Source organism: Amycolatopsis sp. MtRt-6, from assembly GCF_017308975.1.
GTDB lineage: Bacteria > Actinomycetota > Actinomycetes > Mycobacteriales > Pseudonocardiaceae > Amycolatopsis.
The window spans coordinates 109,685-165,377 of record NZ_JADWPD010000022.1 but is presented as its reverse complement, the minus strand read 5'-3'; the positions used below and the strand labels follow the sequence as shown (position 1 = coordinate 165,377).

Genomic DNA, 55,693 nt, shown 5'->3' with positions numbered 1-55,693 from the left:
CCCGATCACCGTCGAAGGCCTCGCCGCCCAGGCCGAAGCCGTCCTGGACCACGCAGGCTTCGCCACCGCCCACGTCGTCGGGCACTCGCTCGGCGGGGTGGTGGCGGCCCACTTCGCCGGCACGCGCCCGGACCGCGTCGGAAAAGCTGTCCTGCACGCCGCGTGGCCCGTGACGGACGTCCGGCAGGACGCCGAGTTCCGCTCCTGGCTCGACCTGCTCGAAACCGGGACCTTCGCCCGGATGCTCCCGCTGATGGCCCTCGGCCCACGCTATTGGGAGCAGGCGACCACGGAGAGCAACTAACAGCTCGTCAAGACCCTGGAAACGGTGATCCGGCCCGGCGCGGACCGCCAGATCGCGACCGACCGCGCCGTCGACCCGCGGCCCGTGCTCGGCCGGATCACCGCGCCGGTGCTGGTGCTCGGCAGCGCGCACGACCGGATCGTCACGGCGGACCAGCAGCGTGCGCTGGTCGCCGCGATCCCGGACGCGCGCGCCGCCGAGATCGACGCGGGGCACGGTGCCCGGCCGAGCTGCCGGACGAGTTCGCCCAGCTCGTGCTGGGCTTCGTCAGCGCAGCGCCTTGAGCACCACGGCCGCCACGCCGGCCATCCCCGCCTTCAGCGGGTGGTACGCGGCCGCGGCGAAGACGTCCTGGTCCTTGCCGTTGATCCACGCCGAGCCGCCGCGCGCGCAGGCGTCGTGGCCGCGGGACGGGCCGTAGGTGTCGACGTACTCGGCGTCCCCGTTCGCCGCGGCGTCTTCGAGGGCCTGGTTCAGGTCTTTTTCGACGCTGTTGAGCCAGGCGTAGTCGCCGTCGGCGAACGGCAGGACGTCCGGGCAGTAGCCGCTGTCCGGCGCGATCCGCGGGTAGCCCACGACGAGCACCCGCGCGCCGGGCGAGCGCTGGTGGATCGTGGCCAGCACGCCTTCGATCCGCGGCTGGATGGAGGTGATGGCCGTCCCGATCGTGTCGACGCCGTTGGTCGTGAAGTGCTTCTCGCACGGGTTGCCGGTCGGGTCGGTCGCCCGCAGCCCCGGGCACGTCGCGGTCAGGGTGCTGAACACGCCGTAGTCGTTGCCGCCGACGCCGAGCGTGACCAGGTCGGTGTCGATCCGCAGGGCATCCAGCTGCGGGCCGTTCGTGCCGTTGAACGGCACCTTCTGCGGCCGGGTCATCGCGCCCGTGTCGGCGCCGGCGCAGCTGACGTCGCTGAAGTTGCCGGGCTTCAGCGCCGCCGCCACGACCGACGGGTAGTTCGCCGTCGACCGTCCGCAGCCGAGCGGATCGAGCCGCTGCGCCGGGATGAACGGCCCCGAAGTGAAGGAGTCACCGAGGGCGACGTAGTGGTGGATTCCCGCCGCCGACGCGGCGGCCGCGGTGGTGGTGAGCAGGATGGCTGCCGAGAAGACGGCGACGAGCAGCCGGGTGGTGCGCATGAAGACCCCTGTTCTGTTCCGGTGGACGCTGCCCCCACATCTAGCGAGCACCGGACGGGTCGGGGCCGGACTTCACCCGCCAGTCGGGTCACCGTGGCCGTGTTCACGGTAAGTGATCAAGGTGCGCCAGAAGAGCAACGGCCGGACCGTGCTGCCGGGCAACAGCCGGGCCGACTCGCGGCGCAGCTCGGCCAGCGTCGGGTAGTCGTCGACCACCGGGGCCTTCGGGCCCTCTTCGGGGCCGCCGTTCAGCCGCTCGCCGGCGTAGACGATCAGGCGCGCCAGTGCGTTGACCGGCACCGCCGCCACCGCGCGCGCCCAGTCCGCGGGCGTGCTCGGTTTCGCCAGGCCGAGCACCACCAGCACCCCGCCCGGCACGAGCGCCCGGCGCAGCTTGGCGACCGTCTCGAACGGCATGTGGTGCAGCGACGCCAGGCACGAGATGTAGTCGTAGTGCGCCTCGGGCAGGGCGTCGGTGGTGACGTCGGCCTGCCGGTAGACGATCTTGCCGGGCCCGGGCGACCCCAGGCCGGCGGCCGCTTCGACCATTGCCGCCGAGACGTCGATCGCCTCCACCGCCATGCCGGTCGCGGCCAGCCGACGGGCGAACCGGCCGGTGCCGCACCCGACGTCCAGCGCCAGCCCCGGCCCGGGCGGCAGCAGGTCCAGCAGCAGCGGGTGATAGTGGTCGTTGTGGTTGAACGGCATGCGTCGAGAGTGCCACCAAGCACGCACGTAGACTCGGAACGCAAGCGCGAAACCCCAGGCCGGAGGAGATTCAGTGCCGCAGGATGAGACAGGTCGCAAGCCGGACCTGTCGGATCTGGACAGCTTCGCGGGCGTCGACGAGCTGGGGACGTCGGGGTACGAGGAGTCCGACGACCACGACCCGGAACTGGACGTCCGCGACACCGCGTTCGAGGCGGGCGGTGGCGCGCGCGGCGGCATCGGCGGCGTCGGCCAGCTGGGCGACAACCTCGCCACCGGCCCGGTGCCCGACCTGACCGTGCCCGAGGACGCCGAGCTGCACGAGCTCGACGATCAGGGCGAGCAGCCGGCCTACGGCGACCCGGACGGCCCCGAGGCGCGGCGCGAGCTGATGGCCGTCGAGGCCGAGCTGAACCAGCGCTGGCCGGAGACGAAGATCGAGCCGTCGCTCACCCGCATCTCGGCGCTGACGCAGCTGCTGGGCGAGCCGAACCGCGGCTACCCGGTGCTGCACGTGGCCGGCACGAACGGCAAGGGCTCCACGGCCCGGATGATCGACGCCCTGCTGACCCGGATGGGCCTGCGTGTCGGCCGCTACACCAGCCCGCACCTGCAGCTGGTCACCGAGCGGATCGCGCTCGACGGCCGGCCGATCTCCGCCGCGCGCTACGCCGAGCTGTGGAACGACATCGCGCCGTACGTGTCCATGGTGGACGGTGCTTCGGCGGACGGCGTGGAGATGAGCAAGTTCGAGATCCTCACCGGGATGGCGTTCGCCGCGTTCGCCGACGCCCCGGTGGAGGCCGCGGTGCTCGAAGCGGGCCTGGGCGGCGCCTGGGACGCCACGAACGTCGCGGACGCCGACGTCGCCGTGATCACGCCGATCGGCCTCGACCACGTCGAATATCTGGGGCCGGACGCGGTGAGCGCGGCGCGCGAGAAGGCGGGCATCATCAAGCCGGGTTCGGTCGCGGTGATCGGCGAGCAGGACCCCGAGGTGCTGAAGGTGCTGCTGGAACGCGCGGTCGAGGTCGACGCCGCGGTGGCCCGCGCGGGCAGCGAGTTCGGCGTGCTCGAAAAGGAGATCGCCGTCGGCGGGCAGCTGCTGAAGCTGCAGGGCCTCGGCGGGGTGTACGACGACATCTTCCTCCCGCTGCACGGCGCCCACCAGGCCGCGAACGCCGCGCTGGCGCTGGCCGCGGTCGAGGCGTTCTTCGGCGCGGGCAAGGACAAGCAGCTGGTCGTCGAGGCGGTGCGCGAGGCGTTCGCCGAGGTCGAGACCCCGGGCCGGCTCGAGCGCGTCCGCTCGGCCCCGACGGTGCTGCTCGACGCGGCGCACAACCCACACGGCGCCCGCGCCCTCGCGACGACCGTGTCCGAGGAGTTCGCCTTCCGCCGCCTGGTCGCGGTGGTCGGGGTGATGGCCGAGAAAGACGCCCACGGCATCCTCGACGCGCTGGAGCCGGTGGTGTCGGACATCGTCGTGACGCGCAATGCCTCGCCCCGGTCGATGCCCCTGGAAGAACTGAACGAGCTGGCGATCTCGGTGTTCGGCGAGGACCGCGTCGTCGCGGAGACCGACCTGGAAACGGCCATCGAGACGGCGATCGCGCTGGTGGAGACCAACGACGACCCGGACGAGCCCCTGGCGGGCGGCGGCGTGCTGGTCACGGGCTCGGTGGTGACGGCGGGCGAGGCGCGCACGCTGTTCGGGAAGGAGCCGGCGTGACCACGCAGAAGCCGAAGGACCCGATGAAGGGCTTCCGCGGCGTGATGTCCGGAACGCTGATCATGGAGGCGATCACGGTCGCCCTGGCCCTCCCGGTGGTGAACAAGCTCGGCGGCGGGATCTCGACGGGAACCGGCTGGACGGTCATCGCCGTGGCCGTGCTGCTGATCGTGACGTGCGGGTTCGTCAAGCGCGCGTGGGCGGTGCCGCTGATCCTGGTGTTGCAGGTGGTGCTCATCGCCCTGGTGTTCTGGCTGCCGGCGATCGCGGTGGTGGGCGTGATCTTCCTGGCGGTGTGGCTGTGGCTGCTGTGGCTGCGCCGGGACGTCGCCCGGCGGATGGCCGCGGGGACGTTGGCGAGCCAGCAACCCCAGCCGTGACACGGGGGCGGGGGGGGGGGGGGGGGGGGGGCCCCCCACCCCCCCCCCCCCCCCCCCCCCCCCCCCACCCCCCCCCCGGGCGGGGCGGGGGGGGGGGGGGGGGGGCGCGCGTCCCCCCGGGCACCGCCCCACGCTCACCGCAGCACGACGATCCGCAGCGCGGGCGAGCGCAGGATGTCGGCCTCGCAGAACCGGCCCTTCACCCACTCGCCGCGGCTGTAGAGCTTCGTCTGGTCACTGAAGTACGGCGACGCCGGGTTGGCCGACTGCGAATACGTCAGCAACGTCGACGAATCCGGGCACCCACGGCCGCTGAACCCCACCACCTGGACGAAACTCGACCCGTGCGCCACCTCGGCGTTGCCGCGGGCCGGGTCCCACACCGGCGTCATCACGTTCAGCACCCCGAGGAAACCCTGGGCGCCGTGGATCGGGATGCGCTCGCCGTTGCGGGTCACCGCTTGGCCGTCGCGCAGCCGGGCGTCCGGTGGCAGACCCGCCGCGCGCAGCTCGACCAGTGCGTCGCCGAACGCCTTCTGCACGCCCGCGTCGCCGGCGTTGAGCGTGTTCGGCGTGGTCAGCGGTGCCTTCGGGTCGAACGGCACCGTGAACCGGTCGACATTGCCGAGCCGCGCGGCGAACCGTTGGAACAGCAGGGAACCACGGCTGTCGAGCGTGTACCGGTGGTCCCAGCTCGCGAGGGCGTCACACGCCGGGCCGACCGGGACCGGGCCGGACGACGACGGGGCCTGCCCGCCCGGGAACGACGCGCACAGCTTCGCCAGGTCAGCCGCCGCCAGGTCGGCGAACAGGCTGTGGTCGGCGAAGAGCAGCTTCTTCATCGAGTCCGTCGTGAACTTGCTCGCCTCGGCCGCGAGCAGCGCTTCCCGGGTGCGGGGAGAACGCTCCGAGTCCTGATCGCTGACGATCCGCGGGAACCCGGTGAGCGGTGCCCGCGCGTTCGAGAGCCAGGCGCTGTCGTTCGCGTTCAGCTCGTAATCCCGGCGCTGCTGCTGCGGCAGCCGGGACGGCCCGAAGATCCCCGGCTCCAGCGCGTCCGGGTCCGAGCCCCACTGGCACGACGACCGTGAACCGTCCAAAATGGCCAGTCCGTCGGCGGCGAGCGTCTGCTGCCCGGCCGGCGTGCTGCACGCCGCCGCCTGCGAGTCGGTGACGTGCGGGACGACCTGGATGTCGGCGTAGAGCGCGTTGCCCGCCCGGTCGGTGGCGATCGTGTTCACCCACGGCACGCCCTGCGTGCTCTTCAGCGCGCGGACGACGTCGGCCGTGCTGCGAGCCTGATCCAGTTCGAACCACGTGTTCAGCCCGCGCATGTTCGTCGCGTTGGCGTCTCGCAGCGCGTACGCCGACTTCGCCGTCCACGGCACCGGGAACCCGCCGACGTCGTTCAGCACCGGGCCGTACCTCGTGGACCAGAACGTCTGCCGCGCCGGCTTGAGCGAGCCGTCGGCCTGGCGCACCTGGACCGTCACTTCGCGGGACGTCATCTTCTCGGGCTTGCCGTCGACCACGTACGTCGTCGGGTCACCGGGCGCCAGCGGCACTTCGAACAGGCCGAACGTGACCGGGGTGGACACCGTGTGCGTCCACGCCGCGTCCGCGGTGTGCCCGATCATCACGAACGGCATGCCGAGCAGGCTCGCCCCGGCCACGTCGACCCGGCCGGGAATGGTCAGCTGGCTCTGCCAGAACCGCCGTCCGTCGTGCCACGGGTAGTGCGGGTTGCCGAGCAGCACGCTGCCGCGGCCCGCCGCCGTCCCGTCCGCGCCGACGGCGATGCCGTTGCTGCCGAGCCCGCCCTTGCCGAGCCCGTCGCGCAGGCTCGCGGACAGCTGCGCGGGCGTGCCCGGGGCCGGCGACGGCGCACCGGACGGCGGCGCCGCGAACAACCCTTCGGTGACGAAGCCCAGGCCGCCGGTGACGGCGATGGAGTAGTAGTGCCGGTAGAAGTCCTGCTCGCTGATCGGCCGGACCCAGTCCGCGCCGCGGCAGGCGGGATCGGTGATCCCGGACCGGCCGGTGCGGGCCAGATAGGCGTTGAACCCCTTGACGTAGCCCGAAACGATCTGCCGGACCTCGGGCCGCGGCCCCTGTGGAGCGGGCTGCGCGACCAGCCCGTCGACCACGCCGGAGTCGTTGATCTGCTGGAAGAACAGGTCGCTGTGCAGGTTGTTCTTCGCCTCGGACAGCGACGGGTAACCCTCGCCGTCCGGCCCGAAGTACCGCGACCGCTGCGCGCTCACCGTGACGTAGATCTTCGCGAGCTCGCAGACGTTGTCGGTCGCCGAAGCGTAGCCGTATCCGTAGCCGAGGCCCGCGTAGTCCTTGGCGACGATGTGCGGGATGCCGTGTTCGGTGTAGCGCAGCACGGCTTTCGCGCTGTCTTCCCCGGCCGTCGCGACGCCGGTACAGAGTGTGGTGACCGAGAGTGCCGCCGCGAAAACGGCCAGCGCCTTCCGGATGTGCGTCATTCGTACCCCCTTGTCCTGATCACCAAGCTACCGACGGCGATCACGGCCGGGTATGGGGGAAAACCCCAATATTCGTTCACCCGCGCGCAAGCCGCCGTTGGCCGCGGCGGGATAGAAACCGCGCATGACCGAACACTCCCGCCGCACGCTCATCAAGGCCGGCCTCACCGGCGCTTCCGCCGTCGCCGCCGGCCTCGCGCTGCCGTCCACGGCCTTCGCCGCCGTCCCGCTCGTCCGCCGCGACCGGCCGGTGCTCACCCACGGCGTCCAGTCCGGCGACGTCACGCCGGGCTCGGCGATCGTCTGGTCGCGCGCGGACCGGCCGGCGCGCCTGGTCGTCGAGATCGCGCGGGACCCGTCGTTCCGGCACGCCCGCCGCGTGCCCGGCCCGCTCGTGGGCCCGGACAGCGGTGGCACCGGCCGGGTGCGCGTCCCCGCCCTGGCGCCCGGCACCGAGTACCACTACCGCGTCACCGCCGAAGCCCTCGACGGGCGTGCCACGAGCGAGCCGCTGACGGGCCGGTTCGCCACCGCGCCGGTGGGCCGCCGCGACGCGCGGATCGTGTGGTCGGGCGACGTCGTCGGCCAGAACTGGGGGATCAACCCGGACCTGGGCGGGATGACGATCTTCTCCGCGATGGCCGCCCGCTGCCCGGACCTGTTCCTGCACAGCGGCGACACGGTCTACTCCGACGGCCCGCTGACCGAGACCGTCGCCCTCCCCGGTGGCCGGACCTGGCGCAACGTCGTCACGCCCGAGAAGGCGAAGGTCGCCGAGACGCTGGACGAGTTCCGCGGCCAGCACGCCTACAACCGCCTCGACGACCACTTCAAGCGCTTCGCCGCGCAGGTGCCGGCGTACGTCCAGTGGGACGACCACGAGGTCCTGAACAACTGGTACCCGGGCAAGATCATCGACAACCCGGCCTACACCGAGAAGCGCGTCGACGTCCTCGCGCCACGGGCGTACCAGGCGTTCCACGAGTGGCACCCGATCGACTCGCGCCGGGCCGTCGACGGCCGCGTCTACCGCAGCTTCACCTACGGCTCCCGCGTCGAGATCTTCGTCCTCGACATGCGGACCTACCGCGACGCCAACACGGCGGATCAGACGAAGCCGGGCTACATCCTCGGCGACGCGCAGGCCCGCTGGCTCGCCGACGCGCTCGGCCGCAGCACGGCGACCTGGAAGATCGTCCAGGCCGACATGCCGCTCGGCCTGGTCGTCCCGGACGGCGCCAACATCGAAGCCGTGGCGAACAACCTGCCGGGCGCCCCCGGCGGCCGCGAGACGGAACTGGCGTGGGTGCTGCGGGAAATCCAGCGCCGGCGGGTCCGCAACGTCGTCTGGCTGACCGCGGACGTCCACTACACCGCGGCGCACCACTATTCGCCCGATCGTGCGGCCTTCCAGGACTTCGACCCCTTCTGGGAGTTCGTGTCCGGCCCGCTGAACGCCGGCGCGTTCGGGCCCAACACCCTGGACCCGACGTTCGGCCCGCAAGCGGTGTTCGTGCACGCCCCGCCGTCGGCGAACACCGCCCCGATCGACGGGTTCCAGCACTTCGGCGAGCTGAACGTCGACGGCGCGAGCGGCGACCTCACGGTCGACCTGCGCGACGCCACCGGGGCGTCCCTGTGGTCGAAGACACTGCACCCGCAGGGCCGCTGAGCAGGGTCGGCTACGCTCACGCGCACCGAAACCCACCGCACCAAGGAGCAAAACCGCCGTGACTGAACGCACGCTGGTCCTGGTCAAGCCCGATGGCGTCGCGCGCGGCCTCGTCGGCGAAGTCATCTCGCGGATCGAGCGCAAGGGCCTCAAGCTCGCCGCACTCGAGCTGCGGACCGTTCCGCAGGCGCTGGCCGAGGAGCACTACGCCGAGCACAAGGAGCGTCCGTTCTTCGGCGACCTGCTGGAGTTCATCACCTCGGGCCCGCTGGTCGCGCTCGCCGTCGAGGGCCCGCGCGCCATCGCCGCGTTCCGGCAGCTCGCCGGCGGCACCGACCCGGTCGAGAAGGCCACGCCGGGCACCATCCGCGGCGACTTCGCGCTGGAGACCCAGTACAACCTCGTCCACGGCTCGGACTCGCCGGAGTCGGCCGAGCGCGAGCTGAAGCTCTGGTTCCCCGACCTGTGATGCCCTGCCGGGGCCGCGCCCGCGCGTGGTCCCGGCAGCCCAGGAGACTCCATGACGAAGATGCCCTTCGACGCCCGCGAGTACGTCCCGGTGCTGGCCGAGCTGACCGGCGCGTTCACCGAGGCGCTGCGCACGGCCGACCCGGCCGCGGCGGTGCCCGACTGCGCCGGCTGGACCGTCACCGACCTCGCGACGCACCTGGGCAACGTGCACCGCTGGGCCGCGACGATCGTCCGCACCGGCGAGGTGCACCCGCAGGACTTCGCCGTCGGAGCGGGTCGCGACCTCGTGTCGTGGTACGCCGAAAGCGCGCGGCTCCTGCTCGATGAGCTGGAAACCGCCGACCCCGCGGACCCGTGCTGGCACTTCGGCGGCACGGAGAAGACGAAGTCGTTCTGGTACCGCCGTCAGGTCCACGAGACCGCCGTCCACCTGGCCGACTCGGGGAGCGGCCACGTGCTCGACCCGGCCGTGGCCGCGGACGGCGTCGACGAGGTGCTCGGCGTCCTCATGCCGCGCGTGACGCGCTGGCACGCCGTGCCGCGGCTGCCCGGGCCCGTCACCCTGCGCGCCACCGACACCGGCGACGTCTGGACCGTGCACCCCGGCGAGCCGCCCGCGCTGGGGCCGGCCGCTCCGGGTGGCTCGACCGTCGAAGCTCCCGCCCGCGATCTCCTGCTGCGCCTGTGGAAGCGCACCGGGCCGGACCCGCGTGCCACCGGCGACGCCGCGGAAGCGCTCCTCGCCGCCCCGCTGACTCCGTGAGGGTGTTCTAGACCATTCAGGCGGCGTTCACCGGGAAGTCTTCCCCCGGCCGTGCCGCTGCGCTGTGCTGGGTCCGGCTCACTCTCACTCGATACTGGGGTACCCGGTGAAGAAGTCACGCGTCGCGCTGCCGTTCGTCGCCCTGTTCGCGACGGCTTTCGTCGTCCCCGCCGATCGCCTCGAAGCGCCGCTCGGCACGCCGCCGGTCGAGGCCGCGCCCGCCGCCTCGTCGGCGCACGAAGGGCCCTTCGCGGCCGCCGAACCCGACGACGGGCTCGTCACCGGCAGCGCCACCACCGAGGTCGCGCCCGGCCTGAGCCTCACCCAGTTCGACCGGTTCGACGCCGCAGGCTGGCTCCGCGGCGACACCCTCGCCGTCGACCTCGGCAGCAAGGTCCTGAAGCCGACGTACCTGAGCCCCGGCACGGTCTCCGCGCGCACGCCGCTGTCGCAGCAGGTCGCGCGAGCGGGCGCGGTGGCCGGCGTCAACGGCGACTTCTTCGACATCAACGCCACCGGCGCGCCGATCGGCGTCGGCATCGACCGCGGGCAGCTGCAGACCGCGCCCGCCGCCGGGCACAACCTCACCGCGTCGATCACCGCTGCGGGAAAGGCCGCGCTGGCCTCGGTTTTCCTGGAAGCCGGTGTGACGCTGCCCGGCGGCGTCGCGAAGGCGACCAACTTCAACAGCCCGGTCCTGGGCGTGGACGCGATCGGCGTCTACACGCCGTTGTGGGGTGCTTCGAGCCGTCAGGCGTCGGTGGCCGGCGCGGCCCGGGTGCGTGAGGTCGAGCTGCGCGACGGCGTGGTCACCGCCGTGCGCGCGCAGCCGGCGGACGGCCCGATCCCGGCGGGGACGACGGTGCTGCTGGCCCGCGAAGCCGGCGCGGACACGCTCGCCGCGCTGCGGCCGGGCGACCCGGTCGGCGTCACCTACGCGCCGCGCTCGGACGCCGGGAAGATCGCGGTGGCCGTGGGCGGCAACAAAGTCCTCCTCCGCGACGGCGTCGTGCAGCCGGTCGACGACGTCGCCCTGCACCCGCGGACCGCGGTCGGCTTCTCCGCCGACGGCCGGAAGCTGTGGCTGGCCACCGTGGACGGGCGGCAGGCCGACAGCCGCGGGATGACCGAGCTGGAACTCGCGCGCCACCTGAAGAGCCTCGGCGCCGACGACGCCCTCAACCTCGACGGCGGTGGTTCGTCGACGCTGCTGGCGCGCAACGAAGGCGAAGCCGCGCCGAGCGTCCGGAACTCGCCGTCCGACGGCGGGGAACGCCTGGTGCCCAACGGGATCGGCTTCACGACCGTGCCGGGCAGCGGCAAGCTCACCGGGTTCGCGCCGGCGCCGGCCGTGGCGGCGGACGGCGCCGACCGCGTGCTGTCCGGCCTGACCCGGCACCTCGTCGCCGACGGCCACGACGAGACCGGCGCCGCGGTGGCCGCCGAACCGCGCTGGAGCACGTCGGATCCGCGGCGGGCGACCGTGACCCGCGGCGTCGTCACCGGCCACGGCACGGGTGGCGTCGACGTCGTCGCGCGCTCCGGCCGGGCGTCCGGGAAGACGGCGCTCGCGGTGCTGGGCAAGCCGGTCCGGCTCGGCACGAGCACCGAGCAGGTCGCGCTGTCGGGTGCGGGCGCGCGAAGCACCTTCAAGGTCTACGGCTACGACGCCGACGGCTACGGCACCTGGCTCGAGCCTGACGACGTCAAGCTCGGCTACGACCACTCCGTCGTGCGGGTCGAGCCCTCCGGTGACGGCTACGCGGTGACCGCGCTGACGTCCTCCGGCGCGTCGGCGATCACCGCGTCGGCGGCCGGCCTGACGACGCACCTGGCCGTGTCGGCCGGCACGGTCGCGCAGGTGGCGTCCCCGTTGGACGGTCCGGCGGGCTGGTCGGCCACGGTGTTCCCGGCGGTCGTCGGCGCGGCGCTGTCGGCGGCGCCCGGCCGCGCCGGCGGCGCCGGGCTCGCGCTGGACTACCGGCTGACCGGCACCACCGCGACGCGCGCGGCGTACGTGACGCCGTCGTCGCCGCTTCCGGTTCCGCCGGGGACGCAGAAGATCGGGCTGTGGGTCGACGGCGACGGCAAGGGCGCGTGGCTGCGGGCGGAACTGCGCGACGCGGCGAACGTGGCGTCCATTGTGGACCTTTCGCTGAGCGTGGACTGGACGGGCTGGCGGTACGTCACCGCCGTGCTCCCGGCCGGGCTGCCTTCGGGACAGCGCCTGGCGCGCTTCTACGCCGTCGAAAACGTGCCGGACCAGCAGTACGAGGGCCGGCTGGTCTTCGACGACCTGACCTTCGAGGTGGCGCCGACGACGGCCGTGCCCGCCGACCCCGCCCCGCGCGACCCGGCGCTGGTCACCGACGGCGTCCTGGCCGGTGGCCTGCGGGTCGCGGTGGTCAGCGACGCCCAGTTCACCGCGGACGACCCGGCGGGGCCGCTGGTCGCCCAGGCGCGGCGGGCGCTGCGTGAGGCCGTCGCGGCGAAACCGGACCTGGTGCTGCTCAACGGCGACTTCGTCGACCGCGGCACGGCGCCCGACTTCGTATTGGCCCGGCAGGTGATCGGCGACGAGCTCGACGGCAAGGTGCCCTGGTACTACGTGCCGGGCAACCACGAGGCCGAAGGCGGCAACGGCCTCGCGAACTTCCAGGCCGCCTTCGGGGTGACGCACCGGGTCGCCGACGTCCACGGCATCCGGCTGGTGCTGCTGGACTCCTCCCGCGGCTCGCTGCGGGCCGGCGGGTTCGACCAGATCCGGATGCTGCGGTCGGCGTTGGACTCCGCGGTGGCCGACCGGTCGATCCGCGGGGTCGTCGTCGCCATGCACCACCCGGTGCAGGACCCGAGCCCGGCCGGGAACTCTCAGCTCGGCGACCGGAAGGAAGCCACGCTGCTGACCCGGTGGCTCACCGGGTTCGAGCAGGCGTCCGGCAAGCCCGCGGCCGCGGTGACGTCGCACGCCGGCGTGTTCTCGCTGTCGCGGGTCGACGGGGTGCCGTACCTGGTCAACGGCAACTCGGGCAAGGCACCCGCGGCCGCGCCCGGCGACGGCGGGTTCGCCGGCTGGACGCTGCTGCGGCTGGACCCGGCCGACCGCGCCCAGCCGGTGCGGTTCGAGACGCGGCCGAACGTCGACTCGCTGTCGCTGACCGGGCCGTCGTCGATGGCGCCCGGTGAGCGCGCGGAGGTGCGGGCCTCCGTGCGGCAGGGATCGCGGGACGTGCCGGTGGCGTACCCGGTGAGCGCGGACTGGACGGTCGGCCGGGGAGTCGTTTCGTTCGACCCGGCTGCGGGCGTGCTGACGGCGTTGCGGCCGGGTGTCGCGCGGCTGTCCGTGCTGGTCAACGGCGTTTCGCGGACGCTGGTGGTGACGGTCCGCGGCTAATCCGTTCGGTTTTTGTCGGTGGTGGGTCCTAGGGTGCGAAGCGTGGACGATTCGGAGGACCGGGAACCGGCACTGGTGCAGGCCAAAGCACTCGTGAAGCGCTTCGACGAGTTCGAAGCGGTGCGCGGGATCGACGTCGAGGTGCGGCGCGGGGAGGCGTTCGGCTTCCTCGGTCCGAACGGCGCGGGCAAGTCGTCGACCATGCGGATGATCGCGTGCGTGTCGCCCCGCACCGACGGCGACCTCCGTGTGCTGGGGCTGGACCCGGAGGCCGCCGGGCCGCGGATCCGCGCGCGGCTGGGCGTGGTGCCGCAGCAGGACAACCTGGACGTCGAGCTGACGGTCCGGGAGAACCTGCTGATCTACGGCCGCTACTTCGGCCTCTCCCGCGCGGCGGCGCGGCGGAAGGCCGAGGAGCTGCTGGAGTTCGCGCAGCTGGGCGACCGGGCCGACGACAAGGTCGACCCGCTGTCCGGCGGCATGAAGCGGCGGCTGACGATCGCCCGCTCGCTGGTCAACGACCCGGAGCTGCTGCTGCTCGACGAGCCGACGACGGGCCTCGACCCGCAGGCTCGCCACCTGCTGTGGGACCGGCTGTTCCGGCTCAAGGCCCAGGGCACGACGCTGATCGTCACCACGCACTACATGGACGAAGCCGAGCAGCTGTGCGACAGGCTGGTGGTCATGGACCACGGGCGCATCGCGGCGGAGGGCTCGCCGGCCGACCTGATCCGGCGGTATTCGACGCGCGAGGTGGTCGAGCTGCGGTTCGTGTCGGGAGAGCAGGTGTCGGCGGCCCAGCAGGTGGAAGGCCTGGCGGAGCGCGTGGAGGTGCTGCCGGACCGGGTGCTGCTGTACAGCGACAACGGCGAGGACACCCTGGAGCGCGCCCATTCCCGCGGCGTGCGGCCGTTGTCGAGCCTGGTGCGGCGGAGTTCGCTGGAGGACGTGTTCCTCCGGCTCACCGGCCGGACGCTGGTCGACTGATGGCGGCGATCTCCACCGGCCGGGTGGTCGGCAAGTGGCAGGGCGCGTGGCTGCGCGTCGAAGGGCACTGGACCTGGTACCGCAGGCACTGGCTGTCCACTTTGTACTCCACCGGCCTCCAGCCGGTGCTCTTCCTCGCCGCGATGGGGCTCGGCTTCGGCTCGCAGGTGCAGCCCGGCGCGGTCACCGGCGGCCTGTCCTACCTGCAGTACATCGCGCCCGCGCTGCTGGCCGCCGGTGCCGCGCAGCAGGCCGTCGGCGAGTCGAGCTACCCCGTCCTGTCCGGGTTCAAGTGGCAGAAGGACTACTTGGCCGTCACGGCCACGCCGGTGTCACCGGGCCAGGTGTTCGGCGGCCACCTCATCTGGTCGGCCCTGCGGCTGACGCTGGCGGGCGCGATCTACGCGTTCGTCGCGCTGTTCTTCGGCGCCTGGACCGGGCCGGGTGTCCTGCTGGTGATCCTGGCCGGCACCGTCACCGGGCTCGCCTGCACCACGCCGATGGCCGCGCTGGCGGCCCGGACCCACGACGAGGGGCAGCGCTTCGGCTTGATCTTCCGGTTCGTCGTGATGCCGATGACGTTGTTCTCCGGCACATTCTTCCCGATCTCCCAGCTGCCGGTCGCGATCCGCTGGCTGGCCTGGCTCTCGCCGCTGTGGCACGGCACGGAGCTGGCCCGCGGCGTGAGCATCGGCGGCGTCGGCGGCTGGGCGATGCTCGGTCACCTCGCCGTGCTGGCGGCGTTGTTCGCGGCCGGGTGGGTGCTCGCGCACCGGGCCTTCTACCGAAGGCTGGTGGTCTGAATGGCGACTGTCGAAACCCGCGCCGGGCTGCTCCTGCGCATCCTCCCGCCGGCGCTGTACGCGGGCCGCGCCCGCATGCTCGTCGAGCGCTCGGCGATGGTGTACCGCGGAAACCTGCTGATCTTCCTCTCCGGCGCGGTCGAGCCGTTCCTCTACCTGCTGGCGTTCCAGCTGGGGTTCGGCAAGCTGGTCACCGAGGTGGCGGGCCCGGACGGGCACCCGATGAGCTATGTCGCGTTCGTCGCGCCGGCGCTGCTGGCGACGTCGGCGATGAACGGCGCCGTCTTCGAATCGACGTACAACCTGTTCTTCAAGCTGCGCTACGCGAAGCTGTACGACGCGATGCTGGCGACCCCGATCGGCCCGCTCGACGTGGCACTGGGCGAGATCGGCTGGGCGATCACCCGCGGCGGCATCTACGCGGTGGCGTTCCTCGCGATCGCGGCGGCGATGGGACTGCTGGCGTCGTGGTGGGCCCTGCTGATGGTCCCGGCGGCGCTGCTGGTGGGCCTGGCGTTCTCGGCGATCGGCATGGCGCTGGTGACGTTCCTGCGTTCGACCGCCCAGTTCGACTACATCCAGCTGGGCCTGACCCCGATGTTCCTCTTCGCGACGACGTTCTACCCGCTGTCGGTGTACCCGGAGCCGCTGCAGTGGGTGGTCCGCTGCCTCCCGCTCTACCACGCGATCGAGCTGATGCGCGGCCTGGCGACGGGCCTGCTGTCCGGCAGCATGCTGATCAACCTGGCGTACCTGGTCCTGCTGGGCGCGGTGGGCCTGTGGGCCTCAACCCGCCGAATCGCCAAACTCCTGCTCACATGAGGTGATGCCCGCCCAATCACGCGAGATGCCCGCCCAATCACGCGAGATGCCCGCCCAGTCACGCGAGATCCGCCCCCGATCACGCGAGATCCGCCCCCAATCACGCGAGTCCCGCCCCGGATCACGCGAGATCCGGCTTCCCGCCCGGGCCGCCGGGTTCAGCGAGCCTGGTCGGGCTGCCCGCCCGGCACCGCGGCGGGTGCCGGCATGGCCACCATCCCGTGCCCGTAGAACCCGTTGTACCCCTCGTACCCCGCGCAGTACGCGTCCTGCAGCCCGTCGCCGGTCAGGTCGTAGTCGGCCGGGCACGGCATCGGCGTCGCCCGCGCCTCGAGCGTCCGCCGCAGCTGGCGCGGGCCGGCCTTCTCCGACGCGGACGCCAGCAGTGCCAGCACCCCGGTCACGTGCGGCGCCGCCATCGACGTCCCGCACAGCGGCGCGTACCCGCCCGGCACCGTCGACAGCACGCACTCGCCCGTCTCCCCGCCGGGCGCCGTGATGTCGATCACGCCCAGGCCGTACGAGCTGTACCCCGCCTTCACCCGGTCGGCGCCGACGGCCGACACCGCGACGACGTCCCGCAGCCCGGCCGGCAGGGCTTCGCAGCCGGTGCCCGCCCCGCCGGAGCCCGAACGCGCCGACGGCGTGAGGTCGACGGCCTCGTTGGTCGCCGCCGCGACGTTCAACGTCCCCGCCGACGTGCTGTACTCGACCGCGCGGGCCAGCACCTCGTGCACCACGCCGCGGTCGCTGCCGCGGATGCACGACAGCGTCCACGGGTTGACGAAGTAGCTGCTGTTCGTCACCCGCATGTGCCGGGCGGCCGCCCACATCAGCCCGCACACCGCGGCTTCGGGGTCGGCGTAGCCGCGGTCGTCGATCACCTTCACCGATGCCACTCGCACCCCGGGCGCCACACCTGTCACCCCGCGCCCGTCGTCGGCCGCCGCGATGATGCCCGCCACGTGCGTGCCGTGCACCGACGTCGTCGGCGCCCACGCCGACGGCGACCGGTCGGGGGCGCCGGTCAGGCAGCCGGCGGAGTCGCTCCGGTCCAGGGCGCCGGACAGATCCGGGTGGTTCGGGTCGATCCCGGAGTCGAGCACGCCGACGACGACGTCGCGGCGGCCGGCCGAGCCGTCGCCGGCACCGATCATCCGCATGTCCCACTGCTGCCCGCTCAGGTCCGCGGACGGCACCTTCGCGGGATCGGTCGCGGGCAGCGTCGCCCGCGCGGGCTGCGGCTTGACGTCGGTGACGCGCTGCGCGGCCAGCCGCTCGGCCTGCGCGCTGAACGCCCGGTCGAGCCCGATCCGCCCGCCGAAACCCGGGTCGCCGGAGGTGGCGACCGCGACGGCGATCTGCGGGTAGTAGACAGTGGCGGCCCCGCAGGCGTCCTCGATCTCCGCACGGGCGGCGGCCTCGGTGGTGCCGCGGTCGAAGGTGACGACGTAGCGGAGGGCCCGCCCGTGGGCGCAGCCGGGTTCGCCTGCCGCCGCCGGACCGGCGGTGACGCATCCCGAAAGCACCAGGACGGTGCACACGGCCGCCCGCAGCGGCCGCGCCAGCAGGGACACCGGACCTCCCACCGGATGCAGGAACCGCGGGTGCCGGCGCGCGAGATCCCGGCCACCCCGAGCCGCACGGTAGCCACCCCGTGCCCGGTGGACAAGCGCTGCGGCGAAGTTCCCCCGGCCGTGGGGCGGGTGGGGACCGTACGGCGCGCCCGGGTGCCTGCGGGAGGTACCGAGTACACCGGAGTGGTCACCCGGTGTGGGATACTCGGGGTGGCCGCTGGGCCGCGGGGCGCACGTGAGAGGTGCTGCCTGCGGCGTTGTGGCCCGGTGATGTGCATGGACTCCCGCGACGCGCGTCGCTGCCCGCGAACCGGGCGGCTGGACGACGTGGCGGGCGGCCCGGGGGCCGCGAGTGCCTTCTGCACGCCGCCGAGCAGACCTTTGGCCGGGTTGCGCCCCACCGGAAGCGGTGGTGCGGCGCCCGGTTGTCGGGCAAGGATTCCCGCCGCTGGTGACCACCACGGCGGCAACGATCAGAAAGGGGCCCCTGCGCGGCCGCGTCCCTGCCGGTGCGAACCGGCAGACGCGCCCGGGGGCGGAGGAGACACATGTCGAACGCGGAAACACCCGCCGAGCACACCGGCGGGAATCCCGCCACACCCACGGGCGGCCCGCTGGCCGACCTGCCCGCCCGGATCCGGGTGCACGCGCTGGCCAAGCTGCTCGAGTCGCACAGCCGGGACGTCCTCGCGAAGCTCGCCGAGCTGGGCGAAAGCGTGCGCAGCGCGCAGTCGAGCGTGACCAGGGAAGTGGCGCTCAAGGTGGCCGAGGCCTTCGCGCCCGGTGAGACCGAAGACATGACGACCGAGCCGGAACCGCCGGCGGCCCAGCCGCCCGCGGAGACCCGCCCGCCGGTGCCCGAGGTGCCGGTCGCCGAGGCCGAGAAGCCGCGGCCGCGCCAGAAGACCCGTGCGCACCTGCCGGTGTTCGCCGCGCCGTCGCCGGTCTTCCTGCCGCCGGAGCCCGCCGAACCCGCGGCCAAGCCGGCCCGCAAGCCGGCCGACCCGTTCGCGGAGCCGCCGTCGCGCCCCGAGCCCGAGGTCGCCGAGGAAGAGGCCGAGGACACCACGCCGGGCCTCGACTCCGGCGCCGACGAAGACGGCGAGGACGCCGGCAGCCGCCGTCGCCGCCGCCGCGGTCGTCGAGGCCGTGGCCGGGGCAAGGGCGCCGAGGGTGGCGACGAGACCGCCGAAACCGAGGACGACCAGGCCGAGGAGCAGCCGCGCCGCCGCGGCCGCAACGGCGACGAAAAGCCCGACGAAAAGCCCGAAACGGACACCGAAGAGGCCGAGGACGCCGCTGAGACCACTGAGTCTTCGGAGTCCGAAAGCGACGCCGACGAGGGTGAAGGCGGCAGCCGCCGTCGCCGCCGCCGTCGTCGCCGCAAGGGCTCGGACGGCGACGAGGCCGAGAGCACCGACGACCCGCCCAACACCGTCACGCACGTGCGGCAGGCGAAGGCCGAGCAGCCCGAGCGCCCGGCGCGCGACGAGGTGCGCAGCGTCCGCGGGTCGACCCGGCTGGAAGCCAAGCGCCAGCGCCGCCGTGACGGCCGCGAGGCGGGCCGCCGCCGCGCCCCGATCCTGTCCGAGGCCGAGTTCCTGGCCCGGCGCGAGTCGGTCGAGCGCACGATGGTCGTCGCCGAGCACGGCGACTCCACCCAGATCGCGGTGCTGGAGGACGGCGTCCTCGTCGAGCACTTCGTCACGCAGTCGGGCTCCGGCTCGATCGTCGGCAACGTCTACCTCGGCCGCGTCCAGAACGTGCTGCCGAGCATGGAGGCCGCGTTCATCGACATCGGCCGCGGCCGCAACGCCGTGCTCTACGCCGGCGAGGTCGACTGGGACGCCGCCGGCCTGGAGGGCAAGGCCCGCAAGATCGAGCAGGCGCTGTCCACCGGCGACTCCGTGCTGGTCCAGGTCACGAAGGACCCGGTCGGGCACAAGGGCGCCCGGCTGACCACGCAGATCTCGCTGCCCGGCCGCTTCCTGGTGTACGTCCCCGCGGGCGGCGCCACCGGCATCTCCCGCAAGCTGCCGGAAAACGAGCGCCGCCGCCTGAAGGACATCCTCAAGCGGATCGTCCCGGAGGACGCGGGTGTCATCATCCGCACCGCCTCCGAGGGCATCGGCGAGGAGGAGCTGGGCCGCGACGTCGACCGCCTCAAGGCGCAGTGGGACGTCATCAAGGAGAAGGCCGCCGCCGGTTCCGGCAAGAAGGGCGGCGCGCCGACCATGCTCTACGAAGAGCCCGACCTGCTGGTCAAGGTCGTGCGTGACCTCTTCACCGAGGACTTCACCAAGCTGGAGATCCAGGGCAACCGGTCCTGGGAGACGATCAACGGCTACGTCAGCCACGTCGCGCCGGAGCTCACCGAGCGGCTCAAGCGCTACACCGGCACCGGCAGCGCGTTCGCCGACCACCGGATCGACGAGCAGATCACCAAGGCCCTCGACCGCAAGGTCTGGCTGCCGAGCGGCGGTTACCTGGTCATCGACCGCACCGAGGCGATGACGGTCATCGACGTCAACACCGGCAAGTTCACCGGTTCGGGTGGCAACCTCGAGGAGACGGTGACCCGCAACAACCTGGAGTCGGCGGAGGAGATCGTCCGCCAGCTCCGGCTGCGGGACATCGGCGGCATCATCGTGATCGACTTCATCGACATGGTGCTCGAGTCCAACCGCGAGCTGGTGTTGCGCCGCCTCACCGAGTGTCTCGGCCGCGACCGCACGCGCCACCAGGTCGCCGAGGTCACCTCGCTCGGCCTGGTGCAGATGACCCGCAAGAAGATCGGCACCGGCCTGCTGGAGGCGTTCTCGACGCCGTGCGAGCACTGCAAGGGCCGTGGCGTGCTCGTCTCGACCGAGGTGCAGCGCACCAGCGGCGGCTCGGCGCAGTCCCACGGCGGGAACGGCAACGGCGGCGGCAACGGCGGTGGCGGCGGGGAGAAGAGCTCCCGCCGGTCGCGGGGCCGCGGCAAGGGCGAGGAGGCCGCCAAGGAGCAGGCCGAAGCCGCCAAGGCCGAGGTCCACGCCGTCCCGACGCCGGAGCAGCGCGAGTCGATCGCGTCGGCCGTGGCGGCGATGGCGAACGCCTCCAAGGCCGCGAAGGAGCACGACCACGGCGCGCTGAACGGCACCGGGCCCGCCCGGGAGGTCGCGGACGTCCCGGCGACCACGGAGGCGGACGAGACGCCGGTCACGGCCGAACCGCCCGCCGAGCCCGCGGTGGAGGTCGCCGGCACCCCGGTGACCACCGAGGCCGACGAGGTGCCGGTGCCGCAGGACGAGGCGCCCGAGGTCGAGCGGTCCGCGGCCCCGGAACCGGCGGAGGAGCCGGTCACGGCGGCCGTGGAGCCGGTCGCCGAGCCCGAGGTCAGCGTGCCCGAACCGGCCGTGCGCTCCACCCGGCGCCGTCCGCGCCGGGCGGCGTCGCGGCCGGCGGGTCCGCCGGTGCACGCCTCCGACCAGAGCAAGTGAACAACTTGGGGGACCCCGGTGGTAACGCACCGGGGCACCCCACGTAACCTGTAGTACGGCCTGCCACCAGAGCAGGTCGCCTGCGCGAGTCCAGGACCGCCGTTCCACAAGGTGGGCCGATCGCGCGGAGCCCCCACCCATTGTCGAGTAATGCAGGAGACTTCCGTGTCGGCGTACGCGATCGTCAAGACCGGCGGCAAGCAGTACAAGGTGGCCGTCGGCGACGTGGTCGAGGTCGAGAAGCTCGAGGGCAAGCCGGGCACCGAGCACATCCTCCCCGCCGTTCTGTACGTCGACGGTGGCGAGGTCACCACGGACGCCGACGCGTTGGCGAAGGTCTCGGTCACCGGCAAGGTCGTCGAGCAGACCAAGGGTCCGAAGATCCGGATCCACAAGTTCAAGAACAAGACGGGCTACCACAAGCGCCAGGGTCACCGGCAGAAGCTGACCCGCGTCGAGGTCACCGCCATCTCGAAGTAAGACCTTCCGGATCTTCGTTCAAGAAAGAGGCTGAGCTATGGCTCACAAGAAGGGTGCGTCCAGCTCCCGCAACGGTCGTGACTCGAACGCGCAGCGCCTCGGCGTCAAGCGCTTCGGCGGCCAGGAAGTCAACGCGGGCGAGATCCTCATCCGCCAGCGCGGCACCAAGTTCCACCCCGGCGTGAACGTCGGCCGTGGCGGCGACGACACGCTGTTCGCCCTGGCCGCCGGTGCGGTCCAGTTCGGCGAGAAGCGTGGCCGCAAGACGGTCAACATCGTGCCGGTCGAAGCCTGATTTCGGCTTCGATCTAGACCTCTGACGAGGGGTGGGGCCGGAATATCCGGTGCCACCCCTCGTTTGTTTTGTTCGTAGCTTGTCGTTGAGTGAAGTGAGGCAATGTCATGGCGTCCCGGTTCGTGGACCGCGCGGTCATCCACCTGACCGCCGGTGACGGGGGCAACGGCTGTGCCTCGGTGCACCGCGAGAAGTTCAAGCCCCTCGGTGGCCCCGACGGCGGCAACGGCGGCAACGGCGGCGACGTCCTGCTGGTCGTCGACCCGAACGTGCACACCCTGCTCGACTTCCACTTCCGCCCGCACGCCAAGGCCGGCAACGGCAAGATGGGCCAGGGCGGCAACCGCGCCGGCGCGGCGGGGGAGTCGCTGGTGATGAAGGTGCCGTCCGGCACCGTCGTGTTCACCGAAGACGGTGAAATGGTCGCCGACCTGATCGGCCCGGGCACCACGTTCGTCGCCGCCCAGGGCGGCCGCGGCGGCCTCGGCAACGCCGCGCTGTCGTCGAAGGCGCGCAAGGCCCCCGGGTTCGCGCTGCTGGGCGAGCCGGGGGAGGCGCGCAACCTGACGCTGGAGCTGCGGTCGGTCGCCGACGTCGGCCTGCTGGGCTTCCCGTCCGCCGGCAAGTCGTCGCTGATCTCGGTGCTGTCCGCGGCCAAGCCGAAGATCGCCGACTACCCGTTCACCACGCTGGTGCCGAACCTCGGCGTCATCACCGGCGGCGACACGGTGTTCACGATGGCCGACGTGCCCGGCCTCATCCCCGGCGCGTCCGAGGGCAAGGGCCTGGGCCTCGACTTCCTCCGCCACATCGAGCGCTGCGCGGTGCTGGTGCACGTCGTCGACTGCGCGACGCTGGAGCCCGGCCGCGACCCGGTGTCCGATGTGGACGCTCTGGAGGCGGAGCTCGCGAAGTACACGCCGAGCCTCGGCGGGAAGCTCGAAGAACGTCCGCGCGTCGTCGTCCTCAACAAGGTCGACGTCCCGGAGGCGGCCGAGCTCGCCGAGTTCGTCCGCCCGGACTTCGAAGCCCGTGGCCTGCAGGTATTCGAGGTATCGACGGCGTCCCGCAAGGGCCTCCGGGAGCTGACCTTCGCGCTGGCCGCGATCGTCGAGAAGTACCGCGAGGCGCAGCCGGTGCTGGAGCCGGAGAAGATCGTCCTGCGGCCGCTCGCCGTCGACGACTCCGGCTTCACCGTCGAGGTCGACCCCGAGGAAGAAGGCGCGTTCATCGTCCGCGGCGCGCGTCCGGAGCGCTGGATCCGGCAGACCGACTTCGGCAACGACGAGGCCGTCGGCTACCTCGCCGACCGGCTCAACCGCCTCGGCGTCGAGGACCAGCTGGCGAAGCTCGGCGCGAAGCCGGGGAGCCCGGTCACGATCGGTGACGTCCAGTTCGAGTGGGAGCCGTCGACGCCTTCGGTCGCGGTTCACCTGTCCGGGCGCGGCACCGACGTCCGGCTGGAGCGCAACGACCGGGTCGGCGCGGCCGAGCGCAAGGAAGCCCGCCGGATCCGCCGCGACGGCACCGGCGAGGACGACGACGAGCTGGACCTCGACGCGTGAGCGGCACGCGCGAAGCGATCGCTCACGCTCGCCGGTTGGTCGTCAAGGTCGGCTCGTCGGCGCTGACGACGGCGGGCAGCGGGCTCGACGTGGCCCGGCTGGACGCACTGGTCGACGCGATCGCCGAGCGCGTCGCCCGGGAAACCCAGATCGTCCTGGTGTCCTCGGGCGCGATCGGGGCCGGCCTGGCCCCGCTTTCGCTGAGCAAGCGCCCGCGTGACCTCGCCACGCAGCAGGCGGCGGCGAGCGTCGGGCAGCTGGCGCTGGCGCACGCGTACGCCGAGTCGTTCGGGCGGTATTCGCTGACGGTCGGACAGGTGCTGCTGACGTCGGACGACGTCGTCCGGCGTTCGCACTACCGCAACGCGCAGCGGACGTTCTCGCGGCTGCTGGCGCTGGGCGCGGTCCCGGTCGTCAACGAGAACGACACGGTGGCGACCGAGGAAATCCGCTTCGGCGACAACGACCGCCTGGCGGCCCTGGTCGCCCACCTGATCGGCGCGGACGCGCTGGTCCTGTTGTCCGATGTGGACGGCCTGTACGACGGCGACCCCCGCAACGGGGCAACGCGCAAGCTGACGGAGGTCCTGTCCGAGTCCGATGTGGACGGCATCTCGGTCGGCATGTCCAGCTCCGGCCTGGGCACGGGCGGCATGGTGTCCAAGCTCGCGGCGGCCCGCACGGCGGCGGGCGCGGGCATCCCGGTGCTGCTGGCGGCGGCTTCGGAAGCCTCGGCGGCGCTGACGTCGGCGTCCCCGGGAACGGCGTTCGCCCCGGCGGACACCCGCCTGTCGGCCCGCCGGTTCTGGCTGGGCTACGCGGCGGACACGACGGGCAAGCTCCGCCTCGACGACGGCGCGGTGACAGCGGTGGTCCGCCGCCGCAGGTCCCTCCTGGCGGCGGGAATCACCGGCGTGGACGGCGAATTCCAGGCGGGCGACGTGGTCGACCTGGTCGACGCGAAGGACCGCCCGGTGGCCCGCGGAGTGGTCGCCTTCGACGCGACGGAGCTCCCGGAGCTGATCGGCCGGTCAACGCCGGAGTTGCCGGCCGAGCAGCGCCGCGAGGTCGTCCACGCCGACGACCTGGTCCCCCTCCGCCGCTGACCAGCCCCGTACCAACGGGAATCTCGCGTGATCAGCGGGGCATCACCCGTGCGCCAAGGGGAATCTCGCGTGACTGGCCGGGCATCACCCGTGCGCCGAGGGGAATCTCGCGTGACTGGCCGGGCATCACCGTGTCGCCCTTCCAATCACGTGTGATGCCCCTCCAATCACGCGAGATGCCCCCTCAATCACGCGAGATGCCTCTCCAATCACGCGAGATTACCTCTCGGGTTGTGCCGGGTCCCGCCTCTCAGCCCAGCGAGACCAGCCGGGCCCCGCCGTCGACCTCGAAGACCGTGCCGGTCAGGTTCGGGTTCGTCGCCGCCAGCGTCACGACCTCCGCCACGTCGTCCGCCGTCGCGACGCGGCGGACCGGGATCGAAGCCGCCGTCTGCGCGAAGAACCCCTCCCGCATCTCGGCCGGGAAGCCTCTCCACCACGCCGTGTCGACCACGCCCGGCGACACCGCGTTGACCCGCCTCGGCGCCAGCTCCACCGCCAGCGGCTTGACCAGTGCTTCGATCGCCGCGTTCAGGGCGCCGATCCCCGCCGTGCCAGCCATCGCCGCGCGGGCCGTGATCGCGCTGAGCAGCGTGATCGAGCCGTCCGCGGCCAGGTGCGGCAGCACGGCCTGGACCGTGGTCAGGTGCGCCCAGAACTTCGCGTCGAACGCCCGCCGCAGCATCGCGAGGTCCAGCGTCTCGATCGGCCCCATCCCTTCGGTGCCGGACAGGCTCACCACCAGGACGTCGACCGTCCCGAGCGACTCCGCGAGCGCGGCCATCGCTCCCGCGTCGCCGCCGTCGGCCTGGTGCCCGGTCAGCTCCGGATCGCTCAGCGCGATGTCGTCCAGGCGTTCCTTGCCGCGGCCGGTGACGTGGACGTCGTACCCCCGCTGCTGCAGCCGTCGCGCGGTCGCCAGGCCGATGCCCGAAGTGCCGCCGGCCACGAGAGCGATGCTCATGCTTGTTCCTCATTTCGAACCGGTACGTCTCGTTTCGAAATCGACGCTACCATCGGATCCCATGACCGACCAGTCCCGCCCCGGCCGCAAGCGCAGCGAGCAGAGCCGGCTGGCCATCCTCGCCGCGACGCTCGAACTGGTCGCCGACGCCGGCTACGGCGCGCTGACCATCGAGGGCATCGCCGCACGCTCGGGCGTCGGCAAGCAGACGATCTACCGCTGGTGGCCGTCGAAGGCCGACGTCCTGCTCGACGCCCTCGCGACGAAGGCCGACCTGCAGATCCCCGTCCCCGACGCCGGCTCGTTCCGCGCCGACCTGGCCGGCTTCCTCACCCGCACGTTCGAGCTGGGCAGCAAGTCCCCGGTCGCGGACACGCTGCGGGCGCTGATGGCCCAGGCGCAGATCGACCCGGACTTCGGCAAACGGTTCCGCGAGGACTTCCTGTTCCGCCGCCGCGACGCGCTCGCCACCCTCGTCGACCGCGCCCGCGAGCGCGGCGAACTCCCGGCCGGCGTGGCGCCCGGCACGGTGATCGACGTCGTGTTCGGGACGCTCTGGTACCGGCTCCTCGCGACGCGCGAACCGGTCGACCGCGGCCTCGCGGACGAACTGGTGGCGCTCCTCGCTGCCCGCTAAAGGCGTTCGGGCGCTTCGATGCCGAGCAGCGAGAGTCCCAGCGCGAGAGTTCGCGACGTCAACGCGGTCAACCTCAACCGCGACGCACGCAACTCCGGCGAAGGCGCCTTCAGGACAGGACAATCTTCGAAGAATCGCGAGAAAGCGACAGCGGTTTCGTACAGGTACGTACAGAGCTTGTGCGGCGCGTAGGCGCTTGTCGCCGCCTTCAGCGCTTCGCCGAACCGGAGCAGCTTCAACGCCAGGGCCCGTTCCGCCGGCGCTTCGAGCAGCACGTCGGTGCCGTCGGGCAGGCCGCCAGCCTTCCGGATGATCGACTGCGTCCGCGCGTGCGCGTACTGGAGGTACACCGAGGTGTTGCCCTCCTTGGCCAGCATCCGGTCCCAGGCGAAGACGTAGTCGCGTTCGCGGTCGCCGGACAGGTCCGCGTACTTGACCGCGCCGATGCCGACCGCGCGCGCGACTTCGGCCTGCCCCGCCGCGTCGAGCTCACTGCGTTCGGCGACGACCGTGGCGGCCTGCGTGACGGCTTCGCCGAGCAGGTCGGCCAGCTTGACGGTCTCGCCGGCCCGGGTCCGCATGGCCTTGCCGTCCGCGCCCAGGACCGTGCCGAAGCCGATGTGCTCGGCGTGCCCGGTGAGCCAGCCCGCCGCGCGGCAGGTGGCGAACAGCATCGCGAAGTGCTGCGCCTGCGGCGTCCCGACGACGTAGAGCAGATCGGTCGCGCCGCGCTCGGCCGTCCAGTACCGGACGGTCGCCAGGTCCGTGGCGGCGTACCCGTAACCGCCGTCGCGCTTGCGGACGATCAGCGGCAGCCGGTCGCCCTCGCGGTTGCGGAAACCCTCCGGGAATACGCAGATCGCGCCGTCGCTGACTTCGGTCAGGCCGGCCGCCTCGAGGTCGTCGACGACCGCGGCGAGGTACGGGTTGTAGAAGCTTTCGCCGTAGATGTCCTTGTCGGTCAAGGAAATCCCGAGCAGCGCGTAGACTTCGTCGAAGTGCCGGGTCGACTCGTCGACGAGCTCCTGCCAGACGGCGAGGGTGTCTTCGTCGCCGCTCTGCAGCTTGACGACTCGCGTGCGCGCCCGCGTCGCGAACGCTTCGTCGCTGTCGAACTTCCGGCGCGCTTCGCGGTAGAAGGCGTCGAGGTCGGCGATCGCGCGTTGCCCGGCGGAGACGTCGAGAAGGTGCTCGATGAGCATGCCGAAGGGCGTGCCCCAGTCGCCGAGGTGGTTGTGCGGCAGCACTTCGTGCCCGGCGAACCGCAGCAGCCGGGCGAGCGCGTCGCCGATCACGGACGAGCGCAGGTGCCCGACGTGCATTTCCTTCGCGACGTTCGGGCTGCTGTAGTCGAGCGCGATCCGCCGCGGCGCCGTGGTTTCCGGCACGCCGAGACGCGAATCGCCGAGCAGCGCGCCGGTGCGTGCCGCGAGCCATCCCGTGCGCAGCACGAAGTTGAGGAAGCCCGGCCCGGCGATTTCCGGCGGATCGGCGATCCCGTCGAGCTCCAGTGCCCCGGCGATCAGCCCGGCGACCTCGCGCGGCGGGCGGCCGAGCCGCTTGCCGAGGCTCATGGCGAGGTTGGCCTGGTAGTCGACGCCGTCGCGCGGCGACACCTGGACCAGCGCCTGCTCCGGAGCCAGTTCGACGTCCAGCGCCCGGCCGGCGGCGGTCACCACGCGGCGCGCCAGCTCCTCGGTAACGTCGGCGGTCTGCTGCACGGTGTCCCTCCTTCGGCTCGGTCACGGGAGCTCGCAGCGTAGCGAGCGTGACCGGCCGGTGACGAAGGGTTTAGTGTGGCTCCTCCTCTCAGGCCGTGCTGGCCAGCGCGAACGGCAGCACCGCCGGCGCCCCGGCCCGCCGCAGCAGGCGCGCGGCCAGTGTCATCGTCCAGCCGGTGTCGATGACGTCGTCCACCAGCAGCACCGGCCCGGACGGCAGCGTCTCCGCGAGATCGGCGGGCATGCTCATCCGCCGCCACAGGTCGGCCAGCCGTTGCGCGCTGTTCGCCTGGCGCGGTGGTGGTCCCTCGGCGTCGAGCGCGCCCAGGAAGTCGAGCCTGCCGATCTCGGCCAGCCGGGTGGCGAGGCTGTACACGAGCTGCGGCCGCGTCGACGACGGCACCGCGACGACCGCCACCGGCCGTTGCGCCCACTGCCAGCCGGCGAGCACCTGGACGCAGGCCTTGAACACCGAGTCCGGCACCTCGGCGTCCTTCGCCTGCGGCCCCACGAGCTCCCGCAGCCGGTTGCCCCACCCGACGTCGGTGAGCCGGCCGAGCACCTGGCCCGGCTCGGCCTGGTCGTCGGCCGAGATCCGCCCGGACACCGGTACGTCCAAAGAGGACATCCCGGTGGGCCACTGCTTCCGCGGCGCGACCTCGACGCCGGGCCGTTGCAGACGTTCGCGGGTCGCTTCGGCGACGTCGTCGGCCACCGTGGTGTCCCAGTGCTGCCCGGTGCAGTTGTCGCACCGCCCGCACGGCGCCGCCTCGGGGTCGTCGAGCTGGCGCCGCAGGTACTCCATCCGGCAGCCGGCGGTCGCGAGGTAGCCGAGCATCGCCTCCTGCTCGCGATCGCGTGCTTCCGCCACCCGCCGATACCGCCCGCGGTCGTACTGCCATTCCTCGCCCGTGCTCGTCCAGCCGCCCTTCACGCGCCGGACCGCGCCGTCGACGTCCAGCACCTTGAGCACCATTTCCAGCCGTGACCGGGAAAGCTCGACCGAAGGCTCGAGCGCGGCTGTCGAAAGTGGACGGTCGGCGTACGCGAGGGTGTTCAGCACCTGCGTCACCCGCAGCTCGTCGGGAAAGGCCAGCGACCCGAAGTACGCCCAGATCGCCTTGTCCTCCTCGCCGGGCAGCAGCACGACCTCCGCGCGCTCCACGCCACGCCCGGCGCGGCCGACTTGCTGGTAGTAGGCGATCGGCGACGACGGCGCGCCGAGGTGCACGACGAACCCGAGGTCGGGCTTGTCGAACCCCATGCCCAGCGCGGACGTCGCGACCAGGGCCTTGACGCGGTTGCCGAGCAGGTCGTCCTCGGCTGCCTGCCGGTCGGCCGGGTCGGTCTTGCCGGTGTAGGCCGCCACCGGGTAGCCGCGGTCCTTCAGCAGCGACGCGACGTCGTGCGCCGCCGCCACGGTCAGGCAGTAGATGATCCCGGACCCCGGCAGCTCGGCCAGGTGTTCCGCGAGCCAGGCCAGCCGCGCCTGCGACGTCGGCAGCCGGCACACCGACAGCCGCAGGCTTTCCCGGTCGAGGCTGCCGCGCAGCACCAGCGTGTCCGCGCCGGTGCCGAGGCCCAGCTGCTCGGCGACGTCGGTGACCACGCGGTCGTTCGCGGTCGCCGTCGTCGCCAGCACCGGCACGCCCTCCGGCAGGTCACCCAGCAGCGTGCGCAGCCGCCGGTAGTCCGGCCGGAAGTCGTGGCCCCAGTCCGAAATGCAGTGTGCCTCGTCGACCACCAGGAGGCCGGTGCTCGCGGTCAGCTTCGGCAGCACGTTGTCGCGGAAGTCCGGATTGTTCAGCCGTTCGGGGCTGACCAGCAGGACGTCCACCTCGCCGGCCGCGACCGAGGCCTGGACCTGGTCCCACTCCTGCGGGTTGGCGGAGTTCATCGTCGCCGCGTGGATCCCGGCCCGCGCCGCGGCCGAAATCTGGTTGCGCATCAGCGCCAGCAGTGGTGAGACGATGACCGTCGGCCCGCTGCCCTGCTCGCGCAGCAGGGCCGTGGCCAGGAAGTACACGGCCGACTTGCCCCACCCGGTGCGCTGCACGACCAGCGCGCGACGCCGCTGCGCGACCAAGGCCTCGATGGCCGTCCATTGGTCTTCGCGCAGCTTCGCCGCATCGCCGGCCAGTGCCCGGAGGAGGGTCTCGGCGCGGTCGCGGAGGGCTGAGGTGGTGCTGGTCGTGTCCACGTCCCCACGTCTACCCCATGACACCGACAGATCGGGAATCGGCGGCGCCGCGAACGGAGAGTTTACGACCGAAACCGACCGTAATGTGATCTAGATCATACGATTTACCCGGTCGGGCGGGGTGGTGAAGAGCACCAGGCCCCACGGCGCTCCGCTGTATAGGCTCTCCGGTCATGTCACCACGGCGGATCGGGGTCATGGGCGGCACCTTCGACCCCGTGCACCACGGCCACCTCGTCGCGGCGAGCGAGGTCCAGTCCCGGTTCGGGCTCGACGAAGTGATCTTCGTCCCCACTGGGCAGCCGTGGCAGAAGACCGCCCGCGAGGTGACCAAGGCCGAGGACCGCTACCTGATGACGGTGATCGCGACCGCGTCCAACCCGGTCTTCTCCGTCAGCCGCGTGGACATCGACCGCGGCGGCCCGACCTACACCGTCGACACCCTGCGCGACCTGCACGCCGAGTACCCCGAAGACGAGCTGTTCTTCATCACCGGCGCCGACGCGCTCGAACAGATCCTGACCTGGCACAAGGCCGACGAGCTGTTCGACTTCGCGCACTTCATCGGCGTCACGCGGCCCGGCTACCGGCTCAACTCCCACCACCTGCCCAGCGGCAAGGTGAGCCTCGTCGAGGTCACCGCGATGGCCATTTCGTCCACCGGCTGCCGTGATCGCGTCGAACGCGGGGAGCCGGTCTGGTACCTCGTGCCCGACGGCGTCGTCCGCTACATCGCCAAGAAGGACCTGTACCGGAAGAGCGACTGAACCGCTGTCGGTCCCGGCGGGTACCCTTCTCGGGCGAACCCGATCTGGAAAAGGAGCACCGTGGCAGCCACGTCCGAGGCTCGAGAGCTGGCCGTAGCGGCCGCCCACGCGGCGGCGGACAAGAAGGCCAGCGACGTCGTCGTGCTGGACGTGTCCGAACAGCTCGTCATCACCGACGCCTTCGTCATCGCCTCCGCGTCCAACGAGCGCCTGGTCGGCGCCATCGTCGACAACGTCGAGGAGAAACTGCGCGAGAGCGGCCACAAGCCGGTCCGCCGCGAAGGTGCCCGCGAAGGGCGCTGGGTCCTGCTCGACTACGTCGACGTCGTCGTGCACGTCCAGCACGTCGAAGAGCGCACCTTCTACGGCCTCGAGCGGCTGTGGAAGGACTGCCCGCGCATCGAGGTGGCCGGACTCGAGGAGCCACCCGCCGACGAGGACCCGGACGTCCCGTGAGCCCGCGGCGGCTGGTGCTCTGGCGTCACGGCGAGACGGACTACAACGCCGCCGGGCGGATGCAGGGTCACCTCGACTCGGCGCTGACCCCGCGCGGCTGGAACCAGGCCCGGTTCGCGGCGCCCGCGCTGGCCCGCTTCTCGCCGGACCTTGTCATCGCCTCCGACCTGCGCCGGGCCACCGACACCGCCACCGTGCTCACCGAGGCCATCGGCGTCCCGCTGCGGATCGACAAGCGGCTGCGCGAGACGCACCTGGGCGAGTGGCAGGGGCTCACCGGCGAGGAGGTCGACCAGGCCTACCCCGGTGAGCGCGACCGCTGGCGCACCGACGCGACCTGGGCCCCGCCGGGCGGGGAGAGCCGCGTCGACGTCGCCGATCGGGCGGTCGAGGTCGTCACGGACCTGCAGCAGGCCAATTCCGCGGCGGGCGACACCGTGCTGCTCGCCGCGCACGGCGGGCTGATCATCGCGCTGACCGCGCGGCTGCTGAACCTGCCGGTCGAGACCTGGCCGTCGCTCGGCGGGATTTCGAACTGCCACTGGGTCGAACTGGGCCGTCGCGACGGGAAGTGGCGGCTGCACGCCTACAACGCGGGGATGCACGGCTAGCCGATGGGGCCGCGCCTGCTGGTGTTCGGCGATTCGCTGAGCTTTCACGGTCCCGAAGGACCCTGCGCCGCCGACGAGCCGCGGCTGTGGCCCAACGTCGCGGCCGCCGCCCTCGGGGGCACCGCCGACCTGGTCGCCGGGATCGGCTGGAACGCCAGGGACGTCTGGTGGTCGCTGACCGGCGACCCGCGCGTCTGGGCCGACCTGCACCACGTCGACGCGGTCGTGCTGGCGATCGGCAGCATGGACACGCTGCCCTCGCCGTTGCCGACCTACCTGCGCACCGGCCTGCGGTACCTGCGGCCCGACCCGGTCCGGCGCGTCGTGCGCAAGGCTTACCTCGCGGCGCAACCGCGGCTGGCGGTGGCGCTGCGCGGCCGTCCCTCGGTGCTGCCGGCCAGGCTCACCGTGCAGTACCTCGACACGGCCGTGGGCGCGCTGCGCGTCCTGCGGCCCGAGCTGCCGATCTTCGGCTGGCTGCCGTCGGTCCACCGCGCCGCGGCCTACGGTGGCGTGCACACCGCGCGCCCGGCCGCGGCGGCGGCGATGGCGGCCTGGAGCGCGCGAGCCGGGGTTCCGTTGCTGGACCTCGAAGCCGTCGTGGGGGAGCACGTGCTCAGCGGCGCGGGCAATCCGGACGGCATGCACTGGGGTTGGCCCGGCCACGCCGCGGTGGGCGAGGCGATGTCCGTGTTGCTGGCCCCGGTGCTGGCCCCCGGCCACGTAGGCTGACGGCGTGTCGGTCGCCGTAGTCACGGATTCCACCGCCCACCTGCCGGAGGGCTTCGCCGAACGGCACGCGGTCCGGGTGGTGCCCCTGCACGTCCTGGTCGACGGCGTGGTCTCCCTCGACGGCATCGAGACCGGGCCGGCGGCCGTCGCGGAGGCGATGAAGCAGCGGAAGATCGTCACGACCTCCCGGCCGACCCCCACCGAATTCGTGAAGGAGTACCAGGCCGCGTTCGCCGACGGCGCGGACGCGATCGTGTCGGTGCACCTCTCGCGTGAGCTGTCGGGCACCTGGGAAGCGGCGGTGCTCGCGGCGCAGGAGGTGGGGCCGGACCGGGTCCGCGTCGTCGACTCCCGGACCACCGCGATGGGGCTCGGGTTCGCCGCGCTGCACGCCGCTTCGGCCGCTTCCGCCGGAGCCCCGGCGGCCGACGTGGAAGCCGCCGCGGTGACGGCGGCCGGCTGCTCGTCGACGTTGTTCGTCGTGGAAACCCTCGAACACCTGCGTCGCGGCGGCCGGATCGGCCCGGCGGCGGCGCTGCTGGGCACGGCGCTGGCGGTGAAGCCGGTGCTGCACATGTCCGACGGCCGGATCCTGCCGCTGGAGAAGGTCCGCACCATGAACCGGGCGGTCGCGCGGCTGGTCGAGCTCGCCGCCCAGGCGGCGGCCGGGCACGACGTCGAGCTGGCCGTCCACCACCTCGCGTCGCCGGAACGGGCGGTCGAGCTGGCGAACCGGCTCGAGGAAGCCGTGCCGGGCTCGGCGGGCTGTGTGGTCTCCGAGCTGGGCGCGGTGATCGGGGCGCACACCGGTCCCGGGGTGCTGGGCGTGGTCGTCCAGCGGAAGGTCCCGCGCTAGCACACGGGTACGACGGAAACGCCTGGTCCTGGGCCCGGCCCCGGCAATCCATCCACAACACCCCGGTTGTCCACAGGACGCGGCGGCGCCCCTGTCGGACGCCTCCCCGCGAGCCCTAACGTCGATCGTGTGTTCGAGCAGACCGCCCGGGATCCGGGCTCTCCCGTCAACGACCGGCTCTCCTGGCTGGCCGACCAGCTCTCGCCCGACGCGAGCACGGTCGGCCCGGGCGGCCGGCTGATCCGGCGCTGGCTGCCGGGCGGAGCGGCCGATGCCGGCCGCCGCCGGTGGGCACTGGCCGGCGTCCTCACGGCGGTCGTGGCGATCGTCCTCGCCGCGGTCACCCTCGCCGGCAGCCGTCCGGCGCCCGAGCCACCGCCCGCGCTGCCCAGCGCGAAACCGGCGGCGGAGGCACGCGCGTCGCCCCCGCCGGGGCTGGTGGTCAGCGTGATCGGCCGCGTCCGTTCCCCGGGCCTGGTCACGGTGCCCCAGGGCGCGCGGGTGGCGGACGTGCTGCGCGCGGTCGGCGGGCCCGAGCCGGGCGCCGACTTGGGCACGCTGAACCTGGCCCGCAAGGTAACGGACGGCGAGCAGCTGGCAGTCGGCGTGCCGACGGCCCCACCAGACCCCGAAGCCCCGCCGGGCGGCGGAAAGCTCGACCTCAACACGGCAACGGCGGACCAGCTGGACACCCTGCCCGGAGTGGGCGAGGTGATGGCCAAGCGGATTGTCCAGTGGCGCACCGAACACGGCAGCTTCACCAAGGTGGAGCAGCTGCGAGATGTGGACGGCATCGGACAAAGCAAGTTCGAGCGCCTGCGGGAGAAGGTGACGGTCGGATGAGCCGGCGTCCCGCGGCTGCCGCCCGGCCGGGCAGGTGGCTTCCCGGCGGCGTGGGCTCGCCCGCTCACCTCCGCGGTGCCGCCCGGGCCCTCGCCCGCCTTCGAGCGCTTCCGGGAGCAGCATGAGCACATCGCCCGTGGCCAACCCCCGGCTGACCAGGGCAGCCGTCGTCGACTTCGCTCGCCGCCGGGAGGTGACCCCCGCATGACCAGCCTCCCCGTGACCGACACCCGCCAGGACATGCGGCTGATCCCGGCGGCATGCGCGTGCTGGCTGGCCGCATTGGCCGGCCTGCTCCTCGGCTGGTGGACGGCCGTCGCGGCCGGGCTCGCCTCGGCCGTGCTCGCCGGGCTGGTGCTGTGGCGGGCCCGCGGCCGTCCCCGGGCACGTGACGCAGCCGCGGCCCTCCTTGTCCTGGGCCTTCTCACCGCCGGCCCGGTCGCCTGGCGGATCCGCGACGCGCAGCGTGACGAGCTGCGCGCCCCGGCGGCGGAAGGCCTGCCGGCGGCGTTGCGAGTCGTCGTCGCCGAACGGCCGAAGCCCGTGCGCAGCGCGGGGTACGCCGACCGGCAGGCCGGTGCCCGCTCGGTCGTGCTGGCCGCCGACGTGCGCACCGCGTCGGTCGACGGCCGGCCGGTATCGTCGTCCGGCCGCGTCCTGCTGCTGGCGCCGGTCGCGCACTGGGCCTCGCTGCTGCCGGGCCAGGAGGTCACCGCGCCCGGTCTGCTGATGCCGCCGCGCGGTGCGGACCTGACCGTCGCAGTCCTGTCGGTCCGCGGCCCGCCGGGGGAGCCCGGCCCGGCGCCGTGGTGGCAGCGGGCGTCGGCCGGGCTGCGCGCGGGCCTGCACGACCTGTGCCAGGTCCTGCCGGAGGAACCGGCGGGCCTGCTCCCGGGCCTGGTGCTGGGCGACACGGGCGCGTTGTCTCCCCGCGTCGAGCAGGAGTTCGTCGCCGCCGGCCTCGCGCACCTCACCGCGGTCAGCGGCGGCAACCTCGCGGTGGTCTGCGGAGCCGTGCTGCTCCTGCTGCGCCTTCTCCGGCTGGGGCCCCGGCTGTCGGCCGCGGCGGCGGGGACGTGCCTGGCGGGTTTCCTCGTCCTGGTCGGCCCGGAGCCGAGTGTGCTGCGCGCGGGCGTCATGGCGGCCGTGGCGTTGCTGGCCCTGGCGTTGGGACGGCGGGGGTCGGCGCTGCCCGCGCTGGCCTTCGCGGTGTGCCTCCTGGTGGTGGCGGATCCCGCGATGGCCACGGACTTCGGGTTCGCGCTGTCGGTGTGCGCCACCGGCGGGCTGGTGCTGCTCGCGCCTCGATGGGCCGGAGCACTGGTTCGCCGCGGTGTCCCGCCGGGTTTCGCGGAAGGGCTGGCGATCCCGCTGGCGGCGTTCCTGGTGACGGCGCCGGTGCTCGCCGGCATGGCGGGTTCGGTGAGCCTCGTTTCCGTGCTGACCAACATCCTCGCCGCGCCCGTGGTGGCTCCGGCGACGGTGCTCGGCGTGCTGGCGACGGTCACCGGCCCGTGGTGGCCGGGCGCCGGGAAGGTCCTGGTGCACCTGGCCGCCCCGGAGGCGGAGTGGCTGATCACGGTCGCCCGCCACGGCGCGCGGGTACCGGGCGCGGTTATCGCGTGGCCCGGCGGCTGGCTGGGCGGGCTGCTCGCCGCGGCCGTGCTGGGTGTCCTGGTGGCGGCGGTCCGGCACCGGTGCGTGCGGGTGCTGATGGCGGTGGTCGTCGCCGGCGTGCTGCTGGTGTTCGTGCCGGTCCGGGTGCTGGCGCCGGCGTGGCCGCCGCGCAACTGGGCGGTGGTCGAATGCGACGTCGGCCAGGGCGATGCCGTCGTGCTGGCGACCGCCGAACCGGGACGGGCGGTCGTCGTGGACGCCGGACCCGAGCCGGGCCCGGTCGACGAGTGCCTGCACCGGCTCGGGATCGACCGGATCCTGCTGCTGGTGCTGAGCCACCTGCACGCCGACCACATCGGCGGCCTCGCCTCGGTCTTCGACGGCCGCGCGGTCGGCGCGATCGCCGTCGGCCCGGGGCGGTCGCCGGGGTGGGCGTGGCACCAGGTCGCCGCCGAGGCCGCCCGGCGGGCGGTGCCGCTGGTGGAGCTGAACCCGGGCGAGCGGCTCGACTGGCCGGGACTGGCGCTCGACGTCCTGGGCCCGCGCTACGTCCCGGCGCGGCAGACCGGGTCCCAGGACGGCACGACGATCAACAACAGCTCGGTGGTGCTCCGCGCGGAGACCACGGCGGGCCGGGTCCTGCTGACCGGCGACGTCGAACTGGCCGCGCAGGCCGACCTGCTGGCCGACATCGAAAACCTGACGGCGGAGGTGTTGAAGGTGCCCCACCACGGCAGCCGCTATTCGCTGCCCTCGTTCCTCGCGGCGGTGGCCCCGCGGGTGGCGTTGGTGAGCGTGGGCGCGGGAAACACGTACGGCCACCCGAACAAGTCCACAATGGACACGCTGGGCGCGCTCGGCGCGCGTGTCACCCGGACCGACGTCGACGGCGACACCGCGGTGGTCGGCGACCGGGCGGGCCCGGCGATCGTCCGCCGGGGCGAGCCGCGTGGCCCGCCCCGGCGGTGAACGTCAGTAGCCGAGTGCCTCGTTCACCGCGGCGGCGGACGGCGGCAGCGTCGCCTTCGGGCCCACGTGGTTCTCGATCGCGTCGAGGGTCTTGAGGCCGTCACCGGTGATCAGCAGGACGGTCTCGGCGTCCGGGTCGAGCTTGCCCGTCTCGACCAGCTTCTTCGCCGTGGCGACGGTGACCCCGCCCGCCGTCTCGGTGAAGATGCCTTCGGTGCGGGCCAGCAGGCGGATGCCCTCGACGACCTCTTCGTCGGACACGTCCTCGATCGCGCCGCCGGTGCGGTTGACGATGTCGAGCACGTACGGGCCGTCGGCCGGGTTGCCGATCGCCAGCGAGCGGGCGATGGTGTCCGGCTTCACCGGCTGGACCACGTCGTGGCCTTCGCGGAACGCGGCCGACACCGGCGAGCAGCCGGTGGCCTGCGCGCCGAACACCTTGTACGGGCTGGCGTCCACGAGACCGAGCTGACCCAGCTCGCGGAAACCCTTGTCCACCTTGGTCAGCTGCGAACCGGAGGCGATCGGCACGACGATCTGCGGCGGGATGCGCCAGCCGAGCTGCTCGGCGACCTCGAAGGCCAGCGTCTTCGAGCCCTCCGAGTAGTACGGCCGGACGTTCACGTTGACGAACGCCCACTTCGGGTGCTCGCCGGCGAGCTCGGTGGCGAGGCGGTTGACGTCGTCGTAGTTGCCGTCGATGGCGAGGAGGTCGCCGTCGTACACCGCGGTGGTGAGGATCTTCGCGCGCTCGAGGGTCTTCGGGATCAGCACGACCGACCGCCAGCCCGCGCGGGCCGCCGCGGCGGCCGTCGCGTTGGCCAGGTTGCCGGTCGACGGACACGCGAGCACCTCGAAGCCGAACTCGCGGGCCGCGGCCAGCGCGACGGCGACGACGCGGTCCTTGAACGAGTGCGTCGGGTTGCCGGTGTCGTCCTTGACCCACACGCGCTTGAGGCCGAGTTCCTTGGCGAGGCGGTCGGCGCGCACCAGCCGCGTCGCGCCCGGCTCGGTGTTCGGGATCTCTTCGACGTTGGACGGAACGGGAAGGAGTTTCTTGTAGCGCCAGATGTTCTTGGGGCCGGCCTCGATGTCTTCGCGGCGGACGCGGCCGAAGTCGTAGGCGACCTCGAGCGGCGAAAAGTCTTCGGCGGAGACGAATTCCGGAGCGAGCGGCTGCCGGTGGCCCTCTTCCTTCGACACCAGTTCGACGGCCGGGCCCAGATCCGGGGTCTTCGTGGTGGAGGTCGTACCGAGGGTGGCGGTCATCGCGAGGTTCCTTTCCTCATCTGCCCCGCCGAAGCGGGCCGGAATTGGCACCGTGGTCGTCAGCTACCCCGCGAATGCGGGATGACGGGCTGTACGCCGGTTGCCGGGGCTTCGTCGGGCCGTTCCCTCTGCCCCTCTGGATGAGCGGTATTCGGTTGTCGGTGCGCGCACGCCGGATCTACCGGGGCGGGCGGCTGCCTCGGCTACACCGTACGACATCGTCCACGGGCCATGCCACGGTGGCCGCTCGACATCACCGGAGCGGGGGCACGGGAGCGCAAGTGAGAGGATTCCCGGGTGACCGCGCAAGCCACCGCCCCCGCCCCGCTGCACCTGGTGCTGGGGGAGGAAGAACTGCTGATCGAGCGGGCCGTCCGCGAGACGCTCGCCGCCGCCCGCGCGACGGACGCGACCGCGGAGCTGACCCGGGTCCGGGTGTCCGATCTCACAGCGCCCGAGCTGGCCGAACTGGTCAGCCCGTCGCTGTTCAGCGAAGGCCGGGTGATCGTCCTCGAGTCGGCGCAGGACATCTCGCAGGAGTTGTCCGACGCCGTGGCGGCCTACCTGAAGGACCCGGCGGACGGGGTCGTGCTCGTCGTCGTGCACACCGGCGGCGGTCGCAGCAAGGCGGGCAAGTCGCTCCCGGCGGTGCTGAAGAAGGCCGGCGCCGAGGTCACGGAGTGCCCGAAGCTGACCAAGCCCGCCGAGCGGGAGCAGTTCGTGCGCCACGAGGTCCGCCGGGTAGGCGGCAAGATCGACCCGGCGGGCGTCGCGGCCCTCCTCGACGCGGTGGGCTCCGACCTGCGAGAACTGTCGTCGGCGGCAACGCAGCTGGTCGCGGACACGGGCGGCGCGGTCGACGCCGACGCGGTCCGCCGCTACCACCGCGGCCGCGCCGACGTGACCGGCTTCGCGGTCGCGGAGAAGGCGGTCGGCGGCGACCGAGCGGCGGCGCTGGAGTCCCTGCGCTGGGCGATGCAGCTCGGCGTCCCGCACGTCCTGGTCGCCGACGCACTGGCCGACGCGGTCCGCACGATCGCCCGGGTCTCCGGCGCCGGCCGGGGCAACCCGAACCAGCTGGCGGGCGAGCTCGGCATGCCACCCTGGAAGATCCGGAAGGCGCAGGGCCAGTCCCGCGGCTGGAACCCCGACGGCCTCGCAACGGCAATGCGCGTGGTCGCGCGCCTGAACGCCGAGGTCAAAGGCGTGGCGGCCGACCCGGGCTACGCACTAGAGCGAGCGGTCCTGGAGGTGGCGGCCGCCAAGGGCGACCGCTGACCGACGCGGGCGGAGCGGGCGCAGGCCGCCCCAACCACCTCCAGGCCGCCTCCCCCGGACACAAGAAAAGCCCCGGCCGAAGCCGGGGCCTTTCCGGAAATCAAGCAGCTCAGAGCGCGTTGACGCGCTTCGCCAGCGCCGACTTCTTGTTGGCGGCCTGGTTGGCGTGGATGACGCCCTTCGAGACGGCCTTGTCCAGCTTCTGGGCGGCGTCGCGCTGCAGCTCGGCGGCCTTGGCCTTGTCGCCGGCCTCGGCGGCTTCGCGGACCTTGCGGATCGCGGTCTTCACCGAGGACCGGATCGCCTGGTTGCGCTGACGCGCCTTCTCGTTCGTGGTGATGCGCTTGATCTGCGACTTGATGTTGGCCATGAGGCAACTCCTGCTTTCACTCGGTGAGATCCGCGCCGCGCTGATGTGGCCCCGCTCGACGAGCGGGTTTCCTCCATGACGGAATGCCGCACGGCAACGAGCGACCACCTTAACAGCCGGGCGTCCGGCTCCCGGAGCCGGGACCCGATCACCAGGAGTACGGTGGACCGTGGTCAGTGCCTAGGGTTCCGCCGCCGGTCCGCGCGCCCGGAAACGCCTCACCACACAACCAGGGCCGGCGGGACTGGTCCGAGCGGCACCATCGGCGGGCCCGGACGGCCGGTCGTTCATCTGACGGGGCAAAAGCCTGGAGGACCCGGCTTTCGCGCGCGCGAAAGCCCGAAGGGATCCCGTGAACGCCACCGCCTTGTCCCTCGTCCTCGTCGCCGCCGTCGTGCACGCCGCGTGGAACCTCGCCGCCAAGCGGGTCTCCTCCGGGGGCACCCAGTTCGTCTGGCTCTACTACACCGTCGGTGCCGTCCTGCTGCTGCCGGTCACCGTCGGGTTCCTCCTCGTCGAAGCCGATCGTCCACAGTGGAGCTGGCTGCTCGCCGCCGTGGTCACCTCCCTGCTGCACATCGCCTACGGCGTCGTGCTGCAACGCGGGTACCGCGTCGGTGACCTCTCCGTCGTCTACCCCGTCGCGCGCGGCACCGGGCCGCTGCTGTCCGTGCTCGCCGCCGTCCTGGTGCTCGGCGAACGGCCCGGCCCGCTCGGCCTGCTCGGGGCGTTCCTGGTCGTCGCCGGGGTGCTGGTGATCAGCACCGGCCGCGCGGCCGGTGATCCCCGGGCCGTGCGGGCCGGCATCGGCTACGGCCTCCTGACCGGCGCCGTCATCGCCGGCTACACGCTCTGGGACGCGCACTCGGTGGCCGGCATCGGCGTGCCTCCGGTCGTCTATTTCGGCCTCGGCTCGATCCTGCAGAGCGTGCTGCTCGTGCCCGGTGCGCTGGCCGATCGCGCCGAGGTCGCGCGGGTCTGGCGCGAACACCGTCGCGAGGTGCTGCTCGTCGCCGTGCTCTCGCCGATCGCCTACATCCTCGTGCTGTTCGCCCTCACCATGGCGCCGGTCAGCCTGGTCGCACCGGCTCGGGAGCTGAGCATCGTGCTCGGCGGCCTCGCCGCGTGGCTGGTGCTCGGCGAGCACAACGCCGTGCGGCGGCTCGCCGGGTCGGTCATCGTGCTGTCCGGCATCGCGGCGATTGCGGTCGCCTGAGCCCGTCCGGTAGGGATGGTCGGGTGGAGATCCTGAAGAGCAGGCTGCTGATCCGTCCGCGCGACGTCGCCGCGTCGACGGCGTTCTACCGCGACACCCTCGGCCTGGCCGTGGAGCGGGAGTTCCCCGGCGGCACCGTGTTCTTCCTCGGCCACGGCTCCCTCGAGGTCTCCGGTGCCGGCGAGACGGGCTCGTCGCCCGACCTGGTGCTCTGGCTGCAGGTCCGGGACCTCGCCGGCGTCCTGGCCGGCCTCAAGGCGAAGGGCCTGGAGCCGGTGCGCGACGCCCGGCGTGAGCCGTGGGGCCTCGACGAGGCCTGGATCGCCGATCCGGACGGCACGCGCATCGTCCTGGTCGAGGTGCCCGAGGGGCACCCGATCCGCACGGACACCCGCTAGGCCGGCTTGACGGCGCGCAGCTGCGCGGCGAGCGCGGCGAAGCCCGGGGGCTCCCAGGTCCAGGTCTGCAGGTCGGCGAAGCCCGCGGCGGCCGCTTCGTCGGCCAGGACGTGCCTGCTCACGGGCAGCCACTTCTCGTGCGCGGACAGCAGCAGCCTGCCGCCGGGGCGCAGCACCCGGAACAGCTCGGCGAACCCGGCCGCGCGGTCGTCCCACAGCATGACGTTGTTCACGCTCAGGACGACGTCGACGGATTCGCCGGGCTCGCCGGTGTGCGCCGCGGACCCTTCGCGCAGCTCGGCGCGGTCGCCGCAGCGCTCCTGGCACAGCGTGAGCATCTCGAGGGAAGGGTCGACGCCGACGGCACGGCCGGCCAGGCGGGCAGCCGCATCGAGGCCGACGCCGGGGCCGGGGCCGACGACCAGGACGGTTTCGTGCGGCTCGACCTTCGCGAGGTCGACGATGCGGTGTTCGGTGGCGGCGTTGCCCCGGGCCATGACCCAGCCGCCGAGGCGGCCGAGCACGCCGGAGGGGTGACCGAACGTCCGGTCGAGGACGCGGGCGAACCCGCTGGTCTCCGGCTGGGGAGGGGGTGCCGGCTGGCGTGGAATGCTCATACTTCGAGGGCACCACGGATCACCGGAGCCCGCATCGGGGATGACCCCCACCCGCACCCGGAGGGCCATGGGAACATAGAGGTGGCCATCCCCGACTTTCCGAGGACTCATTCGAGTGACGACGTTCGCCGACACCACCTTCACGCCGCCGGAGCTGATCCGGAACTTCTGCATCATCGCGCACATCGACCACGGCAAGTCGACCCTGGCCGACCGCATGCTGCAGCTCACCGGCGTCGTCGAAGAGCGCGCCATGCGGGCCCAGTACCTCGACCGGATGGACATCGAGCGCGAGCGCGGGATCACCATCAAGGCGCAGAACGTCCGGCTGCCCTGGCAGGTCGACGGCCAGGACCACGTCCTGCACATGATCGACACGCCCGGCCACGTGGACTTCACCTACGAGGTCTCCCGGGCCCTGGAGGCGTGCGAAGGCGCGATCCTGCTGGTCGACGCCGCGCAGGGGATCGAGGCCCAGACCCTGGCCAACCTGTACCTGGCGCTGGAGAACAACCTCCAGATCATCCCGGTGCTCAACAAGATCGACCTGCCCTCGGCCGACCCCGACAAGTACGCGGGTGAGCTCGCCCACATCATCGGCTGCGAGCCCGAGGACGTGCTGCGGGTCTCGGCCAAGACCGGCATGGGCGTCGGCGAGCTGCTCGACGAGGTCGTCAAGCAGGTCCCCGCGCCGCAGGGCGAAGCCGACGCGCCCGCCCGCGCGATGATCTTCGACTCGGTGTACGACACGTACCGCGGCGTCGTCACCTACATCCGCGTCGTCGACGGCAAGATCACGCCGCGCGAGAAGATCAAGATGATGTCGACCGGCGCCACCCACGAGCTCCTCGAGGTCGGGATCATCTCGCCCGAGCCGAAGCCCAGCAAGGGCCTCGGCGTCGGCGAGGTCGGCTACCTGATCACCGGCGTGAAGGACGTCCGGCAGTCGAAGGTCGGCGACACCGTGACCTCCGAGCGCCACGGCGCCAAGGAGGCGCTGGCGGGCTACCGCGAGCCGAAGCCGATGGTCTACTCCGGGCTGTACCCGGTGGACGGTTCCGACTACCCCGAGCTGCGCGAGGCGCTGGACAAGCTCCAGCTGAACGACGCCGCGCTCGACTACGAGCCGGAGACGTCGGTGGCGCTGGGCTTCGGCTTCCGCTGCGGCTTCCTCGGCCTGCTGCACCTGGAGATCACGCGCGACCGGCTCGAGCGCGAGTTCGGCCTCGACCTGATCTCGACGGCGCCGAACGTCATCTACCGCGTGGTGCTCGAGGACCGCAGCGAGGTCGTCGTGACCAACCCGTCGGACTGGCCGACCGGGCTGAAGATCGCCGAGGTGCACGAGCCGGTGTCGAAGGTCAGCATCCTCGCGCCGTCGGAGTTCGTCGGCACGATCATGGAGCTGTGCCAGACGAAGCGCGGCACCCTGCTCGGCATGGACTACCTGTCCGAGGACCGCGTCGAACTGCGCTACAACATCCCGCTGGCGGAAATCATCTTCGACTTCTTTGACACGCTGAAGTCGCGTACGCGCGGCTACGCGTCTCTCGATTACGAAGAGGCGGGCGAGCAGATCGCGGACCTCGTCAAGGTGGACATCCTTCTGCAGGGCGAAACCGTGGACGCGTTTTCGGCGATCGTGCACAAGGACGCGGCCTACGGCTACGGCAACCGGATGGCGACCCGGCTGCGCGAGCTGATCCCGCGGCAGCAGTTCGAGGTGCCGATCCAGGCGGCCGTCGGCTCGCGGATCATCGCCCGCGAGACGATTCGCGCGATCCGCAAGGACGTCCTCGCGAAGTGCTACGGCGGTGACATCTCGCGGAAGCGGAAGCTGCTGGAGAAGCAGAAGGAAGGCAAGAAGCGGATGAAGACCGTCGGCCGGGTCGAGGTTCCGCAGGAGGCCTTCGTCGCCGCATTGTCCACTGAGGACTCCGGAAAGAAGAAGTAACTGTTCCGTTGATGTGACAGCGGCGCCCATATTCACACGGTGGCGTGAATATGGGCGCCGAACTCGCGTTCGATGCGGTTTCTGTCGGTGGTCTCTGGTTTCCTCTGGTGCGAAGAGCGAAAGGAGAGCACCATGACGGTCATGGCTGACATCGAGCATCCCGCCGATTCGGGCCCCCTGACGGTGCAGGACCTCGAGGGGATGCCGGACGATGGCCGACGTTACGAACTCATCGACGGGGTGCTCATCGTGAGTCCCGCGCCCGGTCGAAGACACCAGAAGATCGTGATGATGCTCGCGAGGGTTCTCGAGGACGCGTGCCCGGCTGAGTACGACGTGCTCGTCGCGCCGTTCGCGGTGCACTCGGGTGACAAGATCGAGCTCCAGCCGGACGTCCTGGCCGGCTTGGACGAGGACTTCACAGACAAGGACCTCCCGGCAGCACCGGTGCTGGCGGTCGAGGTGCTGTCGCCGAGTACGGCGCTCTACGACCTGAACCTCAAGAAAGCTGTCTACGAACGGCTCGGGACCGGCAGCTACTGGGTGATCGACCCGGAGGAACCCGCGCTGACGGTGTTCGAGTTGGACGAGGAGGGTCACTACTGCCAGGTGGCCAAGGCGGCGGGCGACGAGGTCTTCGAGGCAGAGCGGCCCTTCCCGGTGCGGATCGTGCCACGGGAGCTGCTGGGCCGCCTTGGCTGAGCTGCGTCAGTCCTGCCGGAAGCGAGTGCCGCGGAGCTGGGCGTGCAGCTGCCGGTGGCGCAGTTCCTTCCGGAGCCGGTCGAGCACCGCGTCGAACAGGGCCGGGGCGAGGATCGCCGTCTGCTCGAACTGCCGCCGCTCGGGCGGCGCGGGCTGGAGCTTGCCGCGCGGCGCGTAGCGCTGCACCGAGCTCTCGACGCCTCCGCCGGTGACCAGGTCGACCCAGAGGGCGTCACGCAGGTAGCCGTCGCCGAAGCGGGCCGACCGGCGAACGGTGACTTCGGCGATCTCCGGCCAGGGGACCAGGCGCGTGCTGAGCGTGCCCGCGGGCAGGCGGAGGCCCTCCTCGCCGACGGTGAGGTCGTGGAGAGCCTCGAACCCGCGCTTGAGGTCGCGGGCCTTGGACACGCGGTAGGCGACGACGGCGGCGAGCACGGTCGCCGCGTAGGCGCCGCCGACCAGCCACGGCGAGAGGCCGCGCACCAGCCCGGTGGCGAGTGCCGCGCCGAAGCCGGCGTCGGCGACGACGAGCAAGCCGACGAGGACCTTGACCGGCGTGGTGACGCGGGGCGGGGACTCGGACAACGGGACGACTCCTGGGGCCGGAGGGGTCAGGGATTGCCGATTATCCGGTCCGCCCGGATGAACACCGCAACCCGCCGCTCTTCGGCCATGACGCGGTCGTACTCGGCCCAGTCGTCATGGGTCCCGGTGGCGGCGATGAAGACGTCGCGCAGCAGCTGCGGCAGGCCCGCGGGATCGAAGCCCGGATCGGGATCGTCGGGCCCGACGAGGTGGACGGCGCCGGTGACGGAGAGCCAGTTCCACCCGCGCCGGAAGGTGACGGTGGCATGCCCGGCCCGCCGCAGCAGGGCGAGCTTGTGCGCCTTCCCGACGGCGACGTAGGCGACACCGGGGGCACCGGTCACCGGATCGTCGAGGACGCCGGCATTGACGACGGAGGCGTGCACGGTGCCGTCCGCGCGGGTGGTGGCCACGGTGGCGAGGCCGTGCTCCTGCAGCGACAGTGTGCGAACCTGCTCGAGATCAGCGCTCATGGCCCCAACCTAGCCCGCCGGACCGCCCGGACGCCCCGGATTCACCCCGCGAAGTGCGCCGACAACCGTCCGCACAGAAGGTCGAGATCCACGCGAGGCGCCCCAGGCCAGTCGACGTCCATCCACCCGAGTTCGCCGGGGGTCCCGCGGTGCCGCACGAAGACGTGCTGGTGAAAGTGGGCCCGGGCGAGCCCCCGCCCGGCCATGGCCGAGTGCACGGACTCGGGCTCGAGTTCGGCTCGCAACGCGCGGGCGGCAACCCAGGCCGCCCGCGCGACGCCCAGTGCCTCGGCTTCGGTGAGCCCGTCGAGGTTCGCGACATGCCGCCGGGTCTCGACGAAGAGGTAGCCGGGAAAGGCCCCCGGCCGATGACTGACGACGACGAGTTCGCCGGCCCAGACCACCGGCCCCACCAAGGGGCCGGTACCCCGGTGCTTGGCACAGATCACGCAGGAATCCGGCATGGCTGCAGGCTAATCGGCGGAGCCGGCCTCCGGGGTGTGCCGGGCCCACCGGCGCGGGCCCGGCACACACCTCAGCAAACCCCGTTGTCGGCCCAGACTCCCCACTGGCCCGTCGTTCCCGGCTCCTCGCCCCGCGTCCACCACTTCGCCGTCCACTTGTGGCCGTTGTGGGACACCACGTTCCCGCCCGTGTACACCTGCGTGGCGCTCCACGCCGGATCCGCGCACGACCCCGGGTTGGTCCCGCCCGTGTCCCACGGAACCTGCGACGACCGGTAGAAGTTGATCCCCTGCGCGACCCAGCGCGGTGCCTGGGCGCCCAACCTGGTCCGGAACGCCGTCCAGTCGTGCGTCGACCACGGCGACCAGCCCAGCTCCGCGTGTGCCGCCAGCCTGGGGAACGCCAGGTACTCGATGTCCGACGGCGTCACCACCGTCTCCGTCCACAACGGTGACTCCACGCCGCGGACCGCGGACTCTCCCACGCCCGACAAGTACGCTCCCGGGTTCCAGCCGTACGCGTCCTGGACCTCGATGTAGCCCGCCCAGGACAGGCCGATCGGCGTCGAGCTGTTGTACTTCATGTCCAGGTAGGCCTTGTTCGCCGGCGACAGGATCACCTTGCTGCCACGGGAAACCGCCGCCGAGACGCCCGCGTCCGACGTCGACGTTCCCCAGAACTGCGGGGTGGCGGACGCGGGCAGCGTGGCCTTGGCGATGTCGTGCCAGCCCACCACCGACTTGCCCGTCGCCGCCACCAGGGGCAGCACCTTGTTCATGAACGTCAGGTAGTCCGCCTGGGACGTCGCCGACGCCTCGTCGCCGCCGATGTGGATGTACGGGCCCGGGGTCAGGGCCGCCAGCTCGCGCAGGACGTCCGCCACGAACGTGTACGTGATGTCCTTCGAGATGCACAGCGAGCTGTAACCGACCGCGATGTCGGTGCGCAACGCGGGCGCCACCCCGTTGCAGTTCAGCTCCGCGTACGACGCCAGCGCCGCGTTGACGTGCCCGGGCATGTCGATCTCCGGGATGATCGTGATGTGGCGTGACGCCGCGTAGTTCACGATGTCCGTGTACTGCGCCTTCGTGTAGTAGCCGCCCGGGCCGCCGCCGACCTGGGTGCTCCCGCCGTACGTCGTCAGGCGGGGCCAGCTGTCGATCTGGATGCGCCAGCCCTGGTCGTCCGACAGGTGCAGGTGCAGGTTGTTGATCTTGTACTGGGCCAGCTGGTCGATGTACCGCTTGACCGTCGGGACCGGGTGGAAGTGCCGCGCGACGTCGAGCATCGCGCCGCGGTAGGCGAAGCGCGGGTAGTCCAGGATCGTCGCCCCCGGCACGCTCCACGGGCCCGGCTGGGGTGACGCGCTCTCGACGCGGCCGGGCAGCAGCTGCCGCAGCGTCTGGACGCCCGCGAAGAGCCCGTCGGCGGTGATCGCCCGCACCGTGACCGAGGACGCCGTCGACACCAGCTGGTAGCCCTGCGTGCCGACGGCCGCGGGTGCGCCGCTCAGCAGCAGCGCGATGCTGCCGGACGGCACGGCCGCCGGTGCGTCCGACACCGGCAGCGCGTAGCCGGTCGACGGCCGCAGCACGGCGGCCAGGTAGTCGCCGACCTGCCGGGCGGGGGCCGAACCGGCTTCGGTGACGATCGAAGTGGTCGAGACCAACGGGAACGCGACTCCGGCCGCCGGGGTCACCGAGACCGGTACCGGCACGATCGACTGCAACGCCGGCGTCGCCGCCGCGGCCGGGGTGAGCTGGGTACTGGCGCCGACCAGGGCCAGCACGGCGAGCGCGCGGCCGAACCGCCGCGCGAAGGGTTTCTTCACCGGGGGACCTCCAGGCAGAAGGGCGCGACCTCGCCGTCGCGCCTGCCCGGATCGTCGCATTTCCGGCGACGGTGGTCTAGACCAAGTCGGGTGGTCCGCGCGAAGAGCCGGCCGGGACTACGCTCGGTGGCATGTTCGACGAGCTGACGTTCCCGGTCGTCGCCGCGCCGATGGCCGGCGGTCCCACCACCCCGGAGCTGGTGGCCGCGGTGTCCGAGGCCGGCGGCTTCGGCTTCCTCTCCGCCGGCATGCTCACGCCCGCGGCGCTGACCGCGCAGATCGACCGGACGCGGGAGCTGACCGAAGGCCGGTTCGGCGTCAACCTCTTCGTCCCGCAGCCCGACACCGGCGCCGACATCGGCGCGCACCGCGAGCGGCTCGAACGGTTCGCCCGCGAGTACGACGTCGAGCTCGGCGAACCGAAGTGGGACGACGACAACTACCCGGCGAAGCTGGACATCGTCCTCGAGAAGCGCGTCCCCGTGGTGTCGTTCACCTTCGGCCCGCCCACGCCGTCGGACGTGGTGCGCCTGAAGGAGGCCGGGAGCACGGTCGTCATCACCGTGACCACGCCGGAGGCGGCGCAGCGGGCCGCCGACCTCGGCGCCGACGCGCTCGTCGTCCAGGGCTTCGAGGCCGGCGGGCACCGGAGCCTGTTCACCGACGACCCGCGCCTGCCCGGCGGCGGTGCGGAGTACGGCGTCCTCGCGCTCGTCAGGCTCGTCGCCGCCCGCGTCGACCTGCCGCTGATCGCCGCCGGCGGGCTGGTGCACGGCGCCGACGTCGCGGCCGTGCTCGCCGCCGGCGCCGCGGCCGCCCAGCTCGGCACCGTCTTCCTGCGGGCGGACGAAGCCGGGACGTCCGAGGCGCACCGCAAGGCCCTCGCCCTCGCCGAGCGCGAGACGGCGTTCACCCGCGCCTTCAGCGGCCGCCCGGCGCGCGGCCTGGTCAACAAGTTCATGGACGCGCTGTCGGAGGGCGCGCCCGCCGCCTACCCGCAGCTCAACCACCTGGCCGGGCCGGTGCGCAAGGCGTCGGCGAAGGCCGGCGACCCGGAAGCGATCTCGCTGTGGGCGGGCCAGACCTACCCGCTCGGCTACGACGCTTCGGCCGCCGTGATCATCGAACGGCTGAAGGTCGAGGCGCGCGAAGCCGCCGCACGCCTCGACCGGATCCGTTAGCGCTCGCGGTTGAGCACCGAGTGCCGCCGGCTGTACAGGAAGTAGATGAGCAGGCCGATGGCGAACCAGGCGGCGAACCGCAGCCAGGTCTCCGGCTGCAGGAACGTGATCAGCCAGATCGAGAACACGACGCCGATCGCGGGCACCACCGGCATGCCCGGGGTCTTGAACGTCCGCGGCAGGTCCGGCTGCTTGTAGCGCAGCACGATCACCGCGATGCAGACGACGACGAACGCGAGCAGGATGCCGATGTTCGTCAGCTCGGCCGCCTCGCCGATCGGCAGCACGCCGGCGATGACCGCGGACGCGCCGCCGAGGATCCACGTCATCCGGCTCGGCACCTGCCGGGTCGGGTGGGTCTTGCCCAGCCACGGCGGCAGCAGCCCGTCGCGGCTCATCGAGTAGCCGACGCGGGTCGCGCCCATCAGGAACGTGAACAGCACGGTGAGGATGCCGACGATCGCGCCGATCGCGATCACCGTGGCCAGCCCGTCGAGGCCGACCGACTTGAACGCCGTCGAGAAGCCGCTCTGCGGGTCGATCTCGGTGTACTTCTGCATGCCGGTCAGCACCAGGCAGGCCAGCACGTACAGCACCATCGAGATGGCCAGCGAGTACAGGATCGCCTTCGGCATGTGCCGCTGCGCGTCCTTCGACTCCTCGGCCGCCGTCGACATCGCGTCGTAGCCGAAGACGGCGAAGAACACTGTCGCGGCGCCGGTCACCGCGCCGCCGAAGCCCGCGGGCGCGAACGGCGTGTAGTTGCCGGTCTTGACGTAGAAGAAGCCGACCAGGATGACCACCAGCACGATCAGGACCTTGATCCCGACCATCGCCGTCTCGAACCGGGCGGCGCTGCGGATGCCGCGGTTGAGCAGGTACGCGATCAGCAGGCACAGCAGCGCGGCGAACAGGTCGACCTTGTGGCCCGGCCCGGTGCCGGGCGCGCCGAGCATCCACGCGGGCAGGTCGAGGCCGATCTGGCCGAGCAGGAAGTTGAAGTAGCCCGAGATGCCGATCGCCACCACCGACACGATCGCGGTGTACTCCAGCAGCAGGTCCCAGCCGATGAACCAGCCGACGACCTCGCCGAGCACCGCGTAGCCGTAGGTGTAGGCCGAGCCGGCCTTCGGGATCAGGCCGGCGAACTCCGCGTAGGAGAACGCCGCCGCGGCGCTGGCGACCCCGGCGATGAGGAACGAGATCAGCACGGCCGGGCCGACACCCGGGATGCCCGCGGCGTCGTCGCCGTGCGCGACGCTGCCGGCGAGGGCGAAGATCCCGGCGCCGATGATGCCGCCGATGCCGATGGCGGTCAGCTGCCACAGCCCCAGGGTCCGTTGCAGGCCGCCGCTTTCGGGCGTGTCCTGGATCTGGTCGATCGGCTTGCGCCGGAAGATGCCGGAGCCGGCACCCACAGGAGCGGACATCATCGCCTCCCGAGCGGTCGGTGGAAGGCCCGGATCACGGACCCTCGCCGGAACCTACCGCCAACTCCGCGCGCCTACAGCCTGAGCGCGTCAGCCTGCCGCGGTGTCCTCGCTGACGGCCTTCGGCGCCGCCGCCGCGGCCCGCTTGGCGTGGGTGGTCCGGACCGCGCTCGCCGCGAAGTAGGTGAGCAGCTCCGCGATCTCCACCGGGTCGTCCAGCTGCGGGCAGTGCCCCCAGTCCTCGCGGACCAGCAGCCTGCTGTGCGGCACCAGCGTGTGCAGCTGCCGCCCGGACGCGGCGGTGACGAGCTTGTCCTTGCCGCACGCGACGACCAGCAGCGGGACCTCGACCGAATCGAGGCGGTAGGCGTCGGCGAGCTCGGCGACGAGCTGCCGGGCCTGCTCCAGGCGGCTCTTGGTCGCGCGGTAGTCGGGGAAGAGCGCGGTGAAGCGCTGCACCTGGCCGGCGTCGGCCGCGCCGGAGTCGGCGTACAGCAGCCGCGGGACGACCTGCTCGGCGACCTTGCGGACCAGGAAACCCGGCACCGGGACGGGCAGCGACGAGTACAGCCGCAGCGGCAGCGGGTAGCGCGCCACCGCGCGGATCAGCCACGAGTCGACGAACCCCGGCGCGGCGATCGACACGACGCCGGAGATCGGCAGCCTGCTGTTCTGCGCCGCGCGCAGGCTCATGGTGCCGCCGAGGGAGTTGCCGGCCAGCACGACCGAACCGAGGACCGCCTGCTCGCGGACGACGGCGGTGGCGAACGCGTCGAGCTGCGGCAGCATCGGGCCGGGCCGCAACGGCTGGGCGTCGCCGAAACCGGGCAGATCGACCGCGGCCGCCGGAATCCCGGCGGCCGCGAGCTGCTCCAGGGCGGGGCGCCAGGTGTCGGCGCTGTCGCAGTAGCCGTGCAGCAGCACCAGCCGTGGCGCGGTGGGCCGGACGTGCGGCGCGGCCGCCCGGCGACGCAGTGCGCGGCGGGCGGCGGGTTGCTCGGGTTCGGGGTTGCCGACCTCGAGCACGCGGGTGCGGACGCCGGCGTAGCGCCGGAAGGAGACCCGGATCGGGGTCTCGTCACTGGGCCGGCCGCCCGGTTCCGCCGGCGCGGGCCGCTTCGTCGCGGTCATGACCACAGAATACCCGGCCATGCTTGGGTTTTGGTGGAATTTCGGGGCTAACGACCAGGTCTCGAAGTGAAGACGTCGAAAATTCACCAGCAGGCGGAATGTTTTCCGCGCTGGGCGGATCCGGGGATCCGCCCAGCTCACAGCCCGCTAGCGGGTGAAGACGATCTTGCCCGCGGTGTCCCCCTCGAGCATCGCCTGGAACCCCTTAGGGGCCTCGGAAAACGGCAGCTCCGCGCCGATCTGCGGCCGGACGCCGGTCAGGTCGAGGTAGGCGAGCAGGTCCGCGAGCTCGTCGCGGGTGCCCATGGTCGAGCCGGCGACACGCAGCTGGAGGAAGAAGACGCGCTGCAGCTCGGCGTGCGCGTCCGGGCCGCTGGTCGAGCCCGAGACGACGATGATCCCGCCCGGCTTGAGCGATTTGACCGAATGCGACCAGGTCGCCTTGCCGACGGTCTCGAACACGGCGTCGACGCGCTCGGGCAGCCGCGCGCCCGATTCGAACGCCTGGTGGGCGCCCAGGCCGGTGGCGAGGGCGCGCTTCTCCTCGGTCCGGCCGGTGACCCAGACCCGGAACCCGGCCGCGCGGCCGAGCTGCACCAGCGCGGTCGAGACGCCGCCGGAGGCACCCTGCACGAGCATCGTCTGCCCCGGCCGCAGCCCGGACTTCACGAACAGCATCCGGTACGCGGTCAGCCAGGCCGTGCCCATGGTGGCGGCTTCGGCGAAGCTGAGTGCCGCGGGCTTCGGGACGACGTTGCGGGCCGGCACGACGACGTGGTCGGCGAAGGTGCCCTGGTGCTTCTCGGTGAGCAGCGTGCGCTTCGGGTCGAGGGTGTCGTCGCCCTGCCAGCCCGGCGCGTTGATCACCGAGTGGATGACGACCTCCGAACCGTCGTCGAGGGTGCCCGCGCCGTCGCAGCCCAGGATCATCGGGAACTGCTCCGGCTTGATCCCGACCCCGCGCAGCGTCCAGAGGTCGTGCATGTTGAGGCTGGCCGCCTTGACCTGCACGCGGACCCAGCCGTCGGGCACGTCCGGTTCGGGGCGCTCGCCGACGACGAGCGAGTCCAGCGGGCTGTCGGCGTTGGGTTCCTGCGCGTAGACGGCGAACATGTCCTGCAACGTACCGCCCCTGGCACGCGGGGGCAGCAGAGCGCGCGTAGGCTCACACCGTGTTCAACGGGCTTGCCGACTGGTGGGACGGGGTCGAGCTGTGGCTCGCCCAGGCCTGGTTCCCGGTGCAGTTCGTGCTGGTCATGGTGGTCGTCGTGCCGCTGTGCCTGGCCGCCGCGTGGGTGCTCGACAAGGTCGTCGGGCTGTTCGCCCGCCGGCTGGCTCCGGGGCGTGACGACGACTCCGACTCCTCGGCATAGGCTCGCGCACCATGTTCAACCGAAGGCGGATCACCGCCGCGCTGATCGGGCTCCTCGTGCTGGTGCTGGGGGGCTGGCTGGTCAAGGACGTCGTGAGCGACGGCTCGACGTCACCGAGTACGTCGTCGAGTCCTTCGCCGAGCGTGCCGGGCACGCCCGCCAAGGGTGGCGGCGCCGTGCCGGGCGCGGACTCCGGGTTGCCGGTGAAGGCGCTTTCCGCGCTGCCGGCGCAGGCGGCGGACACGTGGAAGCTGATCGAGGCGGGCGGCCCGTACCCCTACCCGCGCAACGACGACGTCGTCTTCGAGAACCGCGAGAAGAGATTGCCGCGCAAGCAGTCCGGCTACTACCACGAGTACACGGTGAAGACCCCGGGCAGCCCCGACCGCGGCGCCCGGCGGCTGATCACCGGGCAGGCGCGCGAGCTGTACTACACCGGCGACCACTACGCGTCGTTCGTCGTCGTGGACCCGGCCCGATGAGCGCCTCGGAGCAGGCCAAGGCCGCCGCGGAAGAGGCGTTCGCGCGGGGCGCGTACCCGCACCTGGTCAACTCGCGGCCGACCGTCGACAAGGCCAGCACGCTCACCGCGTTCGCCGAGGCACTGTCCTTTCCGGACTACTTCGGGCACAACCTCGACGCGCTCTACGACTGCCTGACCGACCTCTCGTGGCTGCCGCCGGGGGAGCACGTGCTGATCTGGCCGGGCTCGGACGCGTTGCGCAAGGCGGAACCCAAGACGTACCTGGCCATCCGCAGCGTGCTGTCGGACGCGCAGCGCGCGCTGGGCCCGAGCGGCCGCAGCGCCGGTTCGTGGCGGCTCACGGTCGTGCTGCCGGACGCCTGAGCGGCGTCCCCGCGCGTTTGACCGTGCGGATCACCGGCGCGCTTTCGAGGGTCTGCACGCCGCGGATCCCGGCGACCCGGTCGGTGAGGTAGCGGTAGAGGTCGCGGCCGTCGCGGCAGTTCACCATCGCGGTGAGGTTCGTCGTGCCGGTGGTGGCGACGGCGAACGACGTCTCCGGGTGGCTCGCCAACGTCTCGCCCGCCTCGGCGAGGTGGGCGGGGGAGACGGTCAGCCACAGCCGGGTTTCGGACCGGAAGCCGAGCTGGGCCGGGGAAACGTCGAGGTGGTAGGTCAGCGTGCCGTGCCGCCGCAGCACGTCCATCCGGCGCCGCACGGCCGAGTCGGACCAGCCGGTCGCCCGCGCCAGCGCCGTGTAGCTCGCCCGGCCGTCGTGGGCCAGCGCGTCGAGCAGCGGCTGATCTTCCGGGGCCGGCGGGAGGCCGGGGCCCTCGGGCGCCGGCGGGCGCAGCTGCTCGACCTGCCCGGGTGACAGGCAGTGCAGCCCCCGCCAGCCGTCCGGGAGCGCGAACGTGTGCAGCAGTTCGTGCGCCGAGACCGTCGTGACGCGGCTCGCGCGCGGCAGCTTGCGCAGCAGCAGGTCGTCGCGCCCGGCCGTGTCCGGGGCGTGCACGGTGCAGGAGATCTCGGTGCCGCCGGACAGCAGGTGCACCCACGACACGTCGGGCCGGTCGGCCAGCGCGTCCGCGACGGCGGCTCCGGCGTCCGGCGTCGTGCGCAGGCGGAGCGTCCACGTCGGGTAGCCGGCTTCGCCGCCGCTGACCGCGCCGGTGATCCTGAGGACGCCGGCGGTGCGCAGCCGCCGGTAGCGCCGGGCCACCGTGTTCTCCGAGACGCCGAGCACCCGGCCGAGCGTCCGCATCGGCGCGCGGCCGTCGAGCTGCAGCGCGTGGAGCAGGCCACGGTCGACGTCGTCGAGTGTGACGGTTTCCATGTGCCCAGCGTAGGCCGTGACGGTATCCGGCGGATTTGTCGACTTATCTGGTGACGATCGGCGCACCGACCGCACTCTTCGGGGCACACGAAGGGAGTATCGATGCGCAAGTGGTGGCCGTTGGCCGTGGTCTGTGCGGGCTCGTTCCTGTTCCTGCTGGACACCACCGTCGTCACGGTGGCGCTGCCCCGGATCGGCGCCGACCTGACGGCGTCGGTGGGACAGCTGCAGTGGGTGCCGGACGTCTACACGCTGGTCCTGGCGGTGCTGATGCTCGCGATGGGGTCGCTCGCGGACCGGTTCGGCCTGCGACGGCTGTTCCTCGCCGGGCTCGCGGTGTTCGGGCTGGCGTCACTGGCCTGCGGGCTGTCGCCGGGCATCGGGGCGCTGATCGCGGCTCGGGGCGTGCAGGCGATCGGCGGGGCGGCGCTGGCGGTGACCGGGTTCGCGCTGCTGGCCGCTTCCTATGAAGGGCGTGCGCGGGGGACGGCGATCAGCGTCTTCTTCGCGGTCAACGGGCTCGGCGCGGCGGCGGGTCCGGTGGTGGGCGGAGTGCTGACCGAGTACTTCGGCTGGCCGTCGGTCTTCTTCGTCAACGTGCCGCTCGCCTTGGCGACGGGATTGTTCGCGCTGCGGGCGGTGCGGCCGGACGAGCCGGGGCGTCCAGCCCGGTTCGACGTCGCGGGCGCGGGGTGGTTCGCGGTCGGCGCCGCGAGCTTGGTGCACGGGCTGACCGCGGACCGGTGGGCGCTGGCGGTTTCGGTGCTCGGTTTCGCCGCGTTCGTCGTCGTGGAGCGGCGCCGGGCCGAGCCGATGCTGGACCTGCGGCTGTTCCGCGACGGCGGGTTCTCGACGCTCATCGCCTGCGCGGCGGCGTCGACGTTGACGTTCGCGGCGCTGGTCTACGTCTCGCTGTGGCTGGGACTTTCGCGGTCGCCGGTCGCGGCCGGGTTCGCGCTGGCACCGCTCGCGCTGGCGTCCTTCCTGACTTCGACGCTCCTCGGCAAGGTGCTACACCGGTTCCCGCCGCGAACCCTGCTCGGGGCCGGAGTACTGCTGGGCGCGCTCGGCTGCTTGTCGC

51 protein-coding genes and 1 riboswitch (2 of these 52 cut by a window edge) are annotated in these 55,693 nt (G+C 72.4%); of the genes, 33 read left to right on the top strand and 18 right to left on the bottom strand.

Annotated features, from left to right (window positions below; genetic code table 11):
• Positions 1-304 carry the 3' portion of an alpha/beta fold hydrolase gene (locus I4Q55_RS49570; RefSeq protein WP_242547135.1) on the top strand. Its footprint begins 188 nt before the window's first position, so 304 of the gene's 492 nt are visible here — the last part of the coding sequence; its start codon lies off the left edge, out of view; the stop codon is at positions 302-304.
• Between the two features lie 267 nt (positions 305-571).
• On the opposite strand, the gene I4Q55_RS32040 is transcribed toward I4Q55_RS49570, so the two are convergent.
• Both I4Q55_RS32040 and I4Q55_RS32035 read right to left on the bottom strand, forming a co-directional pair.
• Positions 572-1,441, bottom strand: a complete 870-nt coding sequence (locus tag I4Q55_RS32040) for an SGNH/GDSL hydrolase family protein (protein WP_206793093.1) — start codon at positions 1,439-1,441, stop codon at positions 572-574.
• 72 nt (positions 1,442-1,513) lie between these two features.
• Positions 1,514-2,149, bottom strand: coding sequence for a bifunctional 2-polyprenyl-6-hydroxyphenol methylase/3-demethylubiquinol 3-O-methyltransferase UbiG (locus I4Q55_RS32035; protein ID WP_206793091.1), 636 nt, complete (start codon positions 2,147-2,149; stop codon positions 1,514-1,516).
• A gap of 73 nt (positions 2,150-2,222) precedes the next feature.
• On the opposite strand from I4Q55_RS32035, the gene I4Q55_RS32030 reads away from it, so the two are divergent.
• Together I4Q55_RS32030 and I4Q55_RS32025 are read left to right on the top strand one after the other, a co-directional pair.
• Positions 2,223-3,878, top strand: coding sequence for a folylpolyglutamate synthase/dihydrofolate synthase family protein (locus I4Q55_RS32030; protein ID WP_206793089.1), 1,656 nt, complete (start codon positions 2,223-2,225; stop codon positions 3,876-3,878).
• Between the two features lie 23 nt (positions 3,879-3,901).
• Positions 3,902-4,258: a DUF4233 domain-containing protein gene (locus tag I4Q55_RS32025; protein ID WP_206793149.1), complete on the top strand. Its 357-nt coding sequence runs from the start codon at positions 3,902-3,904 to the stop codon at positions 4,256-4,258.
• Between the two features lie 134 nt (positions 4,259-4,392).
• Here I4Q55_RS32025 and I4Q55_RS32020 read toward each other — a convergent pair whose 3' ends face one another.
• Complete coding sequence (locus I4Q55_RS32020; protein ID WP_206793087.1) at positions 4,393-6,750, bottom strand: penicillin acylase family protein; 2,358 nt, start codon at positions 6,748-6,750, stop codon at positions 4,393-4,395.
• Between the two features lie 124 nt (positions 6,751-6,874).
• Here I4Q55_RS32020 and I4Q55_RS32015 point away from each other — a divergent pair, with 124 nt between their 5' ends.
• From I4Q55_RS32015 to I4Q55_RS31985, 7 genes are all read left to right on the top strand, one after another.
• The gene (locus tag I4Q55_RS32015) at positions 6,875-8,422 is read left to right on the top strand and encodes an alkaline phosphatase (protein WP_206793085.1); all 1,548 of its coding nucleotides are present in this window, start codon (positions 6,875-6,877) and stop codon (positions 8,420-8,422) included.
• A 58-nt stretch (positions 8,423-8,480) separates the two neighbouring features.
• Entirely contained in the window at positions 8,481-8,891 is a 411-nt protein-coding gene (gene ndk / locus I4Q55_RS32010) for a nucleoside-diphosphate kinase (protein WP_206793083.1), read from the top strand.
• A gap of 51 nt (positions 8,892-8,942) precedes the next feature.
• Complete coding sequence (locus tag I4Q55_RS32005; RefSeq protein ID WP_206793081.1) at positions 8,943-9,656, top strand: maleylpyruvate isomerase family mycothiol-dependent enzyme; 714 nt, start codon at positions 8,943-8,945, stop codon at positions 9,654-9,656.
• 106 nt (positions 9,657-9,762) lie between these two features.
• Positions 9,763-13,050, top strand: a complete 3,288-nt coding sequence (locus I4Q55_RS32000) for a phosphodiester glycosidase family protein (protein ID WP_374194504.1) — start codon at positions 9,763-9,765, stop codon at positions 13,048-13,050.
• Positions 13,051-13,092: 42 nt separating this feature from the next.
• Entirely contained in the window at positions 13,093-14,037 is a 945-nt protein-coding gene (locus tag I4Q55_RS31995; protein ID WP_206793079.1) for an ABC transporter ATP-binding protein, read from the top strand.
• Positions 14,037-14,840, top strand: a complete 804-nt coding sequence (locus I4Q55_RS31990; protein WP_206793077.1) for an ABC transporter permease — start codon at positions 14,037-14,039, stop codon at positions 14,838-14,840. The genes I4Q55_RS31995 and I4Q55_RS31990 overlap by 1 nt, the downstream gene beginning before the upstream one ends.
• A complete protein-coding gene (locus I4Q55_RS31985; protein WP_206793075.1) occupies positions 14,841-15,662 on the top strand; it encodes an ABC transporter permease in 822 nt (273 codons plus the stop codon).
• A gap of 158 nt (positions 15,663-15,820) precedes the next feature.
• On the opposite strand, the gene I4Q55_RS31980 is transcribed toward I4Q55_RS31985, so the two are convergent.
• Positions 15,821-17,239 (bottom strand): S8 family serine peptidase, encoded by a 1,419-nt coding sequence (locus I4Q55_RS31980; RefSeq protein WP_206793073.1) that lies wholly within the window; start codon positions 17,237-17,239, stop codon positions 15,821-15,823.
• Between the two features lie 548 nt (positions 17,240-17,787).
• Between I4Q55_RS31980 and I4Q55_RS31975 the strand changes: the two genes are divergently transcribed.
• From I4Q55_RS31975 to proB, 5 genes are all read left to right on the top strand, one after another.
• Positions 17,788-20,721, top strand: a complete 2,934-nt coding sequence (locus I4Q55_RS31975) for a translation initiation factor IF-2 N-terminal domain-containing protein (protein ID WP_206793071.1) — start codon at positions 17,788-17,790, stop codon at positions 20,719-20,721.
• A 165-nt stretch (positions 20,722-20,886) separates the two neighbouring features.
• Complete coding sequence (gene rplU / locus I4Q55_RS31970) at positions 20,887-21,201, top strand: 50S ribosomal protein L21 (RefSeq protein ID WP_206793144.1); 315 nt, start codon at positions 20,887-20,889, stop codon at positions 21,199-21,201.
• 37 nt (positions 21,202-21,238) lie between these two features.
• Complete coding sequence (gene rpmA / locus I4Q55_RS31965) at positions 21,239-21,496, top strand: 50S ribosomal protein L27 (RefSeq protein ID WP_206793069.1); 258 nt, start codon at positions 21,239-21,241, stop codon at positions 21,494-21,496.
• A 107-nt stretch (positions 21,497-21,603) separates the two neighbouring features.
• Positions 21,604-23,061, top strand: coding sequence for a GTPase ObgE (gene obgE, locus I4Q55_RS31960; RefSeq protein ID WP_206793067.1), 1,458 nt, complete (start codon positions 21,604-21,606; stop codon positions 23,059-23,061).
• Positions 23,058-24,167 (top strand): glutamate 5-kinase, encoded by a 1,110-nt coding sequence (gene proB, locus I4Q55_RS31955; protein ID WP_206793065.1) that lies wholly within the window; start codon positions 23,058-23,060, stop codon positions 24,165-24,167. Before obgE ends, proB begins: the two co-directional genes overlap by 4 nt.
• Before the next feature lie 250 nt (positions 24,168-24,417).
• Here the strand turns inward: proB and I4Q55_RS31950 are convergent, their stop codons facing one another.
• On the bottom strand, positions 24,418-25,131 hold the full coding sequence (locus I4Q55_RS31950) for an SDR family oxidoreductase (RefSeq protein WP_206793063.1): 714 nt from the start codon (positions 25,129-25,131) through the stop codon (positions 24,418-24,420).
• Positions 25,132-25,192: 61 nt separating this feature from the next.
• Between I4Q55_RS31950 and I4Q55_RS31945 the strand changes: the two genes are divergently transcribed.
• Entirely contained in the window at positions 25,193-25,768 is a 576-nt protein-coding gene (locus tag I4Q55_RS31945) for a TetR/AcrR family transcriptional regulator (protein WP_206793061.1), read from the top strand.
• Here I4Q55_RS31945 and argS read toward each other — a convergent pair.
• Complete coding sequence (argS, locus tag I4Q55_RS31940; protein WP_206793059.1) at positions 25,765-27,489, bottom strand: arginine--tRNA ligase; 1,725 nt, start codon at positions 27,487-27,489, stop codon at positions 25,765-25,767. The genes I4Q55_RS31945 and argS overlap by 4 nt on opposite strands.
• 88 nt (positions 27,490-27,577) lie before the next feature.
• Positions 27,578-29,689: a RecQ family ATP-dependent DNA helicase gene (locus I4Q55_RS31935; protein ID WP_206793057.1), complete on the bottom strand. Its 2,112-nt coding sequence runs from the start codon at positions 29,687-29,689 to the stop codon at positions 27,578-27,580.
• 197 nt (positions 29,690-29,886) lie between these two features.
• Between I4Q55_RS31935 and nadD the strand changes: the two genes are divergently transcribed.
• The 7 genes from nadD (at position 29,887) to I4Q55_RS31900 (ending at position 36,540) form a co-directional block, all read left to right on the top strand.
• Positions 29,887-30,456 (top strand): nicotinate-nucleotide adenylyltransferase, encoded by a 570-nt coding sequence (nadD, locus tag I4Q55_RS31930; RefSeq protein ID WP_242547171.1) that lies wholly within the window; start codon positions 29,887-29,889, stop codon positions 30,454-30,456.
• Positions 30,457-30,516: 60 nt separating this feature from the next.
• On the top strand, positions 30,517-30,912 hold the full coding sequence (rsfS, locus tag I4Q55_RS31925) for a ribosome silencing factor (protein ID WP_003067112.1): 396 nt from the start codon (positions 30,517-30,519) through the stop codon (positions 30,910-30,912).
• Positions 30,909-31,523 carry a histidine phosphatase family protein gene (locus I4Q55_RS31920; RefSeq protein ID WP_206793055.1) on the top strand — a complete coding sequence of 205 codons (615 nt, stop codon included), beginning with the start codon at positions 30,909-30,911 and terminating at the stop codon, positions 31,521-31,523. The genes rsfS and I4Q55_RS31920 overlap by 4 nt, the downstream gene beginning before the upstream one ends.
• Positions 31,524-31,526: 3 nt before the next feature.
• A complete protein-coding gene (octT, locus tag I4Q55_RS31915) occupies positions 31,527-32,255 on the top strand; it encodes a diglucosylglycerate octanoyltransferase (RefSeq protein WP_206793054.1) in 729 nt (242 codons plus the stop codon).
• A gap of 4 nt (positions 32,256-32,259) precedes the next feature.
• On the top strand, positions 32,260-33,111 hold the full coding sequence (locus I4Q55_RS31910; protein ID WP_206793052.1) for a DegV family protein: 852 nt from the start codon (positions 32,260-32,262) through the stop codon (positions 33,109-33,111).
• Between the two features lie 129 nt (positions 33,112-33,240).
• Positions 33,241-33,954, top strand: coding sequence for a ComEA family DNA-binding protein (locus I4Q55_RS31905; RefSeq protein WP_206793050.1), 714 nt, complete (start codon positions 33,241-33,243; stop codon positions 33,952-33,954).
• 204 nt (positions 33,955-34,158) lie between these two features.
• Positions 34,159-36,540, top strand: coding sequence for a ComEC/Rec2 family competence protein (locus I4Q55_RS31900; protein WP_206793048.1), 2,382 nt, complete (start codon positions 34,159-34,161; stop codon positions 36,538-36,540).
• Between the two features lie 3 nt (positions 36,541-36,543).
• Here the strand turns inward: I4Q55_RS31900 and thrC are convergent, their stop codons facing one another.
• Positions 36,544-37,809 (bottom strand): threonine synthase, encoded by a 1,266-nt coding sequence (gene thrC, locus I4Q55_RS31895; RefSeq protein WP_091316170.1) that lies wholly within the window; start codon positions 37,807-37,809, stop codon positions 36,544-36,546.
• Positions 37,810-37,822: 13 nt separating this feature from the next.
• A riboswitch (SAM riboswitch) is annotated at positions 37,823-37,956 on the bottom strand.
• Between the two features lie 150 nt (positions 37,957-38,106).
• On the opposite strand from thrC, the gene holA reads away from it, so the two are divergent.
• Positions 38,107-39,087, top strand: a complete 981-nt coding sequence (gene holA, locus I4Q55_RS31890; RefSeq protein WP_206793046.1) for a DNA polymerase III subunit delta — start codon at positions 38,107-38,109, stop codon at positions 39,085-39,087.
• A gap of 109 nt (positions 39,088-39,196) precedes the next feature.
• Here the strand turns inward: holA and rpsT are convergent, their stop codons facing one another.
• Entirely contained in the window at positions 39,197-39,457 is a 261-nt protein-coding gene (gene rpsT / locus I4Q55_RS31885; protein WP_091316168.1) for a 30S ribosomal protein S20, read from the bottom strand.
• 352 nt (positions 39,458-39,809) lie between these two features.
• Between rpsT and I4Q55_RS31880 the strand changes: the two genes are divergently transcribed.
• Positions 39,810-40,673: a DMT family transporter gene (locus I4Q55_RS31880; protein ID WP_206793044.1), complete on the top strand. Its 864-nt coding sequence runs from the start codon at positions 39,810-39,812 to the stop codon at positions 40,671-40,673.
• Between the two features lie 23 nt (positions 40,674-40,696).
• The gene (locus tag I4Q55_RS31875; protein ID WP_206793042.1) at positions 40,697-41,071 is read left to right on the top strand and encodes a VOC family protein; all 375 of its coding nucleotides are present in this window, start codon (positions 40,697-40,699) and stop codon (positions 41,069-41,071) included.
• Here the strand turns inward: I4Q55_RS31875 and I4Q55_RS31870 are convergent.
• Positions 41,068-41,688: a class I SAM-dependent methyltransferase gene (locus tag I4Q55_RS31870; protein ID WP_206793040.1), complete on the bottom strand. Its 621-nt coding sequence runs from the start codon at positions 41,686-41,688 to the stop codon at positions 41,068-41,070. The two genes, I4Q55_RS31875 and I4Q55_RS31870, sit on opposite strands and share 4 nt — an antisense overlap.
• Before the next feature lie 115 nt (positions 41,689-41,803).
• Here I4Q55_RS31870 and lepA point away from each other — a divergent pair, with 115 nt between their 5' ends.
• Entirely contained in the window at positions 41,804-43,642 is a 1,839-nt protein-coding gene (gene lepA / locus I4Q55_RS31865) for a translation elongation factor 4 (protein WP_206793038.1), read from the top strand.
• Positions 43,643-43,774: 132 nt separating this feature from the next.
• Positions 43,775-44,344 carry a Uma2 family endonuclease gene (locus I4Q55_RS31860; RefSeq protein WP_206793036.1) on the top strand — a complete coding sequence of 190 codons (570 nt, stop codon included), beginning with the start codon at positions 43,775-43,777 and terminating at the stop codon, positions 44,342-44,344.
• 6 nt (positions 44,345-44,350) lie between these two features.
• Here the strand turns inward: I4Q55_RS31860 and I4Q55_RS31855 are convergent, their stop codons facing one another.
• From I4Q55_RS31855 to I4Q55_RS31840, 4 genes are all read right to left on the bottom strand, one after another.
• A complete protein-coding gene (locus tag I4Q55_RS31855) occupies positions 44,351-44,929 on the bottom strand; it encodes a hypothetical protein (protein ID WP_206793034.1) in 579 nt (192 codons plus the stop codon).
• Positions 44,930-44,955: 26 nt separating this feature from the next.
• Complete coding sequence (locus I4Q55_RS31850) at positions 44,956-45,402, bottom strand: pyridoxamine 5'-phosphate oxidase family protein (RefSeq protein ID WP_091316150.1); 447 nt, start codon at positions 45,400-45,402, stop codon at positions 44,956-44,958.
• A gap of 41 nt (positions 45,403-45,443) precedes the next feature.
• On the bottom strand, positions 45,444-45,866 hold the full coding sequence (locus tag I4Q55_RS31845) for a histidine triad (HIT) protein (protein WP_242547131.1): 423 nt from the start codon (positions 45,864-45,866) through the stop codon (positions 45,444-45,446).
• Between the two features lie 71 nt (positions 45,867-45,937).
• A complete protein-coding gene (locus I4Q55_RS31840; protein ID WP_206793032.1) occupies positions 45,938-47,698 on the bottom strand; it encodes a family 20 glycosylhydrolase in 1,761 nt (586 codons plus the stop codon).
• 131 nt (positions 47,699-47,829) lie between these two features.
• On the opposite strand from I4Q55_RS31840, the gene I4Q55_RS31835 reads away from it, so the two are divergent.
• Positions 47,830-48,879 carry a nitronate monooxygenase family protein gene (locus I4Q55_RS31835; protein ID WP_206793030.1) on the top strand — a complete coding sequence of 350 codons (1,050 nt, stop codon included), beginning with the start codon at positions 47,830-47,832 and terminating at the stop codon, positions 48,877-48,879.
• On the opposite strand, the gene I4Q55_RS31830 is transcribed toward I4Q55_RS31835, so the two are convergent.
• The 3 genes from I4Q55_RS31830 to I4Q55_RS31820 all read right to left on the bottom strand — a co-directional run bounded on the left by I4Q55_RS31830 (position 48,876) and on the right by I4Q55_RS31820 (position 52,553).
• Complete coding sequence (locus I4Q55_RS31830) at positions 48,876-50,309, bottom strand: amino acid permease (RefSeq protein ID WP_206793028.1); 1,434 nt, start codon at positions 50,307-50,309, stop codon at positions 48,876-48,878. The two genes, I4Q55_RS31835 and I4Q55_RS31830, sit on opposite strands and share 4 nt — an antisense overlap.
• A gap of 90 nt (positions 50,310-50,399) precedes the next feature.
• Complete coding sequence (locus I4Q55_RS31825; RefSeq protein WP_206793025.1) at positions 50,400-51,440, bottom strand: alpha/beta fold hydrolase; 1,041 nt, start codon at positions 51,438-51,440, stop codon at positions 50,400-50,402.
• A 147-nt stretch (positions 51,441-51,587) separates the two neighbouring features.
• Positions 51,588-52,553, bottom strand: a complete 966-nt coding sequence (locus I4Q55_RS31820; protein ID WP_206793023.1) for a zinc-binding dehydrogenase — start codon at positions 52,551-52,553, stop codon at positions 51,588-51,590.
• Positions 52,554-52,612: 59 nt separating this feature from the next.
• On the opposite strand from I4Q55_RS31820, the gene I4Q55_RS31815 reads away from it, so the two are divergent.
• The 3 genes from I4Q55_RS31815 to I4Q55_RS31805 are packed head-to-tail and all read left to right on the top strand — an operon-like array spanning position 52,613 to position 53,660.
• Entirely contained in the window at positions 52,613-52,813 is a 201-nt protein-coding gene (locus I4Q55_RS31815; protein WP_043777727.1) for a hypothetical protein, read from the top strand.
• 11 nt (positions 52,814-52,824) lie between these two features.
• Positions 52,825-53,295, top strand: coding sequence for a ribonuclease domain-containing protein (locus I4Q55_RS31810; protein ID WP_206793021.1), 471 nt, complete (start codon positions 52,825-52,827; stop codon positions 53,293-53,295).
• On the top strand, positions 53,292-53,660 hold the full coding sequence (locus I4Q55_RS31805; RefSeq protein ID WP_206793019.1) for a barstar family protein: 369 nt from the start codon (positions 53,292-53,294) through the stop codon (positions 53,658-53,660). Before I4Q55_RS31810 ends, I4Q55_RS31805 begins: the two co-directional genes overlap by 4 nt.
• On the opposite strand, the gene I4Q55_RS31800 is transcribed toward I4Q55_RS31805, so the two are convergent.
• Entirely contained in the window at positions 53,635-54,612 is a 978-nt protein-coding gene (locus I4Q55_RS31800) for an Lrp/AsnC family transcriptional regulator (protein ID WP_206793017.1), read from the bottom strand. The genes I4Q55_RS31805 and I4Q55_RS31800 overlap by 26 nt on opposite strands.
• A 102-nt stretch (positions 54,613-54,714) precedes the next feature.
• Between I4Q55_RS31800 and I4Q55_RS31795 the strand changes: the two genes are divergently transcribed.
• On the top strand, positions 54,715-55,693 hold the 5' portion of the coding sequence (locus tag I4Q55_RS31795) for an MFS transporter (protein WP_206793015.1). Its footprint extends 293 nt past the window's final position; the window shows 979 of its 1,272 coding nt (coding positions 1-979); the start codon lies at positions 54,715-54,717; its stop codon lies beyond the right edge, outside the window.

Bases quoted from the DNA above. Each gene is read 5' to 3' on its own strand.
- thrC (WP_091316170.1), bottom strand. From the start codon at position 37,809: ATGACCGCCACCCTCGGTACGACCTCCACCACGAAGACCCCGGATCTG.
- I4Q55_RS32025 (WP_206793149.1), top strand. From the start codon at position 3,902: ATGAAGGGCTTCCGCGGCGTGATGTCCGGAACGCTGATCATGGAGGCG.
- I4Q55_RS31845 (WP_242547131.1), bottom strand. From the start codon at position 45,866: ATGCCGGATTCCTGCGTGATCTGTGCCAAGCACCGGGGTACCGGCCCC.
- I4Q55_RS31820 (WP_206793023.1), bottom strand. From the start codon at position 52,553: ATGTTCGCCGTCTACGCGCAGGAACCCAACGCCGACAGCCCGCTGGAC.
- I4Q55_RS31990 (WP_206793077.1), top strand. From the start codon at position 14,037: ATGGCGGCGATCTCCACCGGCCGGGTGGTCGGCAAGTGGCAGGGCGCG.
- I4Q55_RS31825 (WP_206793025.1), bottom strand. From the start codon at position 51,440: ATGACCGCGACGAAGCGGCCCGCGCCGGCGGAACCGGGCGGCCGGCCC.
- rpmA (WP_206793069.1), top strand. From the start codon at position 21,239: ATGGCTCACAAGAAGGGTGCGTCCAGCTCCCGCAACGGTCGTGACTCG.
- I4Q55_RS31985 (WP_206793075.1), top strand. From the start codon at position 14,841: ATGGCGACTGTCGAAACCCGCGCCGGGCTGCTCCTGCGCATCCTCCCG.
- nadD (WP_242547171.1), top strand. From the start codon at position 29,887: ATGGGCGGCACCTTCGACCCCGTGCACCACGGCCACCTCGTCGCGGCG.
- I4Q55_RS31810 (WP_206793021.1), top strand. From the start codon at position 52,825: ATGTTCAACCGAAGGCGGATCACCGCCGCGCTGATCGGGCTCCTCGTG.
- I4Q55_RS31860 (WP_206793036.1), top strand. From the start codon at position 43,775: ATGACGGTCATGGCTGACATCGAGCATCCCGCCGATTCGGGCCCCCTG.
- I4Q55_RS31945 (WP_206793061.1), top strand. From the start codon at position 25,193: ATGACCGACCAGTCCCGCCCCGGCCGCAAGCGCAGCGAGCAGAGCCGG.
- I4Q55_RS31870 (WP_206793040.1), bottom strand. From the start codon at position 41,688: ATGAGCATTCCACGCCAGCCGGCACCCCCTCCCCAGCCGGAGACCAGC.
- I4Q55_RS31835 (WP_206793030.1), top strand. From the start codon at position 47,830: ATGTTCGACGAGCTGACGTTCCCGGTCGTCGCCGCGCCGATGGCCGGC.
- I4Q55_RS32005 (WP_206793081.1), top strand. From the start codon at position 8,943: ATGACGAAGATGCCCTTCGACGCCCGCGAGTACGTCCCGGTGCTGGCC.
- I4Q55_RS31900 (WP_206793048.1), top strand. From the start codon at position 34,159: ATGACCAGCCTCCCCGTGACCGACACCCGCCAGGACATGCGGCTGATC.
- I4Q55_RS31805 (WP_206793019.1), top strand. From the start codon at position 53,292: ATGAGCGCCTCGGAGCAGGCCAAGGCCGCCGCGGAAGAGGCGTTCGCG.
- I4Q55_RS32020 (WP_206793087.1), bottom strand. From the start codon at position 6,750: ATGACGCACATCCGGAAGGCGCTGGCCGTTTTCGCGGCGGCACTCTCG.
- I4Q55_RS32035 (WP_206793091.1), bottom strand. From the start codon at position 2,149: ATGCCGTTCAACCACAACGACCACTATCACCCGCTGCTGCTGGACCTG.
- I4Q55_RS31800 (WP_206793017.1), bottom strand. From the start codon at position 54,612: ATGGAAACCGTCACACTCGACGACGTCGACCGTGGCCTGCTCCACGCG.
- I4Q55_RS32015 (WP_206793085.1), top strand. From the start codon at position 6,875: ATGACCGAACACTCCCGCCGCACGCTCATCAAGGCCGGCCTCACCGGC.
- I4Q55_RS31830 (WP_206793028.1), bottom strand. From the start codon at position 50,309: ATGTCCGCTCCTGTGGGTGCCGGCTCCGGCATCTTCCGGCGCAAGCCG.
- octT (WP_206793054.1), top strand. From the start codon at position 31,527: ATGGGGCCGCGCCTGCTGGTGTTCGGCGATTCGCTGAGCTTTCACGGT.
- I4Q55_RS31850 (WP_091316150.1), bottom strand. From the start codon at position 45,402: ATGAGCGCTGATCTCGAGCAGGTTCGCACACTGTCGCTGCAGGAGCAC.
- I4Q55_RS31975 (WP_206793071.1), top strand. From the start codon at position 17,788: ATGTCGAACGCGGAAACACCCGCCGAGCACACCGGCGGGAATCCCGCC.
- I4Q55_RS31950 (WP_206793063.1), bottom strand. From the start codon at position 25,131: ATGAGCATCGCTCTCGTGGCCGGCGGCACTTCGGGCATCGGCCTGGCG.
- obgE (WP_206793067.1), top strand. From the start codon at position 21,604: ATGGCGTCCCGGTTCGTGGACCGCGCGGTCATCCACCTGACCGCCGGT.
- I4Q55_RS32040 (WP_206793093.1), bottom strand. From the start codon at position 1,441: ATGCGCACCACCCGGCTGCTCGTCGCCGTCTTCTCGGCAGCCATCCTG.
- rpsT (WP_091316168.1), bottom strand. From the start codon at position 39,457: ATGGCCAACATCAAGTCGCAGATCAAGCGCATCACCACGAACGAGAAG.